At 55.6% G+C, this 57,671-nt stretch carries 50 protein-coding genes (2 of these 50 cut by a window edge); 14 read left to right on the top strand and 36 right to left on the bottom strand.

The features are described 5' to 3' along the window. The 6 genes from MK6180000_RS14765 to MK6180000_RS14790 all read right to left on the bottom strand — a co-directional run. Positions 1 to 402: the start of a putative 2-aminoethylphosphonate ABC transporter permease subunit gene (locus tag MK6180000_RS14765; RefSeq protein WP_138935419.1), read on the bottom strand. It extends 1,626 nt beyond the left edge of the window; 402 of the gene's 2,028 nt are visible here — the first part of the coding sequence; it begins with the start codon at positions 400 to 402; its stop codon lies off the left edge, out of view. A gap of 3 nt (positions 403 to 405) precedes the next feature. Then, positions 406 to 1,530, bottom strand: coding sequence for a putative 2-aminoethylphosphonate ABC transporter ATP-binding protein (locus MK6180000_RS14770; protein WP_138935420.1), 1,125 nt, complete (start codon positions 1,528 to 1,530; stop codon positions 406 to 408). A gap of 78 nt (positions 1,531 to 1,608) precedes the next feature. Next, the gene (locus tag MK6180000_RS14775; protein ID WP_138935421.1) at positions 1,609 to 2,628 is read right to left on the bottom strand and encodes a putative 2-aminoethylphosphonate ABC transporter substrate-binding protein; all 1,020 of its coding nucleotides are present in this window, start codon (positions 2,626 to 2,628) and stop codon (positions 1,609 to 1,611) included. Between the two features lie 207 nt (positions 2,629 to 2,835). Further along, a complete protein-coding gene (locus MK6180000_RS14780; RefSeq protein WP_138935422.1) occupies positions 2,836 to 5,298 on the bottom strand; it encodes a GcvT family protein in 2,463 nt (820 codons plus the stop codon). An 82-nt stretch (positions 5,299 to 5,380) separates the two neighbouring features. Continuing rightward, the gene (locus tag MK6180000_RS14785) at positions 5,381 to 6,151 is read right to left on the bottom strand and encodes a DeoR/GlpR family DNA-binding transcription regulator (protein ID WP_138935423.1); all 771 of its coding nucleotides are present in this window, start codon (positions 6,149 to 6,151) and stop codon (positions 5,381 to 5,383) included. 81 nt (positions 6,152 to 6,232) lie between these two features. After that, positions 6,233 to 7,906 (bottom strand): Na/Pi cotransporter family protein, encoded by a 1,674-nt coding sequence (locus MK6180000_RS14790; protein WP_138935424.1) that lies wholly within the window; start codon positions 7,904 to 7,906, stop codon positions 6,233 to 6,235. Positions 7,907 to 8,351: 445 nt separating this feature from the next. On the opposite strand from MK6180000_RS14790, the gene MK6180000_RS14795 reads away from it, so the two are divergent. Then, positions 8,352 to 8,756, top strand: coding sequence for a hypothetical protein (locus MK6180000_RS14795; RefSeq protein ID WP_138935425.1), 405 nt, complete (start codon positions 8,352 to 8,354; stop codon positions 8,754 to 8,756). Between the two features lie 46 nt (positions 8,757 to 8,802). On the opposite strand, the gene MK6180000_RS14800 is transcribed toward MK6180000_RS14795, so the two are convergent. From MK6180000_RS14800 to MK6180000_RS14850, 11 genes are all read right to left on the bottom strand, one after another. After that, entirely contained in the window at positions 8,803 to 9,954 is a 1,152-nt protein-coding gene (locus MK6180000_RS14800; protein ID WP_138935426.1) for an amidohydrolase, read from the bottom strand. A 243-nt stretch (positions 9,955 to 10,197) separates the two neighbouring features. Next, a complete protein-coding gene (locus MK6180000_RS14805; protein ID WP_138935427.1) occupies positions 10,198 to 11,823 on the bottom strand; it encodes a S8 family peptidase in 1,626 nt (541 codons plus the stop codon). Positions 11,824 to 11,897: 74 nt separating this feature from the next. Continuing rightward, positions 11,898 to 13,640, bottom strand: coding sequence for a di-heme-cytochrome C peroxidase (locus MK6180000_RS14810; RefSeq protein WP_171054725.1), 1,743 nt, complete (start codon positions 13,638 to 13,640; stop codon positions 11,898 to 11,900). Between the two features lie 233 nt (positions 13,641 to 13,873). After that, the gene (locus MK6180000_RS14815; RefSeq protein WP_138935428.1) at positions 13,874 to 14,830 is read right to left on the bottom strand and encodes a glycosyltransferase family 2 protein; all 957 of its coding nucleotides are present in this window, start codon (positions 14,828 to 14,830) and stop codon (positions 13,874 to 13,876) included. Continuing rightward, positions 14,830 to 15,396, bottom strand: a complete 567-nt coding sequence (locus MK6180000_RS14820) for an SAM-dependent methyltransferase (RefSeq protein WP_138935429.1) — start codon at positions 15,394 to 15,396, stop codon at positions 14,830 to 14,832. The genes MK6180000_RS14815 and MK6180000_RS14820 overlap by 1 nt, the downstream gene beginning before the upstream one ends. Beyond that, the gene (locus MK6180000_RS14825) at positions 15,393 to 16,097 is read right to left on the bottom strand and encodes a PIG-L deacetylase family protein (RefSeq protein WP_138935430.1); all 705 of its coding nucleotides are present in this window, start codon (positions 16,095 to 16,097) and stop codon (positions 15,393 to 15,395) included. Before MK6180000_RS14825 ends, MK6180000_RS14820 begins: the two co-directional genes overlap by 4 nt. Further along, the gene (locus MK6180000_RS14830; protein WP_138935431.1) at positions 16,097 to 17,197 is read right to left on the bottom strand and encodes an acyl-CoA dehydrogenase family protein; all 1,101 of its coding nucleotides are present in this window, start codon (positions 17,195 to 17,197) and stop codon (positions 16,097 to 16,099) included. The genes MK6180000_RS14825 and MK6180000_RS14830 overlap by 1 nt, the downstream gene beginning before the upstream one ends. Further along, entirely contained in the window at positions 17,197 to 18,267 is a 1,071-nt protein-coding gene (locus tag MK6180000_RS14835) for a glycosyltransferase family 4 protein (RefSeq protein WP_212751915.1), read from the bottom strand. The genes MK6180000_RS14830 and MK6180000_RS14835 overlap by 1 nt, the downstream gene beginning before the upstream one ends. Further along, positions 18,264 to 19,232: a glycosyltransferase family 2 protein gene (locus MK6180000_RS14840; RefSeq protein ID WP_138935433.1), complete on the bottom strand. Its 969-nt coding sequence runs from the start codon at positions 19,230 to 19,232 to the stop codon at positions 18,264 to 18,266. The genes MK6180000_RS14835 and MK6180000_RS14840 overlap by 4 nt, the downstream gene beginning before the upstream one ends. Next, positions 19,229 to 20,692 (bottom strand): glycosyltransferase, encoded by a 1,464-nt coding sequence (locus tag MK6180000_RS14845; protein WP_138935434.1) that lies wholly within the window; start codon positions 20,690 to 20,692, stop codon positions 19,229 to 19,231. The genes MK6180000_RS14840 and MK6180000_RS14845 overlap by 4 nt, the downstream gene beginning before the upstream one ends. 195 nt (positions 20,693 to 20,887) lie before the next feature. Beyond that, the gene (locus tag MK6180000_RS14850) at positions 20,888 to 21,622 is read right to left on the bottom strand and encodes a Crp/Fnr family transcriptional regulator (RefSeq protein ID WP_138935435.1); all 735 of its coding nucleotides are present in this window, start codon (positions 21,620 to 21,622) and stop codon (positions 20,888 to 20,890) included. A gap of 365 nt (positions 21,623 to 21,987) precedes the next feature. On the opposite strand from MK6180000_RS14850, the gene MK6180000_RS14855 reads away from it, so the two are divergent. Continuing rightward, positions 21,988 to 22,977 carry a response regulator gene (locus tag MK6180000_RS14855; protein ID WP_138935436.1) on the top strand — a complete coding sequence of 330 codons (990 nt, stop codon included), beginning with the start codon at positions 21,988 to 21,990 and terminating at the stop codon, positions 22,975 to 22,977. A gap of 175 nt (positions 22,978 to 23,152) precedes the next feature. Here the strand turns inward: MK6180000_RS14855 and MK6180000_RS14860 are convergent, their stop codons facing one another. From MK6180000_RS14860 to MK6180000_RS14870, 3 genes are all read right to left on the bottom strand, one after another. After that, complete coding sequence (locus MK6180000_RS14860; RefSeq protein ID WP_342777729.1) at positions 23,153 to 23,620, bottom strand: response regulator; 468 nt, start codon at positions 23,618 to 23,620, stop codon at positions 23,153 to 23,155. A 57-nt stretch (positions 23,621 to 23,677) separates the two neighbouring features. Then, the gene (locus MK6180000_RS14865) at positions 23,678 to 26,908 is read right to left on the bottom strand and encodes a CHASE domain-containing protein (protein WP_246040536.1); all 3,231 of its coding nucleotides are present in this window, start codon (positions 26,906 to 26,908) and stop codon (positions 23,678 to 23,680) included. A gap of 327 nt (positions 26,909 to 27,235) precedes the next feature. Next, positions 27,236 to 28,405 (bottom strand): glycosyltransferase, encoded by a 1,170-nt coding sequence (locus tag MK6180000_RS14870; RefSeq protein WP_138935437.1) that lies wholly within the window; start codon positions 28,403 to 28,405, stop codon positions 27,236 to 27,238. Positions 28,406 to 29,000: 595 nt separating this feature from the next. On the opposite strand from MK6180000_RS14870, the gene fcl reads away from it, so the two are divergent. The 3 genes from fcl to MK6180000_RS14885 all read left to right on the top strand — a co-directional run bounded on the left by fcl (position 29,001) and on the right by MK6180000_RS14885 (position 32,573). Beyond that, entirely contained in the window at positions 29,001 to 29,933 is a 933-nt protein-coding gene (gene fcl / locus MK6180000_RS14875) for a GDP-L-fucose synthase (RefSeq protein WP_138935438.1), read from the top strand. Positions 29,934 to 29,943: 10 nt separating this feature from the next. After that, a complete protein-coding gene (locus MK6180000_RS14880) occupies positions 29,944 to 31,416 on the top strand; it encodes a glycosyltransferase (protein WP_171054644.1) in 1,473 nt (490 codons plus the stop codon). 155 nt (positions 31,417 to 31,571) lie between these two features. Then, positions 31,572 to 32,573, top strand: coding sequence for a glycosyltransferase family 4 protein (locus MK6180000_RS14885; RefSeq protein WP_171054645.1), 1,002 nt, complete (start codon positions 31,572 to 31,574; stop codon positions 32,571 to 32,573). A 61-nt stretch (positions 32,574 to 32,634) separates the two neighbouring features. Here MK6180000_RS14885 and MK6180000_RS14890 read toward each other — a convergent pair whose 3' ends face one another. The 11 genes from MK6180000_RS14890 to MK6180000_RS14935 all read right to left on the bottom strand — a co-directional run bounded on the left by MK6180000_RS14890 (position 32,635) and on the right by MK6180000_RS14935 (position 43,888). Beyond that, on the bottom strand, positions 32,635 to 33,585 hold the full coding sequence (locus tag MK6180000_RS14890; RefSeq protein ID WP_138935441.1) for an NAD-dependent epimerase/dehydratase family protein: 951 nt from the start codon (positions 33,583 to 33,585) through the stop codon (positions 32,635 to 32,637). A gap of 4 nt (positions 33,586 to 33,589) precedes the next feature. Next, positions 33,590 to 34,576: a GDP-mannose 4,6-dehydratase gene (gmd, locus tag MK6180000_RS14895; RefSeq protein ID WP_138935442.1), complete on the bottom strand. Its 987-nt coding sequence runs from the start codon at positions 34,574 to 34,576 to the stop codon at positions 33,590 to 33,592. A gap of 513 nt (positions 34,577 to 35,089) precedes the next feature. After that, positions 35,090 to 35,974, bottom strand: a complete 885-nt coding sequence (locus MK6180000_RS14900) for an FkbM family methyltransferase (protein WP_171054646.1) — start codon at positions 35,972 to 35,974, stop codon at positions 35,090 to 35,092. Positions 35,975 to 36,749: 775 nt separating this feature from the next. After that, complete coding sequence (locus MK6180000_RS20905; RefSeq protein WP_281284768.1) at positions 36,750 to 36,881, bottom strand: hypothetical protein; 132 nt, start codon at positions 36,879 to 36,881, stop codon at positions 36,750 to 36,752. 1 nt (position 36,882) lies between these two features. Continuing rightward, complete coding sequence (locus MK6180000_RS14905; protein ID WP_138935444.1) at positions 36,883 to 38,067, bottom strand: formate dehydrogenase subunit gamma; 1,185 nt, start codon at positions 38,065 to 38,067, stop codon at positions 36,883 to 36,885. Between the two features lie 78 nt (positions 38,068 to 38,145). After that, entirely contained in the window at positions 38,146 to 38,739 is a 594-nt protein-coding gene (gene fdh3B / locus MK6180000_RS14910; protein ID WP_138935445.1) for a formate dehydrogenase FDH3 subunit beta, read from the bottom strand. Between the two features lie 13 nt (positions 38,740 to 38,752). Next, positions 38,753 to 41,755 carry a formate dehydrogenase subunit alpha gene (locus MK6180000_RS14915; protein ID WP_138935446.1) on the bottom strand — a complete coding sequence of 1,001 codons (3,003 nt, stop codon included), beginning with the start codon at positions 41,753 to 41,755 and terminating at the stop codon, positions 38,753 to 38,755. Positions 41,756 to 41,843: 88 nt separating this feature from the next. After that, on the bottom strand, positions 41,844 to 42,032 hold the full coding sequence (locus MK6180000_RS14920) for a twin-arginine translocation pathway signal protein (protein ID WP_138935447.1): 189 nt from the start codon (positions 42,030 to 42,032) through the stop codon (positions 41,844 to 41,846). Between the two features lie 61 nt (positions 42,033 to 42,093). Beyond that, positions 42,094 to 42,702 (bottom strand): TorD/DmsD family molecular chaperone, encoded by a 609-nt coding sequence (locus MK6180000_RS14925; RefSeq protein ID WP_138935448.1) that lies wholly within the window; start codon positions 42,700 to 42,702, stop codon positions 42,094 to 42,096. Next, positions 42,699 to 43,298: a DUF3306 domain-containing protein gene (locus MK6180000_RS14930; protein WP_138935449.1), complete on the bottom strand. Its 600-nt coding sequence runs from the start codon at positions 43,296 to 43,298 to the stop codon at positions 42,699 to 42,701. Before MK6180000_RS14930 ends, MK6180000_RS14925 begins: the two co-directional genes overlap by 4 nt. Then, positions 43,295 to 43,888: a DUF3305 domain-containing protein gene (locus MK6180000_RS14935; RefSeq protein WP_246040537.1), complete on the bottom strand. Its 594-nt coding sequence runs from the start codon at positions 43,886 to 43,888 to the stop codon at positions 43,295 to 43,297. Before MK6180000_RS14935 ends, MK6180000_RS14930 begins: the two co-directional genes overlap by 4 nt. Before the next feature lie 199 nt (positions 43,889 to 44,087). On the opposite strand from MK6180000_RS14935, the gene MK6180000_RS14940 reads away from it, so the two are divergent. The 6 genes from MK6180000_RS14940 to MK6180000_RS14965 all read left to right on the top strand — a co-directional run bounded on the left by MK6180000_RS14940 (position 44,088) and on the right by MK6180000_RS14965 (position 49,662). Next, positions 44,088 to 46,043, top strand: a complete 1,956-nt coding sequence (locus MK6180000_RS14940; RefSeq protein ID WP_138935450.1) for a 4Fe-4S binding protein — start codon at positions 44,088 to 44,090, stop codon at positions 46,041 to 46,043. Between the two features lie 36 nt (positions 46,044 to 46,079). Next, positions 46,080 to 46,268, top strand: a complete 189-nt coding sequence (locus MK6180000_RS14945; RefSeq protein WP_138935451.1) for a DUF6494 family protein — start codon at positions 46,080 to 46,082, stop codon at positions 46,266 to 46,268. 7 nt (positions 46,269 to 46,275) lie between these two features. Continuing rightward, positions 46,276 to 47,343, top strand: a complete 1,068-nt coding sequence (locus MK6180000_RS14950; protein ID WP_138935452.1) for an Mrp/NBP35 family ATP-binding protein — start codon at positions 46,276 to 46,278, stop codon at positions 47,341 to 47,343. Next, the gene (locus tag MK6180000_RS14955) at positions 47,340 to 48,044 is read left to right on the top strand and encodes a biotin/lipoate--protein ligase family protein (protein WP_138935453.1); all 705 of its coding nucleotides are present in this window, start codon (positions 47,340 to 47,342) and stop codon (positions 48,042 to 48,044) included. Before MK6180000_RS14950 ends, MK6180000_RS14955 begins: the two co-directional genes overlap by 4 nt. Then, complete coding sequence (locus MK6180000_RS14960; protein ID WP_138935454.1) at positions 48,041 to 48,529, top strand: DUF6505 family protein; 489 nt, start codon at positions 48,041 to 48,043, stop codon at positions 48,527 to 48,529. The genes MK6180000_RS14955 and MK6180000_RS14960 overlap by 4 nt, the downstream gene beginning before the upstream one ends. 206 nt (positions 48,530 to 48,735) lie before the next feature. Beyond that, a complete protein-coding gene (locus MK6180000_RS14965; RefSeq protein WP_246040538.1) occupies positions 48,736 to 49,662 on the top strand; it encodes a DUF2189 domain-containing protein in 927 nt (308 codons plus the stop codon). A 395-nt stretch (positions 49,663 to 50,057) separates the two neighbouring features. Here MK6180000_RS14965 and arsJ read toward each other — a convergent pair whose 3' ends face one another. Genes arsJ through MK6180000_RS14980 form a run of 3 tightly spaced genes read right to left on the bottom strand, consistent with a single transcriptional unit; the run spans position 50,058 to position 53,167 of the window. Further along, positions 50,058 to 51,323 (bottom strand): organoarsenical effux MFS transporter ArsJ, encoded by a 1,266-nt coding sequence (arsJ, locus tag MK6180000_RS14970; protein WP_138935455.1) that lies wholly within the window; start codon positions 51,321 to 51,323, stop codon positions 50,058 to 50,060. Then, positions 51,320 to 52,318 carry an ArsJ-associated glyceraldehyde-3-phosphate dehydrogenase gene (locus MK6180000_RS14975; protein ID WP_138935456.1) on the bottom strand — a complete coding sequence of 333 codons (999 nt, stop codon included), beginning with the start codon at positions 52,316 to 52,318 and terminating at the stop codon, positions 51,320 to 51,322. Before MK6180000_RS14975 ends, arsJ begins: the two co-directional genes overlap by 4 nt. 6 nt (positions 52,319 to 52,324) lie before the next feature. Next, positions 52,325 to 53,167 (bottom strand): arsenate reductase/protein-tyrosine-phosphatase family protein, encoded by an 843-nt coding sequence (locus MK6180000_RS14980; RefSeq protein ID WP_138935457.1) that lies wholly within the window; start codon positions 53,165 to 53,167, stop codon positions 52,325 to 52,327. A gap of 83 nt (positions 53,168 to 53,250) precedes the next feature. On the opposite strand from MK6180000_RS14980, the gene MK6180000_RS14985 reads away from it, so the two are divergent. After that, positions 53,251 to 53,520: a hypothetical protein gene (locus MK6180000_RS14985; protein WP_138935458.1), complete on the top strand. Its 270-nt coding sequence runs from the start codon at positions 53,251 to 53,253 to the stop codon at positions 53,518 to 53,520. Here MK6180000_RS14985 and MK6180000_RS14990 read toward each other — a convergent pair. Then, complete coding sequence (locus MK6180000_RS14990) at positions 53,510 to 53,953, bottom strand: pyridoxamine 5'-phosphate oxidase family protein (RefSeq protein WP_138935459.1); 444 nt, start codon at positions 53,951 to 53,953, stop codon at positions 53,510 to 53,512. The two genes, MK6180000_RS14985 and MK6180000_RS14990, sit on opposite strands and share 11 nt — an antisense overlap. A 321-nt stretch (positions 53,954 to 54,274) precedes the next feature. Here MK6180000_RS14990 and MK6180000_RS14995 point away from each other — a divergent pair, with 321 nt between their 5' ends. After that, positions 54,275 to 55,237 (top strand): response regulator transcription factor, encoded by a 963-nt coding sequence (locus MK6180000_RS14995; protein WP_138935460.1) that lies wholly within the window; start codon positions 54,275 to 54,277, stop codon positions 55,235 to 55,237. 63 nt (positions 55,238 to 55,300) lie between these two features. Here the strand turns inward: MK6180000_RS14995 and MK6180000_RS15000 are convergent, their stop codons facing one another. Beyond that, positions 55,301 to 57,124 (bottom strand): PAS domain-containing sensor histidine kinase, encoded by a 1,824-nt coding sequence (locus tag MK6180000_RS15000; protein ID WP_171054647.1) that lies wholly within the window; start codon positions 57,122 to 57,124, stop codon positions 55,301 to 55,303. 342 nt (positions 57,125 to 57,466) lie between these two features. On the opposite strand from MK6180000_RS15000, the gene MK6180000_RS15005 reads away from it, so the two are divergent. Continuing rightward, positions 57,467 to 57,671: the start of a response regulator gene (locus MK6180000_RS15005; RefSeq protein WP_138935462.1), read on the top strand. Its footprint extends 1,040 nt past the window's final position; 205 of the gene's 1,245 nt are visible here — the first part of the coding sequence; its start codon is at positions 57,467 to 57,469; the stop codon falls past the right edge of the window.

Below are 57,671 nucleotides of genomic sequence, written 5' to 3' on the forward strand. Positions count from 1 at the left end.
GCCATCCTCGGCGATTGAACGGATCTTATACTCGACCGGGCTGCGAAAGCTGAAGTCCGGGAAAAAGCCTGTCACGCCGAGGCGGCCATCGGCATTGGTGTTCAAATCGCGCGGCGTGTACACACCAGCGGCTTCATTCAGCTCAAGACCGTTCAGAATCGTGCCGTCGAACGTGCCAGCCTCATCACTGACCTGAAACTCAAAGGCGGACAGATCAAATCGGTAGGTCGACAGCGATTTTGAGAACATGATTGACAGCGGCATTACCAGCGTCACGATCAAATATAGCGCGATCACGATCATCCCGGCGCGCATCAGAATGTCGTCGCGGCTGAGCTTACCTTTGATTGCCGCGCCAGTAGGCATTTGAGATTGTGCGGGCGAATGGGCTGTATCGGTCATCGATCAGACCCCGGCCGCATCAAAGACCATGACGCGGCTCTTGGGCAACTCGACCATCATCCGCTTGCCTTCGCTTAGGTCCAAACGGCGCACTGCGTTCATCGAGAAATTCGCAATCAACTCGCCCGACCCGAGGCTCGCCGATGCAAGGCGGCATCGCCAATATGAGCCGAGAAATTCCATTTCTGTCACTTCGACGTCTAGCGTGTTGCCTTGCGTCTCAACCTTGCCCGATGCGCCCGATGCCCCGTGCGCGCCCCCATGCGGCACCACATCCTCGGGGCGGATCGCCATGATGGCACGGCGGCCTTTGGGCACTGCGTGCTGCTCGCATTCCAGTTGCATCTGGCCGCAAGTAACGCCCTCCGGACCGTCCACGATTCCGTCAAATTTGTTCATGTCGCCGATAAATCCGGCCACAAAAAGAGTGCTGGGATGGCGATAAATTTCGGTAGGCGTGCCAATTTGCTCGACCCGGCCATTGTTGATGACAACGATCCTGTCGGCCATCGACAGCGCTTCTTCTTGGTCGTGAGTCACCATCACGGTGGTCACGCGCAACTTGCGCTGAAGCTCCTTGATCTCATGGCGCAGGTGAACGCGCACCTTGGCATCGAGCGCCGACAAAGGCTCGTCCAGCAGCAGAAGGCCGGGATTGGTAGCGATGGCGCGGGCCAGCGCGATGCGCTGTTGTTGGCCGCCCGATAGCTGGGCGGGGTATTTCTTGCGCTGTTCTTCCAGGCCGACGAGGTCCAGAAGTTCGGTCACGCGCGCGGCAATCTCTGGCTTCGTGCGGCCCGCATTTTCGAGGCCAAAGGCAATATTCTTTTCAATGGTGAGGTTTGGAAACAGCGCGTAGGATTGGAACACGATTCCAAAATCCCGCTCGAACGGGGGCAGGTTCGACACGTCCTTGCCGCCTTGATGGACCGATCCTTTGGTTTGCAGATCAAGGCCCGCAATGGCGCGTAGTAGCGTGGTCTTGCCGCAGCCAGATGGGCCAAGGAAGCAGACGAATTCGCCCTCTTCAATGTCCAGCGATACGTCGCTGAGCGCAAGGAAATCACCGAAGGCTTTCCACAGGTTTTCAATTTTTAGATAAGCATCGCCTGCGGTCGCCTCGGGCACGGGGGTAGTCCTTTCACGGGTGTATTTATTGTGGAGCAGAGCGAAAGAGGGCGGCCTAAGCCGCCCTCGGTCTCTGTCTTATTCCGCTTCGGACTTGCCGTCGTAGCGCTTCTGCCACTCTTCCAAGATGCGCGCGCGATTGTTTGCGGCAAACTCGAAATCGTTATCGATCATAGCGTCGGCCAGACCATCGGGAAAGAATTCAACGGGCTGTGCGATACCGTCGATGGCAACAACGGCATAGCCGACGTTATACATCCGCATAGCGTCTTCGGTGACGGTGAAATCGACCAGCTTCTGCGCCGCCTCGACCGCGTCCGTGCCCGCGACAATTGCGGTAGCTTCCATGTCCCAGCCGACACCTTCGGACGGCACGATGATCTCAATCGGTGCGCCTTCGGCCTTGGACTTGGCCCCGCGGAATGCAAACGAGATGCCGATCGGAATTTCGCCTGACGCCGCCAGCTTGCACGGCTTGGAGCCGGAGTGGGTGTAGCGCGCGATGTTGTTATGCAGCGCATCCATATATGCCCAGCCTTCGTCCTCGCCAAACATCTGCAACCAGCTGGACACGTCAAGGAAGCCTGTTCCCGATGAGTTCGGGTTTGGCATGATCACGTGGCCCTCATATTGCGGATCGGTCAGATCCTTCCACGAGGTCGGCATCGTCAGGCCCAGCTTTTCGGCCTCTACGGTGTTGACGCAAACGGCCGCGACCCAGGCGTCCATTCCGACCCATGCAGGGGGCGTATCCTTGTCCACGAACTTCGCGTTCAACTTTTCGACGCCAGCGGGCGCATAGGGCTCCAGCATGCCTTCGGATTTCAGCAGCAACAGCGATGTCGCGGCAAGACCCCAGATCACGTCAGCCTGCGGATTGTCACGCTCGGCCAGCAGCTTGGCAGTGATGACACCGGTGGAATCGCGGACCCAGTTGACGGTGATGTCGGGGTTCACCTCGTTGAATTTTTCAGCGTAGCGGGGCAGATCCTCAGCCTCGACGGCGGTATAGACGGTCAGTTCAGTCTGGGCGATTGCGGCGGTCGCCATGGCCGCACCGATCAAAGCTGAAACCGCTGTTGTAAGTTTGAAATTCATTGTCTTCTCCTCTGTATTTGAGCGGGCAAATAGGCCCACTTGTATGTTGCACGGCCTTCTTAGGACCGCTTTGCAACGAGACTGTGACAGGTTCCGCCTACAAGGAAAATCGATTTAACCTATCGAACCATTGGCTGAGCTTATCATTTCGCCACCTCTTCACACGGCTTTCTTTTGCCACTCTACCTCTGCGCGAATGATGCGAATTCATGCATCCGCTTTGGGTCGCGCGCCCGCGGGATCATAGGGACTGCGCAGATGCACTATGGCAGGCAGCTTTTCTCCTGCAAGATCAACTTTGAACTGCGCTGCCTCTAGCACTGCACGGGTCAGGGGCTGGCCCGCATGCAACAGGCACAATGCGGCGCTGGCGCCCAAAGAGTGCCCGTATGCGGCCGAACGCACCTCGCCGATCTCATTGCCGTCCATTAGTACCGCCTCGCCACCCCAGAGCTGCGTAGCGCCGTCCTCCAGCACCAATTGCACAATTTTTGTGCAAAGGTGGCGCGGATCAGCCTTGGCTGCCACCAACGCATCCCGCCCGATAAAGCCGCCCGGCTTGTCCATATCGACAGCAAAGCTGAGGCCCGCCTGCATCGGCGTGATATCTGGCGTCAATTCACGGCTCCACGCACGAAAGCCTTTTTCCAGCCGCAGCCCTTCCAGCGCGTAATATCCGGCATCGCGGATGCCGTGCGCGGCCCCGGCACGCATCAGGTCGTCATAGACGCCGACAGTAAATTCGGTCGGCACGATCAGCTCCCATCCCAGCTCGCCCACATATGTCATGCGATTGGCCAGCACTGTGGCATAGCCCAGATCAATCTGCCGGTGCGTGGAAAAAGGAAAAGCGGCATTGCCCAGATCGGCGTTGCTCAGCGCACCCAGAACGTCGCGCGATTTCGGCCCCATCAACGCCAGCACCGACCATGCAGAAGTCACATCGGTCAGCACCACATGCGCGCCGCCCTCCAGATTGCGGGTGATCCAATCAGCATCGTGCACCGCTTGGGCCGATCCGGTGATCAGCAGAAACTTGTCCCGCTCCAGCCGCAGGACGGTCAGATCGCTCTCGTATCCACCGCGCGAATTGAGCAGACCAGTATATACGGTGTGCCCCGGCGCGACGTCGACATTCGCCGCGCAGATCCTGTTTAGCTGCGCGCAGGCATCAGCGCCCTGCACCATCAATTTTGCAAACGACGTCTGGTCAAATAGGGCGACGCCCTCGCGCACTGCCTTATGCTCAGCGGCGACGGCATCGTGCCAATTCTGGCGGCCAAAGCTGTAATCGATGCGGGCACTGGCCGCGTCCTCAGCAAAGAAATTTGCCCGCTCCCACCCCATTTTTGATCCGAAAACGGCATGCTTGGCTGCCAGCCGATCATAGAGCGGCGAGCGGCGAAAGGGGCGCGCTGTGTCCAGCTCCCGATTGGGCCAGGGCATGGCGTAATGCAGGCCCAGTGTCTCTTTGATCCGGTCGTGCAGCCATGTGGGGTTATTGTTGAAACCCGCAAAGCGGCGGATATCAACGGCCCACAAGTCTGAGGTAGGCGCGCCCTCGACGATCCACTCGGCCAGCGCGCGACCGGCGCCCCCGGCACTTGCGATACCCATAGAATTAAAGCCGGCCCCGACAAAGAAGTTGCGCAGGTTGGGCGCCTCGCCAAGGATGTAATTGTTATCGGGGGTAAAGCTCTCAGGGCCATTGTAGAACTCTCGCACGCCAGCGTCTGCCAATTGCGGCACGCGGATCAGCGCATTGTCCATCAAGATCTCAAACTGGTTCCAGTCATCCGGCAAGAGCTGGAAAAAGAACTTGTCTGGGATGCCGTTCATCCCCCACGGCTTTGCCTCAGGCTCGAACCCGCCCATGACCAGGCCGCCGGTCTCCTCCTTGAAGTAGATAAAGCCGTCAGGATCGCGCATGACAGGCAAATCGGGGCTGACGCCTTCCATCTTTTCGGTGACGATGTAGAGATGCTCGGCCGAGTGCAGCGGCACATCGACGCCGCACATCAGGCCCAGCTTGCGCGCCCATTGGCCGGCGCAATTGATCACAACGTCTGCTTTGATTGTACCCTGGTCCGTAACAACACCGGTGACGGCGCCGTTTTCGGTCAGGATGTCCGTCACCTCGATCCCCTCAATCACCTTCGCGCCGCGATTTCGCGAGCCTTTGGCTAGCGATTGCGTCAAGTCCGTCGGGTTTGCTTTGCCATCGCCAGGCATCCAGAGCGCGCCTTTAACGTCGTCCACCTGCATGACAGGCCATTTTTCCTGCGCCTCGGCGGGGCTGATTACATCCACTTCCACGCCCTGCGCACGCGCGGCAGCGGCGGTGCGTTTCAGCATCGTCATACGATCCTCAGTGCGTGCCACAGTGATTGAGCCGCATTGCTTCCATCCGGTGCCAAGGCCGGTTTCGGCCTCAAGGCCAGCATAAAGCTCGGTTGAATACCGGATCAGCTCGGTCATCGCAGGCTGACTGCGTAACTGGCCGACGAGGCCCGCAGCGTGCCAAGTAGTGCCGCAGCTGAGCTGGCCCTGCTCCAGTAGGACGACGTCAGTATGACCCAGCTTGGTCAGGTGATATGCAACCGAGCAGCCGACGATGCCACCGCCGATAATCACATATTGGACGTCGCCCGGAAGGGTTTGATCAGACATCGGCAGGCTCCAGATGGACAACAGGAAATTCCATTGAGCCTACTCTTGCTTTGCATCACTTGGCAATATCTTTCTTTTTTGGCTATTCGCCAATAACATCCGCCACGTCTACGCCGATGGACGCGGCGCTGAGTGCTGCGGCAATCTCCTCGGGCGGCTCCATATCGGTGATCATACGCGCGCCCTTCGGCAGCGGGCCAAACACTACCTGCCCGACCTCGCCGAATTTGCTGCTGTCAGTCAGGATCAGTGCTTCTTCGGACTGGCGCATCATCCGCAGCCGCATTTCCGCAGCCTCGCGTGAAAAATCTGTAAAGAGGGCCCGCGCACTGACCCCGCCTGCACCAATCAGGGCATATTCAGCGCGGTAGCGTGCAAGATGTTCAAGCGTTTCAATGCCAAACGTCGCCGTCTCGGCAGGGTCTAGCCGCCCGCCCAGAACCGTGATCTCGCGGGCAGCAGGCACGATAATTTCAGCTATTTTCAAATCGTTAGTATATACAATCAGCCCTTGCCGTCGCTGCGCGATGGCATGGGCGACCGCCAGAGTGGTCGACCCATTATCAATAAACAGGCTCGCGCCGTCGGCAATCAACGCCGCAACATGCGCGGCAATACGGGCCTTACCCTCGCGGTTTGTCACGGCGCGCATTTGCGAGGGCGGCTCGGCCGTAAGGATGCGGGTGGCGCCGCCGCGCACCTGGCGCAACCGGTTTTCGTTGGCAAGCTGTTCAATATCCTTGCGCACCGTTTCCCGGCTTACACCAAGCGATGTAGTCAATTCGCGGATCGTGACTGCAGGCTGAGCAGCGACCCGGTGCAGAATGACTTGATGGCGCTGGGATGGCAGCATGGTATCGCCCCCTCTTTAGTTTGCGTCACGTGTCACGCCAAAAGTTGCCAAATGCGTGCAGCGGCAAATGCGTTACACCGATTAGTCGTCGCGACCTTCATCCATGTTCTGGATAAGGCGTGTCTCAAGAAGCTGGCCGTTGCGATAAAGGATAGGATACGCGACGGCCGAGATATGACCGTTCAGATCACGCAGCGCACGCAACGTTTCCAAATGCACGTCGCTAGAGCCGAAACTATCGGCGCGGCCCTCAGACAGACGTTGAAGGTGGCGCTTGCGACTGCGCCGCTCCTCTTGCTTGATCTCAGTCTTTTCCATGACCAGAAGGCGCGCGCTTTCGAGATCATCCGAGATCAAAACGTTGCTAGCCAGCTTGAAATTGGCACGTACAGCCTCGAACATATGCACCAGCTCTGACCAGCCTTCGCTGGACAGTTGCACATTTTCGTCCCGCTTTTCTGCTGCTGTTCGCAGGAATTGACCCGAGACTAGATCACCCGCCGCCTCTAGCCGGATCGCGTACTCCATAAGGCTACGCACAGTCTTGGCCTCCTCCTTGGTGTACTTTTCCTGCGGAATGTCGGCCACGTAGCGGCGGATCTCTAGAAGGGCGGCGTTAACGATATTGTCCTGCAGCTTGATCGCGCGCATTTGCATTTTGTCCGGAGATTGGTACTGGGACTGAATGGGCAGGTACATTCGTTCAACCAGCCCCATCATGCGCAAAAGCTCGCGCTTGAGGCTGGCAATCGCCATCGGGGGCGTGTCCAACACCGCCGGATCCAGCACGCTGATTTCGTCATGCTGCTCCGAAGCGGGGCGGGCGGTGGCAGGCATCATAGCGGTAACTGGCCGCGCCAGCGGACGGCAGAGCGGCAGCGCTACGATCAGCAACGACAGGTTGAACGCAATATGCGCGTAGATGAGCGACTGGCCGGGCGACACAAATAGCAGGTTTGATGGGTCGAACCCGAGATTTATCACCAACAGCGCGGCGAGCGCCCATGTGCCGCGCAACGCCATATTGGCGATCGGGATGCGCCGACCCTCTATGCCCATTCCGCGCGTTAAATAAACGGGAATTCCGGCGCTGCCCAGATTCGCGCCCAGCACCAGCGATAGACCAGCTGCAAACGGGATTGCACCAATATGGACCAATGTGACGCACATCAGGATCGCCGCGACACTGGAATGCATAACGAACGCCAGCGCGGCACCTACGAGGAATGCGGTGATAAAATCACGCGCAAGATAATCGGCGATGGCAGGAAGGAACGCGCTATCTTTGATCGGCTCCATCGTTTGGCGCAGCAGTTGCAGTGAAATCAGGATGAATGCGACGCCCATCAGGATGCGCCCGGCCTGCCGCCAGCGACGGCCTTCTGTCTTTATAAAGAGCCAACCACCGACCGTTAGTAAGAGTGGCACCAGCCAATCAAGACGGAACGACAAAATTTGAATAATAAGTGCAGAGCCTAGATCGCCGCCCAGAACCACAGCCAATCCCGCTGGAAAGGCGAGGTAGCCCGCCGCAGCAAAGCCAGACGTCAACAGCGCGACCGCAGCCGAACTTTGCAAAATGAGCGCCAGCATCACACCGGTCGCGCCTGAGCCAAGCAGACTGGTGCTTTCGGTTAGCCAACGCTGGAATTGCGCACCAAAACTACGCTCAATCCCAGTACGCACCATACGTACCGCAAAGAGCAACAGCATAGTGGCGCCTGCCAGATTGAGAATGAAGCTGAGGATCGCCATGCCCTGATCTTTCCGGCTCGTCCGCGGTTACGCATCTATGCAGCATAGGTTATCGCGCTGAAACTCACGCAAAAAAGCCCGCGAACCATTTACAAAATCGTTATAAACCACAATTCGTTGGGAAAACCCAGCCTAATTCTGGCAAATCTTGGCAAAATTGCGATGGTGCCAAGCCTTTGGGTCAGATTTGAATATGCGCGCGGATTGCAACTTCGGGCGCCAAGGCAGCACAAGGCGCAGTGTCTGAGAAGACCAAGCGCAAAGAGCGTTCATGCGATCAAGTGCAAGATGTAACGCACCCGCGTATCGCCTCCTACCGCTGCGCGCAGGGATCTTTCACTCCGTGATGGGCCAACCTACCCCGCTTTCGGAAATTGACTGTCTAACCATGACGCCGCAAGTTAATGCAAATTGGGAGTGACGAATTGCAACTTGATGGTGAACCATGAGCGCTGCCACGGATATGGTTGACGTGTTGGCGCGGCGCGTCCGAACTTATCTTCGCCGGATTGCCAGTCAGGCGACGCCCATCACCTATCAAGCTCTTGCCAGTTCGTTGGATCTCTCTCCCCCAAATACCATCCGTCAACTCACGGCCGCATTAGAACGCCTGATAGAGCAAGATGCCGCAGCAGGCCGCCCACTGATCGCGGCGCTGGTGGTGAGCAAGAACCGAACTGGCTTGCCCGCTATAGGATTTTTCGAATGCGCTCAGCGCGTAGGGCGTTTCGACGGCGACCCTTCGGGGCTTCAGAGGTCAGAGTTTCACGCCGCAGAGTTCAGCAAAGCGGCTGAGTTTTGGGGCGCGGTCGACGAAACAGTAGACGCAGCCGACAAGCGGCTGACTTAGTACTGGCGCACTGGCCTAAACACCCATTGAAAGGCTCAGACGCTCGTCAGGCGGTTCCCAAGATATCGCGCGCGATGCGATCAAATATCGCCGCGCCGACTGGGATCAGATCATCGGGAAAGTCGTAATCAGGATTGTGCAAGGCGGCGTGGCGCTCCCCCGATCCAAGGAGCAGCATTGCGGCCTTGGCATTCCGGCCAAACACGCCAAAGTCTTCCGATGCGCGCATCGGCAAACCATCGTCGCCCATTGCAATGCCGAGGGCGTCCATAGCGGACACGGCCAAGCGTGCGGCATCTGGATCATTTACAGATGCCGCGAAATCGTCTCGCACAAGGAAGGCCACTTCGAGCCCCACCTCTTTTGCGGCCATAGCGGCCAATTTTCGAGAACCTGTCGCAAGCGCCGCCATCGCAGCATCATTTGCGGTGCGCAAGGTCGCATAAATGACCGCTTCCCCTGGGGAAATGCCAAAAGACGGCTCGCCAACGCGAATATGCGTGATGGTCACCAGCTTGAACTCATCGTCAAGCGGTCCACCTGTTCCCAACTCGCTTAAGGCCGAGATTAAATAGCCGACAGCTCGTGCAGGGGAGGTCCCCGTTTCGGGATTGGCGGCGTGCGCTGTCTTGCCCGTCAGCCTGATCTCAAGGCCCTGAGATGCACAGTTGATAAGCCCGGCACGTATTCCGACCTGCCCAAAGGGACGTCCAGGTTCGTTGTGGATCGCGAACGCCCAGTCCGGTGCGATTTCGCTGAACGCCGGATCAGAGACGACTGCGCGCGCGCCGCTGCCATCTTCTTCGGCAGGCTGAAACATCAAGACCACACGGCCGGACGCAATGGGGCTGCGCGCGATCAATCGCCCAAGCGCCAGAAGCATCGTCATATGGCCATCGTGTCCACAGAGGTGCCCCGATCCAACATATTGTGAAATCCAGGGAAGATCAGCCAGCTCCTGAATTGGAAGCGCATCAAGTTCAGCGCGAAACAGAACAGTCGGTCCATCGCGCTTGCCCTCAAACACCGCGGCGACGCCATGCCCTCCCAAATCGCTCACAATAAGATTGGGGGATAAAGCCTCTAGCGCGGCCATGATGGCGCGAGCTGTTTCGCGTTCCTCACCGGAAACTTCGGGGCGCTTGTGAAGGTCACGCCGGAATTCGGTCAGCTCGATCAAATCGAAGTTCGTGAGCATGGGCTGAAGGATACCTTGATTGGGCCGTTGGCTCAGAACTTAGACACTACGTTAAAAAATCGCGCAAGAGGAGCGCGATGCTCGGCATCTGCACGCCTTTGCTGCTGTGAAACTCGGTTGCATGTAGTCAGACAAACCTTGCTGGGCTGTAGCGTTAGTTTCCGCCTGTCTTGTCAAAGGTGCCGGCTCTGGGGTCAAAAAGTTGACTGGCCCCCTATGTACCCGGCTTACTGATCGAGAAAATTATGGCTTCGGCGGGCAGTTTGTAATGGCCTGCTGCAGTCTCAGCATCGGCGTGCCGGAGCTAGACATATCGGTTGATTGAAGCATGCATTCCAAAGCTTCGTTACCAGTATAGCCGGACCTCACCAATCTGAACAAAAGATGTCCAGAAGCGCAGTATGGCGACGCCATTGAGGTTCCGCTCATGCTGCCATAGGCGTTCCGCGAAAATTGACCGGTTATATCGAATGCTACCGCGCTAAAAATGTCGACGCCCGGACACGAAATATGCCCGCCTGTATTTGAAAAGGGCGCGCGGTTTCCATTGGAATCATGCGCCTCAACAATGACACCGCTATTCGCAATACCTTGTTCTCGGGCCTCCAGTGCGGCCCAATTAAATGGGCTGGCAAATCTAGCGCTTATCGGTGTTTCAAGGCCAGTACTATCGTTGCCTGCCGCCGAAAAAATCACCCGGCCATTCCTATCTGCCAGCTCAAGCAGCGGGACAAGGATTGCGCCCTGTGAGGCAACCAAAGTCCGCCACTGAGCGGCGTCTGGTAAATCCGGGTTGATACCAAAGTTGCCTCGCCAGTTGTAACCCAGACTAATATTGAAAGTTAGAACTTCGTCTTGTTGGGAAACAAAGTTTTCAAGTGTCGCTAGCACCTGACTAAAGAGGACGAAAAACTCCAGTACTTGACCGCCCTCGTCGGCATTGAAAAATATGTCACCTGAACGGGCGCGAACAAAGCAATTTGGCAGGACTCCCTTAACACCGACCGCATTGTCATGCCGACCGCAACCAATTGCGGCCACGTGGTTGCCATGATCATCGACATCTGTCCTGGGTGACAGGCCCATAAAAACCAGGTCCTCGTGCCGTGAAAAGCCTACATCCATAACTCCAAAGAGAACGCCGTCACGAGCATTGTCCAGCGACCAGAGCTGGTCGGCTTCTATGTCTGCGATGCCCCAATCGGCCCTTTCAATTGGGTTGGCTGCATCTGACAAAACGACGTCGCTTGGCGTCAGAAGATTAGTAATAACAATTTCTGTTTCGGGATTGTCTTGATCGCGCAAAAACAAGTCTGGTGTAGCGTTTTTAATACGGGGATCAGATTTAAAATCCTCTACAATATCAACCATCCCTCGCAGCAAAGCGTCATTCGCATTGTCGTCAGACAACTCAGGCATGAAGTACCTACTAAGATCACCTTCGGCCTGAACGGAGCGTATTGACGGAAACTTGCGGATGATCTCAAGCTGTCGTTCGGCAAGAAATGCACTTACTTCAGCTTCTGTTGTGCCAGGTTCAAATTGAATAATCACACTATTGGGCGCTGCTATCGGAACCTCTGTCATGCCGTCTGCATTAAATTGAAGTTTCGTCGGCGCATCGGTAGGAAGTTGATCCGCGGTTACGCTAAACTGTAGAGTTTTTTGATCATCTATATTCTGACCTTTTAGGGGATCCTTCAAAAAGTCCGACTGAAACACTTCCTTTGCGGGCAAAGCTTGAATTGCTTGCTGAGTGACATCAGGAAGGAGACGCAGGTTTTCTTGGCTCAGGGCACTCTGAGCGTGCAGGCCGATATCAATAGAACCACCCAGCAAGATCGCTGCAATAAAAAGTGCTCTGGACATTGCTTATCCTCCTCAGACAGATTCCTTTTAAAAAGTGGTTATAGCGTCCGCGAATGACCAGCATACTTAACCGCTCAAAGAGACTTCAGGTATTCCAAAAGCGCTTCTCGATCACCGTCACTCAGGCTGCTCCCGTACTCGTGACCGCAGCGGCTATTTCCAGAACCGACATCCGTACAATCAGTTGTTTCAAGCACGTAGTCGAATTGGCTTTGCTCTGTAGACAATCCAACGCTTTCAATGTCGTAGCTCGGTCCAATCTTGAAAGCCACCGGCCGATCTGATGCAGGAAGCAACAGCGCCTCCAGTGTCGGCACTGACCCATTGTGCAAGTAAGGGGCCGCGGCCCAAATGCCTTGTAGGACTCGCGCCTCGTAAGCGCACCCTGATCTATTTGCTGACGTGGTCAGTCCAGCGGGCGGTGGCTTGATCTCTCTAAATGCGCCTTTTAGCTGGCTTAGCTCAGGGGGTAATCCGCTGGTGGACAAAGCAGCGTTATCTGCCGACCCGAAACTAGTAATCCGCTGAAAAATTGTTCCGATTACGGCTGTCGACAGTAAATTGAACGCAGTATCCACCGGCTTGAGCGGATCTGTCAGGAAAGGAATTTTCGCGCCTTCCATTATCCCTGTATTTACTGTGCGTTCAAGAATCTTGCATTCACGGTTGTCCGTGCCGACATCTTGAATCGGGGTTTCCCAAGTTCCGCGTATAGTCCACCTGTTTGCGCCGGGACGTTGACCGTGACACTTGATACATCCACCATCAACCGACTCCCGGTTAAAAATTTCCTCGCCAGCTGCTGCAAGTGTGTGGTTAATTTCCCAAGGCCATTCTGGCGGCCCAATCTTCCATATGAGTTCCTCCAGATGTGACAAACCTTCGAAATTCGCGGAGTTGGACCCCAAATAGTCACGATTCAGAATAGTGAGACCGGTGGTTTTTGTGGGGTGCAAGACGCCAAATACCCCATAGACCTCACCAAGATTTCGGGCGAGGCCTAAAGTGTTATTTCCATTATCTGCAAAGCCAGGCCATTGCGTTTTATCCTGGCGCGCAGCGTTCCAAAGAAATGGATACCGGGTTGGAGCATCTGCTGGATAAATATTATCTGGGATTAGGTACGTAGGGGGAAGGCCGATATCCAGTCCAGCCAAGCGGTTGAAAATCATGGATACTGCATCAAGCCGCCCCGGCCCCCAAGCTGGATCTGGTAGGGCGCGGTTTGTCAAAGTACTGAAGCGTAAATGCCATAGCTCAAGTTCTAACTTGAGCTGCGCTTTCTCTTCGTCGTTGACCCCCGCCCCGATCACCTTTTCCGCGAAGATTTCGAAACTTGCGTTTTCGGATAAAACCAATGCCATGGCCGCATCAAGGTCAGCAAGAAAAGATTGAAAATCCACAATGCCGGGACCACCATCTATACGGAAGGGGGTGTTGTTTACCTCTATCTGCCGAGTATGACATGCCGCGCAGGTCATCCCTATCGACGGCTTCCCGTCATGCTGGGCCACAGTGAAGCCAACCGGAATGTCCAATGAGGCGCCATTTGGGTTCGGAAGGTAGCCATAGCGCGTCAAGCTATCTTCCAGAAAACCAGTTCCGTCGGGCGACACTAAAGCACGCATCCAAGCCAGAGGCATAATCCGCGACCCCTGATCTTGAGTATAAAAAGCGCTCCTATTATAGGAATTCCATTCAGAACCTTGCTCAACAAAAACGGTTTGAGCGCTGATCGACATGCTGCTGAACGCGACTATCAGAGTAGCAAAGATGGGGCAAAAAAACGCGATGAAATTTTTTGAAACGCATTGCATAATGGGCATCCCAGATACAACTAATGCGTGAATCGTAGCGTATTTAACGATTCTGATCAAGTTTTCGGCAATTTTGGCTGGCTTTTTTGTTTATTCTCACCCTTCAACGGCTGCGATCAATCAGAAATATCTGGGCGTTCAAACCTCCAAATCAGTTCGATTTGCGGTAATTACGAACACTCTTTCAGCATGTAATGCCATTTTGATACAAGGGCGCTGGCGTCAGACAGGAATCATTGGTCAACCAGATCGGCGCGCGCCCCAGCCGCATGTCCAGTATGGAAAAACGCTTCTAGAGTGGAGATGTTTCTTGGAAGGTCCTGCACGTGGACGCGCCCTTCGGCGGGCACCAGTGGCGGCCAAACACCAAGTGTTCCGGCGCGCGCGCCACTCACCAGCCATTCGGCGGCTGGCAGGCAATCGTCGACCAGATAGTCGGTGCCGTCGATACGCGCTTTGAGGGCGTCGGACATTCCGCCAACCGCACGCCCATCAAGGCGGCAGGAGGCACGAACAATCACGTCGTCTGCATGTGATACGCGATAGCCTGAGGACCGCAATGCGCGAACGATGCGGCGATCCTCGCCGTTTTCGTTGCGCTCAAACCCGCCCACAGCAACATATGCCGCTGGGGTAAAGGCCAAACTTGCACCTGCCGCTTCGCCATGCGTGCCAATTAGGTCAGCCGACTCTTCGGCATACTTGGCATATATCGTTTGAACCAGTGCTCTATAGCGCCCCTCGTTGGTAGCGAGAACGAGGTCCATCTCGCTTAAAATACCCTTCTCGCTCTCGATTAAGTCGATCCGGCCGCATACCGCATCGACGGATTCAAGGTGGCGGGCGTTACATGCAATCCAATCCGCGGCGACGATACAATCGGCATCCGTGGTCATCATGTATCTAAGGTGGCGCATCTGGCGCATGGCGTGATCGCACCCGATCCTTCGTGCAGCGCCTACGCCGTCTGCCGGGTTCAGGGCGCAGTCGAGGACCGTAAGGTCCAGATCATACTGCGCAGCTGTGTCGCGGGCCCTCTCGGCGGTCGCATCAATAGTGTTGTTGATCACCAGAATAATTGTGGTGCGTTCAATTTGTCCGGCAAAAGCGGCCAGACAGGCGCCGATCCGCTCCGCCTCATTCCGGGCTGGAATGACGACTGCAATATTTTTGGATGTGTCATCCCTCATCAGCCGGCCCTCGGCAGGCCACAATCAATGCGATATCCTTCGGTCTGCCAGACCAGATCAAATTCATGAGTGCCGCTTAGGGCATGTGCGAAAATTGCAAAGGCGTCGCTGCCCTGCAAATCGTTGCCCGATTGGCCGAAGTAGGACACGCAGATCAACTCGGCATCAGGCCATTTGTCAGCGACGGTAACGGCAAGTGTACCGAGGCTGTCTTTATCCAGAAAGTAGAGGATTTCGGAGAAAATCAGAAGATCGAAATCATCGTCAGGGAGGGGACAGGGATAGTAGCCCTGAGTAAAACTCGCTGTCGGAACGGCATGCCGTGCGGCCTCTAACGCCTTTTCCACAGCGTCCATGCCAGCGTATCGCGCGCAGATATCGGCGAGATGGTAGGCCAGTTGACCATTGCCGCAGCCCAGCTCAAACGCGGATTGATAATGCGTGCGCGACAATGCCTTGCGGGTCTGCGCGAACTTCTGCCGCTCATACCCGCTGGTTCTAAAGGCCCACGGATCGTCACCACCAGCATATAAGCCGTGAAGGTGCTCCAGCCCGACGCCCGTCATGGCATCCTCCAGAAAATTTCATCGCTATCGATGAATTTGGCAACAAGCGCAGCAGGTAGCGTGAACCCGCTAGGATCGTCGCGGACAACCTGTCCCAGCTGGCTTCGGTGCGCTGCGATGGCTTCGCTCTTTGCTGCACGTAGTTCCGGAGCGCTCAATCGGGCCGGATCGTGCGCCGACACCGTCCGATCAAAATCGGGATCGTCCCAGCGGCACCAAACGGGATAGCTGTAGTAAAACCAATCAGGCCGCATCCGTCGCAAAATGTTGGCGACTTCGGCGGCGACCTTATGATCCTCATGGTGGTCTTCAACGGCGGGCACGAAAATATGCCGCGCTCCGCAGTCGGCAATGATCACCGACAGGTCTGCCGCGATCTTGGTAGGATCAAGCTGATATAGACGGGCATCGGGCAGGCCCATGCAGGTCACGTCGGCGGCGGTGCCCCCCAGCCTGATCACAGCGTCAACCAGTTCGTCCCGTCTGCACCGCGATAGCCTGCTCGGCGGCCATTCCTGTGAGTTAGGGTGCGAGGCGCTACCGTCTGTCATGCAAACGACATGTGCGCCGCCCCTGCCCGCGAATGCGCGCCCCAAAAGAGTACCGCAACCAAGCGACTCGTCGTCTGGGTGCGGCGCGACGACGACCAACTTGTCCTGCGTGGACAGAAAATCGAATAAGTAGGGGCGGCGATCCAGCATCACTCAAAAATCCCCCAGGTGCCGCCGTCTTGGCCCAGAGCATGCTCCGCTGCGCGCTGCAAAAAAGCATCTCTCGCCGCCTGCCGCAGATAGACGGCCAAGTCGCGGGCCATCCTTCCGGTCTGTGATTGCGCATCAAAGTGCCGAAGCCCGATGCTTTGTTCGACTGCGCGGATCGCATCCAGCGCGACGTCTTCGGTTAGCAGCCTCGCGGCAATCGAGGTGGCGACAATCTGTTCCGTCGCAAGCCCAGCGTCTGTGGTCGCCATCGCAGCGCGCTCCACCAATGATGCACCCGCCCAAGCCCGCATCAGTATGGGCATCAGGCGCGCCTGCTGCGGTCCTGCGTGCATACGGCCCATGGCGCGCAACTCCGCAGCGGCGCAGTCGATAAGGCCGATCGCAGCACCAACCTGCAGCCCGGCGATGCGCCAGACACCACCAACGAAATGCGGCTCTCTCAAGTAGTCGCCGGGCTCTCCCAGCCACTCGGCCTGGCTCATCGGAAAGTCCGTGAAATCAAACCTGCCTGACGCCGTCGCCTTCATTCCGTGCATATCCCACACGCTAGCATCTGCACGTGCTGTGTCCGAGACGTCGACCAAAGCCAGACGAACCTTTGGGCCTGAATTAACTGTGATGACAGCGTGGGTCACGGTTCCAAGGCCGGAGGCGAACATCTTGGCACCGCTCAGACAATCGCTTGGAGCCGTCCACGTTACCGGAGTTTTGCCATCTGCGCCCCACACCCCCAGAAACGCGCCTTGATCGATCAACGTACGCACGCGGCGTTTTAGGTGTGGCGCTCCGTAGAGGTTGATCAGGGTGGACGCATTCATGTGTCCCTCCCACAGTCGGCCGACGCAAAGATTGGCCGCGCCAACCTTCATCAGCAAATTGGCGGTTCGGTTCGGCGGCTCACCGCTGCCCTGGAGCAGGAGGTCTGCTGACCTCAGTAAATCAATGGAATTAGCAATGGGACGCGTGCCATCTTCTTCAGCCGCCGCTCCGTCGGATAATTTGGCCAGCAAATCAGCAGAGATCTCGCCTTGGCCTACCTCATGAAATGGCATCTTGGGCGTGACATTTGAGACCGGCATCATCTAATTCCTTGTGCGAGAGAATACGAGGCGGCGCCCGATGGCGTCCGCTTAACCGCGCTTTGCAGAAGCTCGGCCCAGACATTCGCGACTTCAGCCATGTTAAATTCAGGATTGGTGGTTACGGCCGGGCAAGAATGCCGCCACTGGGCGATTTTCTTTAAGATAGCCTCCGGGTCATTGCCGTCAACGCGCTGCGCCTCGTCGGCCACAACCTCGTCATTTGCGCCCAAACCCTCGTGGATCAGAACGGGCGTTCCCACTGCATTCGCTTCGGCCAGCACAAGACCGAATGTCTCGGCAAAGGACGTCTGCGGATTGAAGAGGCAGAGCGCCTGCCTCATGTGCTGGACAAGTACGTGATGCGGCAACGCGCCCAGAAATGACACACCATCTGGAACGGCGCCTGTATCCCACTTCAGATATCCGGGGTCCGCAACGGCGAGAGTGATACTAGGGATAGACAATCTCAACGCTGCGAACTGTTCAAACACTTGCCCAAGCCCCTTGTGGGGAGAACTTGCAAACAGCAGCTTATCTGCGTCGCGGGTTGAGCCATCGGGCCGCAAGCCATCAGCAACAGGATTGTAGATAAACGTAATATCAGGACGGTCAGACGTGCGGGTAAAAGTTGCTAGCGATCTCACATGTGTCCGCGAGACACAAATCACTGTTATGTCCGCGTCTTTCATAACGGCGCCCATCGCGCGGTTATGCCGTCCGGGGTAGACATGAAGCCACAGGAATATCGGCGTGCCGGGATAAAGTTTGCGCAGTTTGGCAGCAACTTTCCAGCGATTAAGCACAACAATTGCATCAGCGGCACGTGCCTGGCGCAAATGATCCAAAGGGCGTAGATCGCCCGCATCAGACCGAATGCTGTCACTGCGGCCAGCCTGATAATGGGTCACTCTGAATCGAAACCGCAAGGCTGTGGCGACACGCAATACCGTCGCCTCAGTCCCGCCCAGTCCGCTCTTTTCCAAGTCAGCCAGATCATAACCGCCTGCACAGCACGGATCGACGAACGCAATCAATGGTAGGTTTGGTGGGTTCGCCAACATCATCATTGGGCGGCCACCGCACTGGCAGCGCATGATGAGATGATAGCATTGACAGCTGCTGCCGTTCTGTCGGTCATAGGCACGTCGCGGGCGACGAGGCTGGCGGGGTTGCTGGCAAAACAAACCTGAAGAGCGTCTATATCGATAGGCACCGGTGCGATCCGGCCTGTCCTTCGCCATTCGTCGACCTTGCCCCATACCAGCTGTCGGTCGGCCTTTCGCTTTGCGCTGTCGTAGTCCGAGGTGCTGGATTGCGTCAGGCTGCCGGGTGTTTCGATCTTGGTTAGCAGCAACTCGGGAATGACCCACACAATCTCGCCATTTAGGATCAGGCGGTTGCGAAATTCCCGGTCTTCTTCGATGCAATCCTCGAACCCGCCAAGCCGCTTTAGCACCTCGGCACGAAAAAGGCCGGAATTGATGTGCGTCCATTCACCGGGTACGCGGCTACCCATCTGAAGATTTGGAAACACGTCGTCGAACAAAGAGATGTCCCGGCGGATTTCAACACGCTGCCCGTCCGGCAGGATAAGCTCGTGATGCGTAAGAGCCGCGCCGACCTTCAGCGTCTGGCCTGCACTCTTGCCAGCTAGCGCCCAATTCAGACAATCGTCAGCGCCGATATTCTGCGCGGTTAGAACCCGAACCTGATGTAGAACCTTATCGCGATGCGGCAGATCGTCAGAATCGTGAAAGGTAATAGCCTCACCGCCAGTCAGCAAAATACCAGCATTTTTCGCCTGCGCCGTACCAAGGTTATGGACCAAGCGGACATAATTGAACCGTGGGTTACCAAAGAATTGGCGAACGGCGACGGGGGTGTCGTCGGTGCTGGCATCGTCAATGACAGTCACCCGGCAGTTCCACCATGACTGATCGAGTGCTGCCTGGACTGCCTTGGCAATAAGGTGAGCGCGATTGTAGGTCGGAATAACGATATCTACCAAAGGTGCGAGGGGGTCGATGCTCATGCTGTGGCACCCCCGGCATCCAGCGAGATAGAGGCGCGGTAGGACCTGAGATTGCGAGCAGTAAAGAGCGCGGCGGGCAGAGGCAGCATCAGCGTGATCAGTGCAGCTATGACAAGAATGTGGTGTGGCTCGGCAGCGATCAAAGCGCAGAGTGACAGGACAAAGAGTGCTACATGACCAATTGGCACTGTGCGATACCGCGATACTGCGTCGCCGGATTTGTTGGTGACGATAAACTGTAGTTTTCCGCCTATCACGCCATCAAGGGTCGCTTTTGCCGATTGCGGTGCCAACGCAATTCGGCACGCTAACGCGGCAAGGATTGTCGAAAGGCTACGCGCCTCGTTGATGCCGCGCTCTGCCACGCGAAGGACGACGTCAAGAAGGCAGAGAACGATAGTGGCAGAGGCGAACGCCACCAACCCGGCAGTTGCGCTGTCCAAAAGTAGCGCGGCCAGCAGCAGGATCGCAGGCACTAAAGCTAGGTTAAACCACGCGGTGAGTTGCGTGATGACGACCAAACGCTGCTGAATATTGAGAGAGCTTGCGTGACCTGTGATGATCGGCAAGTGACGAAGGAGCGTCCGCAAGTTTCCACTGCACCAGCGATATCTTTGCTTCTCAAGATCGCGCAAGGATAGCGGTAGCAGCCCTTGCCCGACGACCTCATTAATAAAGCGGCCGGAGTATCCTGCATGGCAAAGCCTGACGCCTAGCTCTGCATCCTCGGTCGTGGTCGCACCCGACCATCCGCCGACGGCAACCAGCGCACGGCGCGAAATCACACATAGCGTGCCCGTCAACAGCACCGCCTCCGCGTCATCAGCCATGATTGCATTTGATCTGAAATACTCCTCAAGCTCGGCGTCCACCCCGGCAGCCGCTTGATCCGTCAACCGATAGGATTGTGGAAACTGAACATAATCCGCGCCTGTGCGCCCTAGTGCGGAGGCCGCGATGCTCAGGAAATCTGGTTGCACGATGTAATCGGCGTCGACAGTGACAACATGGGTCGCATCCGCCCGCGTATGATCAAGTGCGATGTTCAAGGCGCCCGCCTTGGCGCCCACGACACCTAGTCTGTGTAGGAAGGTCAGGCGGCCGGGATGCTGGCTGCAAAACGCCTCAACTGGCCCCCACAAGGCGATATCCTGTGTGTTATTATCCATCACGATCACCTCAAACGCACCCGTCGTCCAATCCTGGTTGAGCAATGACTGCAATGTGCGGATGACCACTGCGGGTGGCTCGGAATGGGTCGCAACGTGAATGGAAAATACCGGGATGGGCTGCAATGCGCCGACATCGCTCGCTGGTTTGGACCGGCCCGCCATCATCGGGCGGAGGCTCATCAACATGATCTGAAGCGCAAGAATAGCGCCGCATAAAATTACGCCAACAGCAGGCACCAGAACACAGACAAACAGCAGCGAAAAAATCATGAGCAGACGCAGTTCCATCGTTCACCCCCGAGGTGTTAAACGCCGGAAGTGGCGCCTATAAATTAGCCAGTATGGTAGTCATCGGAGAACGTCGCCTTGGTCAGGTTAGTTCCCGGTCATTCGAACAGAGCGCCTGTCCGTCCTACACCTTGGGTGTACCGCAGCATCGAAGCTGCCGCCTGCATCTAGATTGAATCGGCAAAGCATTTGTGGCTATGCCGGAAACCACGATGTATCCATATCAGCATAGCGATCATGGAAATCTGTCAGTGCAATCAGCTTGTCCTCCTGCAACAACTCCAGGTGGTTGTTTTGTCGGCGGATCACGCCGTCCTCTTCCATCTGGATCAGTGTTTTACTGATATAAACGTTGGTCAGGCCGAGATAATCGGCAATTTGGCTTTGGGTCATGGGGAGGCGAATGGTGTTTGTCATTCGCAGATTAGTGACCCTCAGTCTGGAAATGAGGTCAAGCAACATATAGCTCACCCGTTCGCGGGCGCTCATCCGTCCCATGGCTCGAAGAAGGTCGATGAGGACAACCTGCTCTCGCAGCGCGATCGATAGCAGCAGGGCAGACAGCCTTGGCGATTCTCTTAAAATGACGTCGAGCGCCGATTTAGGAAATGGACAGAGGCAAACCTCCTCCATTGTGCAGAGGGTCGTCGTCAGGTGCTTCAATGCGACATCCGGAAATCCGATGATGTCACCGGGGTGGTGAATTTTGACGATCTGTCTGCGGCCATCGGGCAGATCCAAGTAACTGAACGCCCAGCCATGCTTGACCACATAGAGGTCGCCGTTGACGTCACCGCCCTGGTAGATTTCCACCGCAGCGCCAAAGGTTCGTTCAGATTTTTCGAGGTGCGCCAGTCTGGATTTGTCAGCGTCGGTCATGGTCACATAATGTGACAGCTTGGTGACTAGGCAGCTTGATCTATCGGACATTGAAAAACCTCTTCATTTGTTGCGAATACGGAGCGCTCAAATACATTTAGCCTTAGAGCACTAAGCGCCAACATGAACGCAGCATGCTTCGCAATGCTTAGGCCGCAAGCTGTGACGACAGCCCCGCACGGGACACCAAACCGCGATAAATCCGCACAGCAGGCGGCCCAGAACCAATGCCTGAAGACGCATAGAAATCAAAAATTTGGCCTACGTAGACAGCAAATATGCATTTCATCGCCCAAATTGTAAATAATTCACTAATTTCAAAGCAAAGGTCATATTTCCGCCTCTTTTCGCGGTAGGGTTGTGCGCAAGCACGGTGCATAGGTGCGCCGTATCAACTGGCAGAAGCGAGAGAGAACATGAAAATTCTAGCGGTCGATGACGATCCGGTTATTCTCGAACTTCTCACGCATTTTGTCGCTGCTTCTGGCAGCCACAAGATAGTCACCGCATCGTCGGGCAAAGAGGCATTGGAAATCATAGAGCGCGTCGGCCTGCGCCAATTCGACTGCTTTCTTTTCGATATTCAGATGCCCGGCATGGACGGAATCGAGCTGATACGTGTGGTGCGGGAGTTACCACGTTGCGCCGATACGCCTATTCTCATGCTGACGGCGATGTCCGAAAAGCGCTATGTAGACGCTGCATTTGCCGCTGGTGCTATCGACTATGTGACCAAGCCCTTCGAGATGTACGAGCTAAAAGGTCGCTTGGCCTTGGTCGACAAATTGGTCGAGGCACGTAAAAGTCGAACCAGCAAGATTTTAGGTGTCAAACCCGTCATTCGCAAAGGCGACATGCCAGCCCCCCCGAATGACGTGCTGCTTCACGAGCCTATCAAGATTCTCGAAGTGGAAAACGTGATTGAGTATCTGGCTATGGAGAATTACGTGGCTCAGTTGTCGCGCAGTTCGCTGTTTGGATCGGTGACGTTCGCATTCTCAATCCGCCAGATCGAAGAAATCCATGCGAGGATGAGTTCATTTGAATTCTATAGCCTGGTATCCGATGTGGCCGAGGTGATTTCCGATACCCTGCATGGGCATCAATTTCTGATGTCCTACGCCGGTAATGGTACCTTTGTCTGCGTCACCGAGAGCGGTTGGCGGCCTGATATGACGCAGTTGATGGACGCCGTGAACCTGTCGCTTTCGCGTACTGAACTCTATGACAATTCAGGCACGCGCGTTCAGGCGAGGGTCAGCACGGGCGATGCCATTCGCCTTATCTGGCAGAGCAAAGCAACCATTATGGACTCCATCGCCAAGGCCCACTCCAGCGCCGAGGCAGCCAGCGTCGCGTATGAAACCGCGCGCCATGATTACTGGTCTACAGAAAACCGCGCTTGAAGGTTCTGGCATCAGCAATCACACGGCTTTGAAGCCCTGCGCGTCAACTTCTTGACCCGTTTGCAATAACGTCAACCTTAGGTGTCATCTTTGCTATTCCGCCGCCGAATTGGGAACGAGCGGAAAGCTAGCCAATCCCCCCCTAAGTGACTTCGTAGCCGACCTCGTGGTCCTGTCAGGCGCTCAGCTTTATGCGATGCTCGTCGAGAACTGCCATGATCTGATCGCCCAGCAAAAGCGGGTCAAAGGGCTTACTGATCACAGACGCCGCGCCACAAGCGTGGAGCCTTTCAATCTCTGCATGCTGTGCGCGCGCAGTCATAAAAATTGTCAGACCGAATGGTATGGACGGCATTTCGCGTATCTTATCGAGCACTTCGCAGCCAGTCATTCCGGGCATCATCATATCCAGCAACAGCACATCGGGGCGAAACGTCCCAACCTGCTGCAAAGCCTCTTGGCCGGAGGCGCATTGAAGCACCTCGAACTGTCCAGATAGCGAGAGCGCTAATTTTGCAATTTCCCGGATATCCGCATCATCTTCTACGTGTAAAATCTTGATCATGTGCGCCTCGTGATCACTGCCGGAATGGAAGTGAATTAATTGCGTTGAAAATCTAATATATAACAAATGCAAAAACATACAGGCAGAATTGTGACGGGATCGGTTCAAGTTTGCGAGTGGCGACAGTGGCCCATCTCAGGAGGCCCTTGCCAAACAACGCTTGACCGATTTGACGATTGCGGGCAGCTCTGATCTGCTTTTGATCAGATCAATCAGTAGCCTGGGGTCTCTGGTCTGGTCCTCGTCGGCCGACAGACCGATAAGGTGCGCGCCCGGTTGCCGGGCTGCCAGCTTGTCCAAGAAGATGCGCACATCGTCACCCGGCAATGCGCAGTCGAGGATCACCGCATCCAGAAACGTGCTTGCCGAAATCTGTGCCGCGTCCGTCAGTGACGTCGCATGAATGACGTTTGCCACCGGCGCGAGCGCTGACGCGATCACCTCCGCAAAATCCTTGTCTTCTTCAAAGTGAAGCACAGTCATCTTTTCGGCCGGGGAGTCCGTCAAATGTACGTCACTCGCGGCGCTGAATGGCTCATCTTGCTGCTCAAGCTCTTTGGAGATCGGGCAGGTAAACCAGAACACGGTGACACCGTTGGCAACGCTTTCAAAACCGATCTCGCCCTCATGGCGTTTTATAATCTTTCGGGTGATGTTCAGGCCCAGACCAGTGCCGCCGATCGCGCGCGTATCAGTACTGTCTGCTTGGGAAAACGCTTGAAATATCTTTGACTGAAAACTCTCAGGCACTCCGGGGCCAAAATTTTGAATGTATACGATCGCAAAGTCATCAATCCGCTCCGCTTTGATCAAGACTTTTGTGTCTTTGGATGAATATTTGCAGGCGTTAGATATAAGATTGGCGAGCACTTGTTTGATGCGGCTCGCATCAACACGCACATTCAGCGGGTCATCCGGCAGGTGCAACGTCAGCTGATTGCCATGAGTCAGCGCAAAGGGCGACATTTCTTCAATTGCGGCGCTGATGATCGGTGCGAGATCGTGAGTTTCAAAGTTAAACGCGACCTCCCCCGAGGAAATCTTCTCTAGGTCAAGAATATCATTGACGATGCTCGACAGTCGATCAGCGTTAGAGCGTGCAATTTCGACCAAGCGGGCAGTCATTTTCGGAAGAGGCCGGTCCGATGAACCCTTTACCAAATCCAGCGCCCCTTTGATCGACGTCAGCGGTGTGCGCAATTCGTGGCTGACAGTCGCGACAAACTCATTCTTGATCTGGTCGAGCCGCTTTTGATCCGTGATGTCGTTAATCTGAACGATGTAGAAATTCTCGTCAGTATTGCGATCATAGGTCCAGGAAATGTTGAACAGACCCCAGCGGATTTCACCATTGCTACGCAAAATGCGGTGCTGGGCCGAGTATGTCTGCTTGTTAGCCGCCAGCGTTATGGCCGAGACGCCTATATAGATCTCCTTGATGTCCTCACGCGGCATCATGTCTGCCAGTCTCGCATCTTGCGTGATCCGGTCTTCGCTGACGCCGCACAGCTTGCAGAATGCGTCGTTTACAAGCACGAACTGCCCCTTGCTGTCCACCAGGGCCATACCCACAGGTGCGGCCGCAACAACTTGTCGGAACCTCTGCTCGCTCACTTCCAGCGCGTTGCGTGCCTGATAAAGCTCGGTCACGTCCCATTCGGTGCCGATCATCCGGGTTGCTGTGCCGTCCTCTGCACGCTCAACAATGGACGAGTCAGAGCGGATCCACCGCCATTCGTTCTCACCGAATTTCACACGAAACTCGGAGACAGCCCTTTCACTCAAGCCTTCGGTGCAGTCCTTTTCGGTACGCATCATGACAAGCAAATCATCCGGATGAACCCGCGAGTAGAACATGGCTTGCGGGTCTATATCGAAGACATCTTCGTCATATCCCATATTGCGAAGCCAAGTACCTGACACTTCCATTTTGCCGGTGACAAAATTGAAATCAAATACACCGATCTGCCCGGCCTCGAGAGCCATATCATACAAGGTTTTTGCCCGTGTCAGATCTTCTTGGGCCTTGATCTGAGCCGTGACGTCCCGAACGATCGCTGTGGTTCGCCCGTGTCCGTCTGCATTGGTCCATTCGTTTCTTTGCAAATCCAAGAATAATGTAGGGCCGGTCTGTGCGGCGCCGTGAGCATTGTAGTCCTGCTGCTCACCCGAGGTTTTGATTTCCTTGATCAGGTCCGAAAATTTTAAACCGGAAAGGCTTGGATCATCATGACGCAACATAATCTGCGCCGCGCGATTTGAGAATAGAACGACATCATCGGCATCTAGCACAAAAACTGCAATTACATCATTCTCGACGATTGCCTGATTTTCTCGATCTCGCGACTCGACTTGCCGCGTGCGAAGATCCGCAACTTCCCGCATCGCTTCGCTACGTCGATTTATGGCTCGAAACAGGGAAAGCAGCAGCGCGGTCAACAGAATTCCGACAAGCAGAATGACAGCAGGTTGGTTGCTTTCAAAAGCATTATCGAACCGCGGTGTGCTGTGAAAGACTATGGTCCATGGACGTCCAAACTGTTCAACAGTGTATGTGGCCGAATGGGCGCCTTCAGTTTCCCCTGCGAGATGATTTTCAAAAATCATTTTCTCAGGAAGCGCGCTCGACCCATCGAAAAGGTGGAATGTATAACTGTCGCCTGAACTGGGTGTGAGATCGGACAGCAGGTTTTTTGCTATGAAGGGGGCATAGACCCAACCAAGGAACTCACCTTTGCCATTTTGGTCGGCTAAAGATGCGCCTGCTTTTGCAAAATACGGTACAAGCAACAGGAAACCAGCCTGTTCCTTTGCGTGTTGCAGGAGGTGAATAGGAGGTGTCAGCTGAGCTTCGCCTGTATCGCGGGCTAACTCCAGAACCTCCCTTCTCACGGGTTCGAACGTCACATCAAGGCCGAGTGCATTCAAGTTTTCATTGATAGGATAGATGTACTTCACCAGATAATGCGTCTGAGCACCGGTAAGGTTCTTTATCGTGTAGTCTGGCTGCCCATCCTGCCGGGTCCGTCGCAGATAGTCGTCGATCTCGGCGTCTGGAACGGACTGAACAAAGCCAATTCCGCTCACCCCTGGCAAAAGCGTCTTCGCCTCTAGCTGGCTGACGTAGTCTGCAAAGGCTGCATGTGACATTTTATCGGCAACACGAAGGAATGCGGCCGTACCTTGGAGCGCCTGCAGATAGGTCTGCATACGTGTTTGAAGAACCTGAACGCCATCCTCGCTCAAGCGTCGAAACTCACCATCTGCGGCCTGATCTTTGGACGCGACGCTGACGGAGAAGAGTATCGCTGTGACGAGCATGCATAAGCATGTGAAAATCAATTCAGCCCAGCCCGGCAACTTCATGAGATCATCATTCTTCCAGTTTTTGAATATTCAGTTGCCAAAGATATTCTCTACCTTAGGTTGCTTGATTGCCAACGTCTACTCGACTGGATCGAATTGACAGCAGTGTTGTACTAACCCCCGTAGCGGGCGCTGCAAGTGGCTCTTCTGGGTTACTTGGCTCAAGATTGGATGTTAAAAGGGGAAATTGGGTGATGCCTCACGGCGCGATGGGCTCCGGGACATTTACTACGCAGTCCGGCACGACAGCATTTCGCAAGCTCTGCGATACCACTGCAGGTGGTTACTTTTACCGCAGTTATAAGTGGCTTTTGGCCATACAGGGAATCACAAGCCAGAAGCCGCAAGAGTTCTTGTGATCACTTTGCCTATCGCCCCAAAAGAATGCTCCCGTCTTAACAGGTCTACGCCGTTTAACGTCTTCTGCTTCGCCTTCTCAGGTTGGTCGTAAATCTCCTGCAATCTGGATGCGGCTTGTTCAATTGACGGATCGGCCCATCTGGCGTTTTCCCAGCCAACATAATCACCGTCCTTTAATGCAAGATACCGCCATTCAACCGGAAAACCTGTTTCCTCATTTATAAAATCTCTTGTTCCTCCGTAATCCGTACAGATGACGCTGCGCCCTGCAAGCAGCGCTTCGGCGCAACCCAGGCCGAACCCTTCTGATCTGTGAAGGGAGATGAAAGCGTGGTGATCCAGCATGAGCGTAGTCATTTCCGCTTCGGAAATTGTCTTGTCCAGAATTGTTATTCTTGGATCTTTCTGCGCCTGCTCAGCCAGCCAAGCTCGACGCCCATGATCCCGTTGGCCGCGGGTCTTTACGGTCAACCGCACGTCGCTGCGTTCGCGAGGAAATGCAGCCTGAAATGCTAAAACTGCCCCTTCCGGGTTTTTGCGGGCAGCAAAAGAGTCGAAGTCGAAATACGTCAGAAACTTGAGGCTGCCACCATTTACCGCTGGCAATGGGTTAGTTGCGGGGACGTCTACCGGCTGTTTTACCAGATGTACCGGTGCTGATAGCTCAGCTTGCAAGCAATCAAAAATGAACTTTGAGGGGGCCCAGAAGCTGTCGAATTCGTTACAAGACTCTTTGATCTTGGAAGGTAGCTTTTCCAGCTCCCAGAACGGGTAAATGATATTATGTTGCCTCGTGCAAATGTCTTTGCGAAGATTTTTAACTTCGTTGATACCAAGAACACTGAGGCTTGCCTTGACGCTCTTTGGTGTCGAAAGCCGGTCCTTGAATACATCAGTATTCTGACGACCCTTCAGCTCCCGATTTATAAGCCCCGTAGGAAAATTTTGTGTGTCGGCGGCAGCCGAAAGTAGACGTACGGATTCGCCAAGGCCTATTTCCGAAAGGAAGTACCCATGAATATTTAATCCAAAACGAAGCGGCGGATTTGGCCTCAACTGGCATGGTTTCTTCATTTCGGTTGGGCACTGTGCCTTCCAGCACGGAAGCATCCGCAACGCTTTTTTCTTCAACTTCATTTTCTAAGAAATTCTCCCACAAGAGCAACGCATCAGCAGTTCCGCAGCAAATTCTACGTCATTGAAACCGAAGTACAAGCACAAGCCCAGTGGTTGCCCCGCAAGCTTGTGGCGGATCGCAGATGAATCAACATGGGTATCGACGCAGCAGCCCGGGCAATGCCGATGCGCCATTTCAAATGAGACGGCACCTGCGCGACACCAAGAGTGAGGCACTCGGCAGGCGGAATTTTGCGCATGATTGCGAAGGTGGCCAGACCTACGGAGAGTGCGTTTATCGGCACTTCTCATGCAATCGGCACTTCTCATGCAATCGGCACTTCTCATGCATTAGAGGACGGTGTGATTTCTCTCGCAACCCCAGCTTAGCAGGCTTGGCTGCACTACGCACCGCCTAACGAGACTTGACTATTCTATAGCGATGACCTCAGTCAAACCCCCCTCCTGACTGGCCCAGTCCAAGGGAACTCAGAACACGTGTTGTACGTATTCCACCTGCGGTCTCACTAGGGTAATGCTATTCGACAATCGCAGTAGACATTGTTACTTAACAACGAGAACAAACGAAAATATCCAGAATAAGAATGAGATTCAAATGTATGATTTGACTGGAAAGCGCGTCTGGGTGTCTGGCCACGGCGGAATGGTCGGCTCGGCACTCGTGCGTCGCCTTGAGCGCGAATCCTGCGAGGTACTGACCTCCGACCGATCCGTCGATTTGCGCGATCCGCGGGCAGTGCGCGAGTGGATGGTAGCCAACAGGCCCGACGCGGTGATCGTTGCGGCGGCAAGGGTCGGCGGCATTATGGCCAATGATACGCGGCCAGCGGAATTTATTTACGATAACCTGATGATCGGGGCGAATCAGATACACGAGGCACACGCCGCGGGCGTCGAGAAGCTGTTGTTTTTGGGATCGTCTTGTATCTATCCCAAATTCGCCCCTCAGCCAATTCCCGAAGACGCATTGCTCACCGGTCCACTAGAGCCGACCAATCAATGGTATGCGATTGCAAAGATCGCAGGCATTAAGCTGTGCCAGGCCTACCGGGCGCAGCACGGCGCGGATTTTATTTCTGCCATGCCGACCAACCTCTACGGACCCGGTGATAACTACGATCTGACGTCCAGCCATGTCCTGCCCGCGCTTCTTCGCAAGATGCACGAAGCGATGGAGGCGAAACATGCTACCGTCGAGATCTGGGGCTCGGGAACGCCGTTGCGCGAGTTCATGCATGTCGACGACTTGGCTGACGCTTGCGTGTTCCTACTACGCAATTATTCGGATGACGCGCATATCAATGTTGGCTCGGGGATCGAAACGTCCATCCGTGATTTGGCGCAGACGATCGCGAGGGTGGTCGGTTTTGAAGGAAAGTTGCGTTTCGATCAGACAAAGCCTGACGGGACCCCGCGTAAACTGATGGATAGCTCCCGGCTTCGGCGCCTAGGGTGGACGCCGTCGACTAATCTGCACGATGGGATCGCTGAGGTTTACGAGTCATTTCAAAGTCAGCAGACCGAGTGAGGTTGATACCGTGAGTATTGTACGATCCCTTCGCAAGCGCCTTGTGCGGAATCCTGCCAGCGCGTCCCAAATTACGGCCGCTTTCAAGCAACATCTTGGGCGCTTGCCAAGTCGAAGAGAAATCGCAAGTTGGCAGCGGAAATGGCTTTCACCCAAGCAATTGGATCGCCGGGTCGAGAGATCGACTAAAGGTGCTTATGTCTCTCGCATTCTAAAAGGCGGACTTTTTAACGCTGAATTCTCAGCTAAATTCGTAATGCCCGCGCCAGTCAACAAGCTTTCTGATGAGGAGTACGTCAAAACTCTTTACGAGCATATTCTCGGCAGATATCCGAGCCCATCAGATTTGCAAGACACAGCGCTAATGCTTCAATCAGGTGGTTTGCAACGACATGATCTGATGGCACAGTATTTTGCTGAGCGTGTAGGAGAAGAAATGGATTGGGCGAAAACTGAGAGCGTCAATGACGTAAGCCAGTTCTCTATCATGGGTACTGACCGCTCAATGACTGTTAAAAAATGGCGGGCCAAGGCGCGGGTTGGCGGAGCGCCCATCAAACACCATGCGCGTTTCCCGCTGCTACCTCGCTCATCAGAAGTCGATGTCAGCGTCATCTGCAGTGTTTGGCGAGGTGGCGATTTCATCGAGAAATATCTCGAAAATATCACGTCGCAAAGCATATTCAATGATCGCTGCGAGTTGATCGTGGTTGATGCCGCCTCTCCAGAGGGCGAAGGCGAGGCCGTGGCGCGCTACGCGGAACGCTTGGGCCACCGCATCGTATATCACCGGCTGCCTTATCGTGCCGGAATCTACGTGGCTTGGAATGTAGGGGTGGGGCTGGCGCGGGGGCATTATCTGACCAACGCCAATCTTGATGATCTTAGACGCAAGGATTCTCTTGAATTGCAGACGACTACACTCGACGCACTGCCCGATGTCGACGTTGTATATCAAGATTTCTATTATTCCGCTGATCCGGACGCTGATTTTGCCAAGATCGCAGGAGCAGGAGTGATCAGTGACCTTCCGATTGTGACGCGCGATGGGTTTTTTAAATTCAATCAGCCGCATAATGCCCCGATGTGGCGGTCCTCTTTGCACGACCGGATTGGCATGTTCGACGAGCGTTTACGCTCCGCTGGTGACTATGATTTCTGGATTCGCGCCATCACGGAGGGAGCGAGATTTTACAAGATTAACGATCCGCACGTGGCCTACTACTACAATCCTGAAGGCATCTCTACGTCGCGGCAGACAACCGGGCTTTTAGAGGCGCGCGACATATTGCGTAGACACGGACGCGCGCTTGTCCCTGAGGCCGCAGCAGAATCTCCAGACAAGTTCCTCGGGCGGCTTGGGTTCGATTTATGGCCAGAACACAGCGACGGGCTCCCGTTTTCTCGCTATGAAGCCGTGCAGTTGCGTATGCGCCACACGGCTGCGGCGCATGGGCCACGCCAATCCGGAGTGCGGATATGACCACAAGAATCCGGCTTGTCTTGGATGGCGTCTTTTTCCAAAGAGCTCAATCAGGTATCGCGAGGGTCTGGCGATCAATATTGCCAATCATTGCACGTCGTATGGATGTGATTTTGCTTGACCGTGGAAACTGTCCTCAGATTGAGGGGGTAGAGATGATCCCCTTCGCATCATTTGTCAGTGACAGAGTTCCGCCGAGCGCCGCCGAATCGGAGGCGCTGGAGGCTATTTGCAAGCAATACGGTGCAGACGTTTTTGCATCAACATACTATAGCACATGCGCCGGCACACCCTCCGTTCAACTTGTCTATGACATGATCGCCGAGGTTATGGCCTATGATCTAATCCACCGCGACTGGCAAGAGAAGGATATCGCGATGCTCTATGGGCGGGCGCATATCTGCATTTCGCACCAGACACGTGACGATCTTCTTCGGTTCTATCCTGAAATTTCACCGGATCGGGTTACCGTCGCGCATTGCGGCATCGAAACGGATGTATTCAGACCGCGCCCCGCCGCCGAAGTAGACATGTTCCGGCGCGTCCACGATCTTTCTGGTTCCTACCTGATGGTGGTTGGCGCTCGCATGCATGAGGGCGGGTACAAGAACGGGGCGCATCTCGTAGAGGCGCTCTCAGGAATGGCGCCACGCAAGGATCTTACGGTGCTCTTTGTCGGAGGCGAGCAGGAAATTCCAAAGATTCGCATGGGCGGCCGTAAGGTGGAGGCGCGCCGGGTTGTGCTCTCCGATGACGATCTCGCCCGCGCATATTGCGGCGCCGAGGCGCTGGTTTATCCGTCACTCTACGAGGGTTTTGGCATGCCTGTCGCCGAGGCGATGGCGTGTGGATGCCCGGTAATCACGACTAACCTTGGCTCACTGGCAGAGGTGGCTGGAGATGCTGCGCTGCTCGTATCGGGAACAGACATTGACGAGATGCGCACTGCCCTGTGCGCCGTTCGCGAGCCAGAGGTGCGGGCACGCGCTTTAGTCGCCGGTCCCGAGCGGGCCCGCGCCTTTCGCTGGGACGCCATGGCCGATCATGTGGCCGACCGCATTGAACAGTTGGCCGAAGAAACACGCGCAGGACAGCATCGAGCTTTTTTATCAGAATGGGCAGAGCTCCGTCACCTTCAGTCAGAAGTCGACTTCTGAGACAAGCAAATGCGCTCTTGCCATATTCCGCGCCTATCAATCTGACCAAGATTAGCTGCGGTTAAGTTAATCGCGCTTCCTGGTAGAGAAGCGTTTCATAGAGGGTCTGTTCCAAGCTGAACGCAGGCTTCCATCCTAGATCATGCACAAGCGCATCGACGCAGCCAACAATACGAGGAAGATCGCTGGAACGTTGCCGTGCGGGATCAGGTGCGACATCGATTTTGATCTCTGCCATCTGAATGAGGCGATCTAGGATATACTGCATACTAACCGCACGACCGGAAGAAATATTGTAAATCGCCCCGGAATGAAGATCGTCCACCTTCGCAATCAAGGCTGTATAGGCAGCCACCACATCCCGAACATCTAAAAAATCTCGCTCTGCTTCGAGATTACCTACCTGAATAACAGGAGGCTGCTGTCCTCGTTTGATACGCGCTATCTTGGCGGAAAATGCGGGAATTACAAAATCTTCGGTTTGACCCGGTCCAGCATGATTAAATGGTCGCAACCTGAGGCATTTCAATCCCTGTCCAGCCAGAACGCCTATGGCCAAGTCGCCTGCGGCTTTTGTCATGGCATAGGTGTCGATCGGGTCTAGCCTCGCAGCTTCATCCACAGGCGGGCCTTTCAGCGCAGTACGCCCGTATATCAAACCTGAACTTACGTGAAACAGCCAACAATCTGGCGATTCTTTCAGCAACATACGCCCAAGGCGGTCCGGCGCCAGCGCATGTAATTCCCAAGCAAGCTCTGGATCGCGGCTTGCTTCACTCGGTGCGGCAATCCCGACGAGGTTAATGATAAGTGTCGGCCTCTCGCGTCGGACGACCGCGCGGACGGCCTCTATATCTCGAATATCCAACGCTAACGTCGTAGAATCTCGGGGACTGCGGGTGCTATTCAGAATCCGTGCATTTGCTCCGAACTTTGCGGACAGTGCAGTGCGCAGATGGGCCCCGACAAAGCCGCCGCCACCTAGTACAAGAATGCACGGATCTCCGGTCATCCGTTTAATGTTTCTGCTGAAGCTTTATCCGCTCGATATCTGCATCGACCATCTCGGAAACAAGTTGCTCAAGTGAACATTCCGGCTGCCAGCCAAGCTTGGTACGGGCCTTGGTCGCATCGCCAAGAAGGACATCTACTTCAGCCGGGCGTAGATAGCGCGGATCAACGACGACGTGATCCTCCATGCGAAGATCCAGTAGAGAGAATGTCATTTTGCAAAAGTCCCGGACTGAAGTTGTTCGGCCAGTTGCGATGACATAGTCATCCGCCTCTTCCTGTTGCAGCATCAACCACATAGCACGCACAAAATCACGTGCATGGCCCCAGTCCCGCGTCGCATCCAGATTGCCTAGGGTAAGCTTGTCCTCCAAACCCAGCTTGATACGCGCGGCACCATCGGTAATTTTCCGCGTCACAAACTCGATGCCCCGCAGCGGCGACTCATGATTGAACAGAATTCCGGAAGAGGCGTGCAGTCCGAAGCTTTCACGATAGTTCACCGTCATCCAATGCGCGTAGAGCTTAGCCACAGCATAGGGTGAGCGAGGGTAGAACGGTGTTTTTTCTGACTGAACATCCTCTTGGATCAGGCCGTACATCTCAGAGGAAGAAGCCTGATAAATACGTGCCTCGGGAGCCTCCAGGCGGACCGCCTCAAGCATGTTGTGCCCGCCCAGTGCGGTAACCGATCCAGTCAGCAGCGGTTGTTGCCAGGACGATTTCACAAATGACTGCGCCCCGAGGTTATAAACTTCATCAGGCTTCACATCGCGAATGATGCGAATGAGGCTGGACAGATCGGTAAGATTGCCGTCATGGACCTGAATGTCGCCCGCAATCCCGAGCCATCGTAAGCGAGCATCTATGACATCGGCGGAAGCGCTCCGGCGGACGAGGCCGTGTACTTCATATCCCTTTGCCAGCAAAAGCTGCGCCAGATATGCGCCATCCTGGCCCGTTAGACCGGTGATCAGTGCCCGTTTAGACATTTCTTTTCCTTATCTTTGAACGGCGGCACACCTTGATCGTTCGCGCACCGCGTGTCCGTCACCCTGTAGCAAAATTTTGAAAGCATGACAGCCCCCAAGGGGCGTCTAGTTACATATCCTTGCCGATGTAACGTTCGGTTCTCGCTGTTAGATGATCATAGCTTTTCTGTGAGAGCTTAGTAAGACAATTCCCTACGACGGGCGCGAGTACGGTCTATAGCTGCGTAAGAAACGTTTCCGTCCGTCAAATCCGGGCTCTGGCAACGCTCCAGCCCTTCTCGATGATCTACCAACCCTTGATCGCGTAAACACCATCAAATCGACTTCGCAATGTGCTAGGACTGTTGCGTCAATCTGCAAGCGCGAACACCTCGTTCATTTCACCGAAAACACGACCCATACAGCCACGGCCAAATGGTTCACAATTCCTTTGAGGCTAAAACAGCTTCGGAGCTAGACCTTTGATAGCTGACACCGGGTTTGACTTTTACATGCTCTTTGAGATGCGCCGTTTTAACACTTCCACCATCGTTCAGGCATGGAAATATCCTCGTAAGCTTCAACATTCTTTCTATCCAGATGATGGGGAAGACTTAGCTTCGAACCATTTCTCAATTTTTCCACATAGTCGTTACGTACAAAAGTAACCTCGGTAACTCTTGGGAACTCCCATTCGCCACTTGAAAATATGCCGCAACAGTTATTCGGATGCACATGGCAAACTGTAAAGTTCTTGTATATCTTCTCAAATATACTGGAAAACATTTGGAAGAAATGCTCGTCTCCCATCTGCCCCAAGTCGTGGAACTCTATAGCCATTACAGAAAATCTCTTTAAGGTTTCATCCGATTCAAAAGTAAGGACATCATATTCTCCGCCTTCAATATCCATCTGTAGGATCAATTCCCTCTCATCACCCTTCAGGCTGGTATCCACCCAAGAGCTGAGCGTAATGAAGTCATCCTCATCGCGATTTCCAAGAAATTTCTTACTAAAGGAAAAGTTGGGGTCAGAAATTGGCGCGCAATCTACGCTTGCGTCGGCCATGAAACTTTTTATGCCGTACTTCTTGGATAGATGGTCTTCAAAATCTGACGTGTCGCTGACGCCAGGACTAAAGCAATGACTTATGCCATCAAGAATATCAGGAACCAGATAGCCACCATCACCCTCGCCTCCAATGCGAATCAAATCGACCGAAACGAAGTGATTTCTAAACCGTGTCAGAAATCGATTTGCATTGCTGCAATCCACGGGCTTTTCCATAATTGCATCTTGTTTCTCAAGATTTTTGACTTGCGCCTCAAGACTTTCGACTTGCGCCTCAAGAATCTTGACTTGCGCCTCAACCACAACAGATGTCTCCTCTGTATCCTTAAGCAAAGTACGCTTAATCATCCTCCGTAGACCCATTTTTAAATCCCTCACTTTATCTAAATATTCTTTTTGACATTTCCAAACTAAAATGCCCTCTACGTAAATTTCGCGCTAATTCAAACCCAAAGACCATAGCAGCGCAATGTACACCTTCGAACCCCGTCAGTATGGTGAGCATCGTAGCGCCTAACGCAGCGAGCAAATCAAATTAACTTGTTGCAGGTATCGTGGACTTTTCTCCATGTTCTCTACTCGTATTGCACAAGGCTTAGTTTGCCGCTAGTTGACTGCCAGATCGTCGTGGGCGCGTCACAGCTTAAGTGCCACTCCTTTGATTGTACATTCTGCCGCGAACGGTTTCTACTGCTTTGTCCGAGGTGATCATCGATGCAGCACCGGAACAATCTGGACATGGCCGCGCAACTAAGTAAATCAGCCACCGGCAAACATGGTGCGGTTCATTGCCAGCCAATAACGCGCTGTGAGAACAAATACGTGGCAACAAAGAGGTACGACCAACCGTCATAGGCTTATTCTTAACGTGATGTCTGTTGCCCAAACCATATCTGGGAGACCGGCTTCAAACTTTCGGTCCAACGTGTTGTCAGCAACCGCAGTTGGCTTGCCGCCACCTCATCCCTTTTGAACTCACCCGCAAACCGATTTTACGATGTCATCTGCGCATATTCTTGGATCCAAAATTACCAAACAAAGGTTCTAAAATTCTCAGGGCATCTCATACAAAACATTTCAGTTTTTCCATAGAATACCCGGCCCGAGCAGGTTCTGAACTGCTCTAGTTGTCGATCCTGACATTGCCCGGCGACGCCCAGGCTGCCTTGGCTGAGAAATCGCTGGCCGCCAGTATCAAGTTCACTCCGACCGTGATCGCCGCAAGTGCGACCAATGCTAACAAAAACGCCCTCATCTTACGCTTCCTTACTCCGGTGCACTTCTGCTTCCTGCACTTCTTCGACCCAGAGACTATGGTGTTCGCGTGCCCATTGTTCTTCGACTTCCCCGGTGCCCATAGCCTCAAAAGCGCCCTCCATACCCACCGAACCAATGTAGATGTGGGCAAAGATTATGGCGGTTAGGACGAGGCTGACAATGGCGTGCCATAGCTGTGCATATTGCATCTCTTCCTGTGGTGAGAGCGGATAGGGAAGCGGGTCCGATCCGAAAAGGCCGGTCACTCCCCAGTTATTCAGCTTTGCAAAAGTCGCGCCAAACATGTTGAATTCAAAAGGGAACAGTAGGGAAAGCCCCGATGCGGAGATTGACGTGCCCAGTATTATCACCGACCAGAAAATTATCTTCTGACCCGCGTTGAACTTTTCGGCGGGGGGATGGCCACTGCCAATGATGCCGCCGCCCTTGGCGAGCCATACCAGATCGGTGCGGTTGGGAATGTTGTGAGCAACCCAGAAGGCAAAGATGATGACGAGCGCAATCATGAACGCCCAAGAGACGTTATTGTGTAGCCATTTCGTGCCAATCGCGAGGGTCGAGAAGGCGTCATGGCCGAATGCCGGTATCAGTACCTTGCGCCCAAACAGGGAAACCAGGCCGGTCAGACCAAGGATGATAAACGAACTCGCCAACAGCCAATGGCCAAACCGCTCTAGCCCGCTGAAGCGTGTAAGTGTGCGGCCGGTTTTCTCACCTTGAATGCGGATGCGTCCGCGGATCAGGTAAAATAGCGCCAGCAGCAGTAATGTGCCGCCCAAGAGGGCCGCGCCGTAAATCAACAGTGGTCCTTCGCGGAATTTTAGCCACCACATCCCGCCGTCTTGGATAAGTGTCGTCACTGCAGGCCCGCGTGACTGGGTGGTTACGTCCGCCGTATCGTAGCGCATGCCGCGCCATTGGTCAGAGTCAGATTGGCCACCGCGCGTGCCAAGCGGCGCTGTGATCGGGGCGGCGGCCTCAGCATCGCCGGTTTCCGCGCGCCGGAATTCGTCGTCCACCTTTTGCTGGGATTGCCTGCGCATGATATCGTCCAGCGTCTGCGCGCCGCCAGTCTCAGCGCGCGGGTTGGCCACGCTCTCTTGCGCTAAGGCCGGAGTCAGCAAGCCGCAAACAATGACGAAAACTGCGAAGAAGCGGAGCATCCGGGCAATCCTTTATAGTGTCGAAAAAGGCGAACGGCGCATTGAGCGCCGCTCGGCTAAGTTGCGCGGGAGCAGATGTCAGCCGCCCTTTTGGCCGTAGGCCGTACCCCAACCCCAAGCGCCTGCGCCAAAGCCACGGGCGACGATACGCTCACGGTAGATGCTGGAGACGTCATCACCATCACCCGCCAGCAAGGCCTTGGTCGAACACATTTCAGCACAGATCGGCAGCTTGCCCTCGGCGATCCGGTTGCGACCGTATTTGGCAAATTCGGCAGCCGAATTGTTTTCCTCGGGGCCGCCAGCGCAGAAGGTGCATTTGTCCATCTTGCCGCGCGACCCGAAATTGCCCGCTTGCGGATATTGCGGCGCGCCGAATGGGCACGCGTAAAAGCAATAGCCGCAGCCGATGCACAGGTCCTTTGAGTGCAGGACGATCCCATCTTCGGTCTGGTAGAAGCAATCGACCGGACAGACCGCCATGCATGGCGCGTCCGAGCAGTGCATGCACGCCACCGAAATCGAGCGCTCGCCCGGTTTGCCGTCGTCGATCGTGACCACCTTGCGCCGATTGATGCCCCAAGGTATCTCGTGTTCGTTTTTGCAGGCGGTGACGCACGCATTGCATTCGATGCAGCGTTCAGCGTCGCAGAGAAACTTTGCTCTAGCCATGATTGATCTCCTCTTATGCTGTCCAGATTTTGCAGAGGGTCGCTTTGGTCTCTTGCATCTGGGTCACGCTGTCATAGCCATAGGTCTGAGCGACGTTACACGACTCCCCCAGCACATACGGATCGGCACCCTCGGGATATTTGTCTCGCAGATCCTTGCCTTCGAAATGGCCACCAAAGTGGAAAGGCATGAAGGCCACGCCCTCGCCCACACGCTCGGTCACCATGGCCATTACCTTGACCTTGCCGCCCTCAGGCCCTTCGACCCATACCTGTTTGCCATCACGGATGCCCAGATTGTTGGCATCGCGCGTATTTATCTCGACGAACATGTCCTGCTGCAATTCAGCCAGCCACGGGTTGGAGCGGGTTTCCTCGCCTCCGCCCTCGTATTCGACCAGACGGCCAGAGGTCAGAATGATCGGGTAGTCTTCGGAAAAGTCGTTTTTCTGGATCGAGCTGTACATCGTGGGCACGCGCCAGAACTTCTTGTCTTCGTAGGTCGGGTAGTCGGCCACAAGGTCGCGGCGGTTCGAATATAGCGGCTCGCGGTGCAACGGCACAGGATCGGGGAATGTCCAGACCACGGCGCGTGCCTTGGCGTTGCCGAAGGGTGCGCAGCCATGCGCGATGGCAACCCGCTGGATACCGCCCGACAGGTCTGTCTTCCAATTCACGCCGCCTGATTTTTCCTCGTAATCTGACGGGATTTCGCCCTGCTGGGATGTCTCGCCCACCTCTTCGTCCTTATTCGAGCCGCCATCGTCTGCAGGCTCTGCGGCCAGGGGGGCACCGTCAGGATATCCTGCAACGCGGTTGATGCTGGCTTTTTCCTCGTCGGTCAGGTCTTTCTCCCAACCCAAATCACGCAACATTTGCACCGTGAATTCCGGGTAGCCGTCCTCGATCTCGGACCCCTTGGAATAGACGCCTTCCGCCAGAAGATTGTCGCCGTCACGCTCCACCCCGAAACGGGCGCGGAATGTCAGGCCACCTTCGGCGACTGGGACCGACATATCATAAAGGATTGGCGTGCCGGGATGGTTCATCTCGGCGGTCCCCCAGCATGGCCATGGCATCCCGTAGACATCGCCATCGGCCGGCCCACCATTGGCGCGCAGCGTCGTGCGGTCAAAGGTATGCTGGTTTGCCATGTGCATTTTCATCCGCTCAGGACTCTGACCCGTGTAGCCAATTGTCCACATGCCACGGTTGAATTCGCGTGTGATGTCCTCCACATTTGGCTCGCCGCCATCGTCGATCGCAATGTTGCGGAACATCCTGTCGTGAAAGCCGAATTTCTCGGCGAACTTCGCCATAATCGTGTGATCGGGCAGCGATTCAAACAAGGGGTCAAAGACTTTCTCGCGCCATTGTAGCGAGCGGTTGGAAGCGGTTACCGAGCCTCTTGTCTCGAACTGTGTGGAAGCCGGCAGCAGATACACGCCATCGGTGCGGTCTTGCATCACGGCAGAAACGGTCGGATAGGGGTCAACCACGACCAGCATGTCCAGCCGTTCCATCGCGGTCTTCATTTCCTTCATCCGGGTTTGCGAGTTCGGCGCATGACCCCAAAGAACCATCGCGCGGGTGTTATCGGGCTGGTCAAGGTTGGCCTTGTCCTCCAGTACGCCGTCGATCCACCGACTGACTGGAATACCAGTCAGGTTCATCATCTTGGTGTCACCAATCGACGCATCGGAGAACTGCGCCTTAAGCCAATCAAGGTCTTCGTCCCAAACACGAGCCCAATGCGCCCAAGAGCCTTCCGACAGGCCATAGTAACCCGGCAACGTATCAGCCAGCACCCCGAGATCAGTCGCGCCTTGCACATTGTCATGGCCACGGAAAATGTTCGTGCCGCCGCCCGGACGGCCCATGTTTCCTAGGGCAAGTTGCAAGATACAATAGGCGCGGGTGTTGTTATTGCCGTTGCTGTGCTGGGTGCCACCCATGCACCAGATAACGGTGCCGGGGCGGTTATTGACCAAAGTGCGCGCAACGCGCTCCAGCTGCTCGCCGGGGGTCCCGGTGACGCGCTCGACTTCTTCGGGGGTCCAGTTCTTTACCTCGTCGCGGATCTCGTCCATACCCCAGACGCGGGTACGGATGAATTCCTTGTCCTCCCAGTCGTTCTCAAAGATATGCCACAGGATGCCCCACACCAGCGCCACGTCGCTGCCGGGGCGAAAGCGCACATATTCATCCGCATGCGCAGCCGTTCGGGTAAAGCGCGGATCGCACACGATCAGCGGTGCGTTATTTTGTTCTTTTGCCTTTAGAATGTGCAGCAAGGAGACGGGGTGCGCCTCGGCAGGGTTGCTACCGATCAGGAACATCGCCTTGGAATTGTGGATGTCGTTATAGCTGTTGGTCATGGCGCCGTAGCCCCATGTATTCGCCACGCCCGCCACAGTAGTCGAGTGACAGATGCGCGCTTGGTGGTCGACGTTATTCGTGCCCCAATAAGCTGCGAATTTGCGGAACAGATAGGCCTGTTCATTGCTATGCTTGGCAGAGCCCAGCCAATAGACCGAATCCGGCCCGCTTTCGTCGCGGATCTTCATCATGCCATCGCCGATCTCGCCTATCGCCTGCTCCCAGCTGAGGCGGACCCATTCGCCGTTTTCTTTCTTCATCGGGTATTTCAGTCGCCGCTCGCCATGGGCATGCTCGCGCACTGAGGCCCCCTTGGCGCAATGCGACCCAAGATTGAACGGGCTGTCAAAGCCGGGCTCCTGCCCGGTCCATACGCCATTGTCGACCTCGGCAATCACCGTGCAACCGACCGAGCAGTGGGTGCAAACGGATTTCTTGATCTCGACCGCCCGTGTCGCTGCTGATTGCGCAGTGGCGGGCGCTATGGTGCTGCCGGTTGCGGCGACAGCGGCCAGCCCGCCAATGGCAAGGCCCGAGCCACGCAGGAATGTACGGCGGTCAACGCCATTCGCAGCGGCGCTAGCTGCTGGCGTCCTTGCAAACCGTCGTGCGCTGCCATTTGTCTTTTTCCTGAGCATGGTATTCCTCCCTACATCTGCGATCCCCGCAGTCTTGGTACCTTGTCAAATGCCCCTTCCCTGTTGCTATCAGGCGGGCGGCGCTCCCTTAAAAGCGGGTGCTTTCCAAGTAAGCGCGTGTATGTTCCGTGTCCTGCATCACTTGCGATGCCAGATCGACTTCGGCCGGTGCGGCCTGCGCTGCGCCGCCAGCGGCAACCGCCACAACCCCCGGCACAGCGGTGCCTGCGATCTTCAGGAAATTTCGGCGGGTCGTACCCTTTGTCGTGTCAGCCATTTTATGTGTCCTCTCCCTACTACCTTCGTGGCGGCCCCTGCCGCCGATCAATCGGCGGGCACTAGCCTGCCATCATGCGAAATGCCTCTTGCTCAATATCCAAAAACTCGGCTCCCACTGCCCCAACCGAAGCGTAGAGCACCGACGCCTTAGCCCCTTTCAGATCCGCAAAGAAATGCGTGGCCCATGGGCGGATATGCTTGCTGTAGAATTCTTTCTGGCGCGCCAATGGGGCCACATTGCCAAAACGTCCGACGATCATGCCGCCCATCATTTCCATCAGCGAGGCGATGTTGTCCTCCGGCTCGAACGTGTTTTCTGCCCGCGTCATTCCCAGTGCCGCCATGTCGGCGCGCAAATTTGCCAGCGGCTTCTCATTTAGAAACCCGGTCATGTAGTAGCTCGCGTAGGGCAGCAATTCGCCGCGCCCAAGGCCGATGAACAAGGCATTATATTCCGTGACGGCGGATTTGGGCTTGGTCACTTTTGCAACGCGGGCCAGCCCCTCAATCGCCTGCCCCAGAGGTGACGCATCGCCGCTCAGCCCCGCGGTCTGCGCCAACAACATTTCATCGGGCGCACGCGCCAGCATGACGCCGAGATAATTGTAGAGATCAGCCCGCAGGCGATCCTCTTCGTCAATCTGCGGATGGGCTCTTGCCAATGTCATGAGGTGTTCCCGTCAAAGTGAAAAACCATCCGGCGAGGCCTGCCGTCGTCCATGTCTTGCGGCGCTAGTTCCTTATCCAGTGCGACGTCCGGTGCAGGCATCTTGATCGTTGCGACCGGGTCTTCGCCAATCTCATCTTGTGCCGATTTGTCTTCTTTGTCGAGTAGCGCCTGATCGTCGGTGTTGAATTCTTCGGCTTGCGCAACCTTCAGCACATGCGCCAGCAATCCCTTGCCGACCTGATAATTCGTCTGAATCGGAGCATTTCCATAGCTACCGGCCAAATAGTCATCGTCGTAATCGTTCAGCCCATCCACACAAGCCAGGACAGGATTGCTACGCCACAACTTGCGCAGCGCGCGTTTGCGGAGGTGCTCTGGCACCGCCTTGGCCATGAATGCGGCGAAATCGTCCCCTTTGGTCAAGGTGTCTGGATCAGGCAACTCCAACTCAGCCAAGATTTCCTCGTCGCTTTTCTCAGCGAGGGCTTCCTGCTCGTGCAGTTCAAGAGCGGCCTGCTGGGCGGCGGCATTTGCCTCTGTCTCGGCCTCGACGGCGGCACGGCGGCGGTCCCAGAATGTAGGGATTCGGGTCATTTCAGCGCACCCGCGCTACGGCGAGGCGAACGATATACATCGCTGTCCTGCGCAATGCGCGCGTCGCCGATACCGTCCTCGCCCTCCTCGCCCCGCCAATCGCGGCGCTTGCGCTTCACGAACGCCGCTTCCTCGTGGTGGCGAGTGACGAAATCGGCGACCCAAGCCTGCATGCCATCCGGCATCGCCACCTTTTCGACCAGCGCTTCGGCAGAATCGCAGTAGTCCTGCGCCTCATAGGGCGACGCCGTCACAAGCGTCACTTTCCATGGTATACCCCGCACCGAGGCGTCCGGGGTGAGCACGATATAGACGGACGGCTGCCGGGTCTGAAGCTCATAGGCATATGCCTCAGTATCGGACACATACAGTTCAAGCGGCACGGTTGCTGCGTGAAACTCAGTCACGCCGCCCTCGCTTCGCAGAACGGTCCAGTCAGCTGGCCCCGCACCGGGCAGCATACCTACTGCCCGCCACGCCCATTTCGCCCAGCGCGTCACGCCTGGCGACTTCCGGACCACGACCCCAAGGGGGATGGATTGGGAGTTGGGAAAGACGAAGGTCAAGCTGGCACCCGCTGGCTGAAACACTAAGATGAGTTTCTTTCAGTGTACTGATTTATAGAAGAAATCATAGCAAAGTCTTAGGGTGCGTCCGTTTGCCCCGTTATGTCATTTACAGATCTGCCCACTACCGCACTGCTAGCTCTGGCGGATTGCGTCGAAACTTTGGGGATCGCCTTTCATCTGCTAACTTTCCGTCCTACGCTATAGCGTACGAGGAGGCGAAATGAAAAAATCTCTGCTGATTTGTGATTGTCTCGGCACCCAGACCATTGATGCGGCTGCGCTAAAGGCGGCGACGGGGCTGGAATGTTCGCGGCTGCACACCGCCCTCTGCCAATCCCAGATCGCCCTCGCCGCCAAAGCGATGGAAGGCGGGGAGGTTTTAATCGCCTGCCAGCAAGAGGCTGGCCGCTTTGCCGATCTGGCCGAAGACATTGCCGCGCCCATGCCGGAGTTTGTCGATGTACGCGACCGCGCAGGCTGGACAGCTGACACCGCGGGCACCACACCAAAAATGGCCGCATTGCTGGCAGACGCCGCGCTACCACAGCCGCCGCTCAAGACAATTGACGTTGCGTCAGACGGGATCTGCCTGATCATCGGTGCGCCAGAGGTCGCGTTTGCCGCCGCCGAAAAGCTGGCCGATATATTGGCGGTGACGGTGATGGCGCCAACTGGCGCAGATATACCAGTAACTGGCCGCTATAATTGCTGCACCGGGCGGCTGCACAGTGTCTCTGGGACGCTTGGGGCGTTCCGCATTTCGATCGACGCATTCCAGCAGGTATTGCCGGGCGGACGCGGCGCGGCGCAACTGACAGAGCCACGCGATGGCGCGCAGTCCGAATGTGATCTGATCCTTGATTTGACCGGAGACACGCCCCTCTTTCCCGCTCCGGAAAAGCGCGACGGATACCTGCGCGCCGATCCCGGCAGCTTGCCTGCAGTGGCAGATGCCATTCTGGCCGCCAGCCAATTGGTCGGCACGTTTGAAAAACCGCTTTATATTCGGTTAGAGACTTCTCTTTGCGCCCATTCCCGCGCTGCACAGCCCGCCTGCTCTAACTGCCTGAATGTCTGCCCGACCGGCGCAATCCTGCCCGCGGGCGAGCATGTCAGCATCGACCCACTTATCTGCGCCGGATGTGGCGCATGCTCTGCGGTTTGTCCTTCGGGCGCGATCAGCTATGACGCGCCGCCAGTGGACCATATTTTCCGCCGCATTGGCACGCTTGCCTCGACCTATCGCAAGGCGGGCGGCCAGTCGGGCGCATTATTGGTCCACGATGTGCACGGGGGCGAGATGATCCGCCTTGCTGCGCGGTACGGCAACGGCCTGCCCGCTCACGTGATCCCGCTAGAGATCGACGCGCTTGCCATGTTTGGCCATGCTGAAATGCTGGCCGCGCTGGCCAGTGGGTTTGCCCGTGTCGATATCCTGCTCGCCCCCAACAGCGACCGGGACGTCCTGCAGGGTCAGGCAGAACTGGCCGCGGCGATGGGCGCGGGCGATGCCGTGGCCCTGCTGGATATTGCTGACCCTGACGCGCTATCGGACCATCTGTTTGACCGCGCTCCAGCGGCCGGCGCAGCGATCACGCCAATTCTGCCGCAAGGATCGCGCCGCCAAATCGCACGCCTCGCCGCAAAGGCCCTGTCGCCCGATGCGCAAATCATCCCGCTCCCCGCCAACGCGCCATACGGGGCGGTGATCGTCGACACCGACGCCTGCACGCTCTGCCTTGCCTGCGTGTCCCTGTGCCCGTCTGGCGCGCTAATGGATAATCCCGACATGCCGCAACTGCGCTTTCAGGAGGATGCGTGCCTGCAATGCGGCCTTTGCGCCAATGTCTGCCCCGAGGACGCGATCACCTTAAAGCCGCAGATTGACCTGACCGACGCGGCCCTGAGCCAAGTGGTCCTGAACGAAGAAGAACCGTTTGCCTGCGTCGAATGCGGTAGCCTGTTTGGCGTCAAATCCACGGTCGAGCGGATCATGGAAAAGCTGGCCGGCAATCACGCGATGTTCGCCAATCCTACCGCCTCGCGGATGATTCAGATGTGCGACAACTGCCGCGTTCAGGCGCATTTTCATTCCCAAAACAACCCGTTTGCGGGCAAGGAACGCCCGCGCGTACGGACGACCGAGGACTACTTGTCCAAGCGCAAGGATCACTAACGACGTCTGCCCACAAACCCCGAAAAGGAGACAATAATGAGCGATGATTTCAACATGTCGATGCGCAAATTCCTCAAGCAGGTCGGCGTAACCTCGCAACAGGCTATTGAGGAAGCGTTTCGCAAGGCAGGCGGCACCGAGGGCAAGCAGTTTGAGGCGCGGATGGTCCTGACCGTCGATGGTGTGGATTTGGAACATGTGGTGACTGGCACGATCAAGGGTTGAGGCAGCGATGACACTCGCCCGAGAGGATGTGCTGGCCGCGCTGAAAGCATTGACCGATCCGGTTAGCGGCGCGTCGCTGGTTGATGCCGGTTTGGTCAAGGCACTGACTGTCCAGGACGGCGCCGTGCGTTTTGTGCTGGAGGTCAGCGGCAACCATGCGGTGGCCTATGGCAAGGTGAAGGACGAGGTCGAGGCCAAACTCAAGGCCCTCCCCGGCGTCGAAAAGCTGTCCGTCGTGATGACAGCCCACAGCGCCCCTGCAGCCCCACCCGATCTAAAGGTGAGCCGCCCGGCAGAACCGTCTGGACCGCAGAAAATCCCCGGCGTGGACCGGATAATTGCGGTGGCGTCAGGCAAAGGCGGCGTAGGTAAGTCCACGGTCGCCGCAAACCTGGCCTGCGCGCTGGCGGCCGAGGGGCGCCGCGTTGGCCTGCTTGATGCCGATGTCTACGGCCCGTCGCAGCCTCGCATGCTGGGTGTGTCCGGCAGGCCGTCTTCGCCCGATGGCAAGACAATCCTACCAATGCGCAACTTCGGTGTGACGATGATGTCCATGGGCCTGATGACAAATGATGATCAGGCTGTCGTCTGGCGCGGACCCATGCTGATGGGTGCCTTGCAACAGATGCTAACACAGGTGCAGTGGGGCGCGTTGGACGTGCTAATCGTCGATCTGCCGCCCGGCACTGGCGACGTCCAAATGACGCTGGCACAAAAGGCGCAGCTGAACGGCGCGATCATCGTTTCGACACCGCAGGATGTAGCCTTGCTTGATGCCCGCAAAGGTATCGACATGTTCAATCAGTTGGGCACGCCGATCCTTGGAATGATCGAAAATATGTCCACGCATATCTGTTCGCAGTGTGGGCATGAGGAACACACCTTCGGCCATGGCGGCGTCGCGGATGAGGCGGCCAAGCTGGGCGTGCCACTGCTGGCGGAAATACCGCTGCATCTGGATATCCGGCTAGCGGCAGACGGCGGTGCGCCAATCGTAGTGTCCAAGCCCGACTCTGCGCAAGCGGCGGGATTTCGCGCTGTGGCGCAGCAGCTGATTGCACTTGGCCACGCATGACCCCGCCGGTGTTCCCTCCGCTGTTCTTTGGGCTTAATGCGGATGGCGCAGATCCGTTCGTTCTGGCCTGCGCCAAGGCAGCAGGGGTGTGCGACGCAGGTTTGGTTGTCTATGATCTGGGCGCTGACCGACTGCGCGCTGCCATGGTGTTTGCGCCCGATGTGCCACTGCGGGATGCCGCCTGCATGCTCCCCCTCTGCGGGGTTGGCTTCCAAAACGCGCTCGGCGCGCTTGCGCCGCCGGAGGTGGCTGTGCATCTGGGCTGGAGCGGGGAAATCTATATCAACGGCGGACGATGCGGCGCCATGCAACTAGCTGCCGCCGCCACAGACGCCGACACTATTCCCGGCTGGCTGGTTGTCGGCCTCTCGCTGGACCTTTGGCCACCCTCGCACGACACTGGCCTGACGCCCAATGAGACAGCCCTTTATGCTGAGGGATGCCGAGAAGTAGAGCCGATCACACTGATTGAGGCTTGGGTCCGCCACACTCTGGTCGAAATCAACGCCTGGATTGATGACGGGGCGGCACGGCTGCACCGCAACTGGCTGGCTGTGGCGCGGGGACTGAATAGCGACATGACGATTGGCGGATATGACGGGACTTTCATCGGAATTGATGAGACCCTTGGCCTGCTGATGAAAACCAACGATGGTGTGCGCCTGATCCCCCTCACCGCACTTCTGACGGAGCTTGCATGAAACTTGCGCGCGCAATTCATTTCGACGAAAGCGACACCCGGGTTTTCCACAACCCTGCCAGAACCGGCGAATGGTGCATCTCGGGCGGATTTGAGTTTTCCAACTGGTCCGAGGCCGATCTGACCGGCAAGGCCCGGCAGGCGTTTGCCAACGGCTGGATGGGTTGCGAAACCTTTGGCCGCGTCAGCTTTGTCGCCGTAACCCAGATCGAGCCCACTGAACGGGACACATTAGCAGACATCCTGGCGCAGCATTTCGTCGATATTTACGGAGCGCCCTCACTGACCCTGGCGCGCAACGTCGCACTAGAAGAACTGTCGCAGATGGCGGATCTGTGCAACGATCATGATCCCAACACCCTGATGACCGTCGCGCGCGATCTGACCGAAGCTGGCGTTAGAGAAACCTATCGCATGATCGAAGCGCAGGCCGCTGAGCTTGACCAGTTCGCGATCCACGGGTCACTGGATGATCCGCAGCATTAGCTCTTTTGCTTCGGGCGGGCATTGGCCAAAAGCGCCCCCAAAAACGAAGCCCGCCCAAACCGCACATTGCGACGTAAGTTAACTATCGTTCCGCAGCGAAGTGCCAGCGTCGGCGACTTAGCACTGAGGGAAAAGTATAGTCCCCAAACACCTCACCGCATTTTGATGAGCGGATCGGCGGCCGCGTGATAGGATACTGCTAAACGGTGCTTGATCGTCGCGTGGTTTGGCAGGTCGGCACTTACTCATCTGTGCTCGGAGGTTTTCCAATGGTAAAACCGGTCAAGACAATCGGAAATCCTGGGTCTTGGCTGATGCAAGCATTTGGCGATGCTTCACATTATGCCAAGGACGCGGCCCATGAAATCCATGGTGATGTGATCTCGCATCCCAAAGTGAAACGGATTGGCATCGAGGATATCAGGATCGCGCTCCGAAAAGGTGCGAACGATTTTTTGGCGCTTCGCACTGATGTGCTATTTATCGCTATCCTCTATCCGATCATAGGGCTGTCCCTTTCGGCAATTTTCTTCCATCGCGAGCTTTTGCATCTCTTTTTCCCGCTTATTTCAGGTTTTGCGCTGCTCGGGCCCATCGCGGCTGTCGGCCTTTACGAAATGAGCCGGCGCCGGGAAAACGGCGAGACGGCAGATTTTCGCGCGGCGCTCGGTGTCATGGGGTCGCCCGCTATCGGCGCGGTTCTGATAATCGGCTTGGGTCTGGTCTTGATGTTTATCGTCTGGATGCTCACGGCTTATCTTATTTTCACACTGACGCTGGGGCCCGAACCTCCAATCTCGCTAACGTCATTCTTGTGGGATGTTTTCACGACGGGCGCTGGTTGGGCGATGCTGGTCATTGGTTGCGCGGTGGGATCTGTGTTCGCTGCCGTGACCCTTGCCATGACTGTGGTTTCTATACCGCTGCTACTACACCGGCATGTGGGCGTGCGTGTCGCAATAGAGACTTCATTGGAGCTAACGAGAAAGAACCCGGTAACGGTGGCGATTTGGGGGTTGATCATCGCCGCATGCCTGATTGTCGCTATGATCCCGCTTTTTCTCGGATTGATATTAGCGTTTCCGATCCTTGGGCATGCGACGTGGCACCTCTACCGCAGAGCGGTAGAATGACGGACCGAATCCTGATCGAGCCAATCATCTCAATTTTCGCGTTCCCGCGCTAAGTTTTCCACTGTGCAGGTTAGGGCACCGCAAGTCACCAATTAGGATACGCCAGCGGTGAAATTTGAAGCCTGTGTTGGGTCTATCAGATGAAACCACAGCCGCAGTTTGCGATCCCGCTCTAGGTCGCATTCTTGCTTCATTGCACATTCTTGCTTCATTGCAGAAGGCAGCTTGGTGCCAGTCCAACCGTTATTCTGCTATGCGGCGAATGGTGGCGATTTTTGGGATGGTCAGAGAATTTCAATAACTGTTGGGGTTCGGAAGGGGCCTTGGGCTTGTGTGAAGGGAACGTGTTTACCGTACCTTCGAGAAAGGGAGCGTCTCCGTTACTGCAAGCTGCCTTATGGCATCACGTCAGATGCTTCCCTTGCTCTAAGCTGCGATGTTGCTAGCGAGCTCAACCCGATCATCACTACAGCGGTCCCGAGGCAAAATGGGAGCCCGCCAAGTTGGTATGTGAAACCGGACAAGACCGTGCCAATCAATCGGCCAGCTGCGTTCGCCATATAGTAGAAGCCAACATCCATCGTGACCCGCTTTGCGTCCGTTAAGCTGAGGATCAGAAACGAATGCAGGGCAGAATTCACGGCAAAGATGCCACCAAAGACCAAGAGGCCCAGCACAATTGTTGATGTAAGCAAATTGGAGGGTGCTGGGGCCAGCCAGACCAAACCGGCAAGAAAAGCGGGCACAACGATCAATAGGCCAACCCATCTATTTGCCAATCGTAGGATCTCGGCATCTGTCCTCGATCCTGCTTTCAGAATGCGCGGCGCCAAACTCTGGACGACGCCATAAAGGATCGTCCAGACTGCCATGAACGTGCCGATCATGAAGAACGCCGCGCGATTACCCTCATTGCTGCCATCCGACAGCACGGCGTAGAAATAGATCGGGATGCCGACCACGAACCAAACATCCCGAGCCCCGAACAAGAACAGTCGTGCGACACTCAGCCAGTTGATATTGCGGTTCTTGGAAAACACTTCTGAGAACTTTGCGTCCTTGCGCCCGACCGGCAGGCCTGATGGCATGCCGATCACAACGCAGGTAAGGATGACAAACAGGATCGCCGCCATCGTCAGCACGGATGGGACAAAGCCAAAAACAGCCAGCAGTGCCGCACCCAATAAAAAGCCGCTGCCTTTCACGGCATTCTTTGATCCGGTCAGCAGGGCCACCCAGCGGAACAGCCCCCCGCCATCTGTTGGAGCTAGGATTTTGACTGCACTTTTGGAACTCATCTTGGCTAAGTCTTTTGCTACACCAGACAGTCCCTGCACCAGCATAACAAACACTACAGAGGCTGTAATGCTCCACGCTGGTTCAAGCTGTGTAAGCGCCAGAAGCGCCACGATCTGTAACGACAGCCCGGCATAGAGCGTAGAGGTGAGGCCGAACCGTGCCGCGATCCATCCTGCGGACAGGTTGGTCACCACACCTGCGATCTCATAGAGGACAAACAGATAGGCCAGTTGCACCGGCGAAAAGCCAAGCGTGTGGAAGTGCAGCAAAACCAGCATCCTGAGAGCGCCATCAGTCAACATGAACGCCCAATAGGCCGCTGTCACGGTAATGTAGGCGGCAAATCCTACTGGGCGTGTCACAGCTTGTCGCCGACCATCAAGGCTACATCGATAAGACGATATGCATAGCCATATTCGTTGTCATACCAAGCATAGACTTTGAGTTGGGTCCCGTTCACGACCATCGTTGATGGCGCGTCGATGATGCTGCTGCGCTGATCATTTGTATAGTCCGAAGAGACAAGAGGCCGCTCCTCATACCCAAGGATGCCTTTCAGGGGACCATCGGCGGCGGCTTTGAACAGTCCGTTCACCTCTTCCACAGTTGTTTCACGCGCCATTTCAAACACACAATCGGTGATGGATGCGTTCAAAAGCGGGACGCGCACTGCATGGCCATTTAGCTTGCCCGTCAATTCGGGATAGATCAGCGTGATGGCCGTGGCAGAGCCAGTGGTGGTTGGGATCAGATTGGTTAGCGCCGACCGCGCACGGCGCAGATCTTTGGCGGGACGATCTACAATCGTCTGGGTGTTGGTCACATCGTGGATAGTCGTGATCGAGCCGTGCTTGATGCCGATCCCTTCCAGCAGAACCTTCACCACCGGCGCAAGGCAATTTGTAGTGCAGCTTGCGGCCGTCACAACTTGGTGGACGTCCGCGTCGTAAATATCATCATTGACGCCATAGACGATATTGGCAGTTGGCCCGTCCTTGACTGGCGCTGAGACGATCACCTTTTTTACGCCCGCCGCAAAATACGGGGCCAGCTTGGCCTCTGTTTTAAATGCCCCGGTGCAATCGATCACAACATCCACGCCGTCCAGCGGCAGGTCTTCCAGATTGGGGGTGGTGGTGACCGGAATACGTGTGCCGTCAATGTTAATCGACCCTTCGCCTACCTCAAACGCGGCAGGCCAACGGCCATGGATGGAATCGAACTCCAGAAGGTGCGCGTGCATCGCAGGATCACCCACTGCATCATTGATAAAAGCAATCTTTGCACCGCGCTCCAAGAGAGGGCGAAGAGCAAGTTTGCCGATGCGGCCAAGGCCGTTGAGTGCATAAGTGGTCATGAATGATCATTCCTGTTTGGCTGTTTTCTTGCCGATTTCATCAACACATTTTTGCAGCGATCCACGGTTCAAACCCTCGAACGACAAAGCGGTAAATGCGAGAATCCGGTTATGCAGCGCCCCGTAGGTCTGGTGGAATGCGAGACGTTTTTCCGCATCTGTCCCTTTGGCCTTCACCGGGTCCGGCATACCCCAGTGGCCTGAGACGGGTTGACCCGGCCAAGTGGGGCATTCTTCATTCGCAGCACGGTCACAAACGGTAAATACAAAATCCATTTGCGGCGAGTCGGCACCCTGAAATTCCTCGATGTTTTTAGACCGCAAAAGCGACACGTCATGTCCCTTCGACTTGAGCATCTCGACAGCAAAAGGGTTAAGCCCTGAGAGATGCGCCGTACCCGCAGAATAGGCGGTGAATTTGTCACCCACCATGTCGCGCAGAATGGTCTCGGCAAAGATTGATCGCGCCGAGTTACCAGTGCAAACAAAAAGGACGTTGAACTTCTTGTCAGTCTTTGGAGAGATACTCGTGAGAAGATCAGAGAATTGGGGCGGACATAGGTCTGCCCGTCCACGGCAGCAATCGAAAAACAGTCCCGCAACAACCTCGCGGGCGGTGTCCAGATTTACGGCATAAAGCAGGCGCGTCCCGTCTCGACGTTGTGCGATCAAATCTGCTTGGGTCAGTGCTGACAGATAAACCGACGCTGTGCTTGCTTTAAGCTCCAAGGCTTCGGCTATCTCTCCTGCAGGCAGTTCATCTGGGCAGCGCCGCATAAGCAAACGGAACACGGCCATCCGCTGAGGGTGACTGAGAGTTGCGAGGCGGTCTGTAAGCAATGATTCCATATTTCATGGATAATGGAAATAATGCAAATTGGTCAAGTTGAATTTTACGCATAGCGTCCGATGCCAAGAAACGACTTCTCCCCATGTCAGTAATCCGTCAGCAGCGTAGCCCATCACTGAAAGCAACCGTTGGCACAGATGAAGACCACTATGCCGACATCGTTTCCAAATTCGGGCGCGCGTTGCCCGATATTATGGTGCCGTTGGCGCACTGCGCTCTACAACAAGATGTTGGCCATCGGAACGCGGGCGCTTATCACCGGTTCCGGCTCCAGCTCGTCGAAGGTCTAGGTGCTCACTCGATGCGGATGGAAGCGACCTTTGAGACCGACGACCGTAGCTTTACGGCCTGACCTCGCCCTCCTCCATCCCGTCCCAATAATGGATGCGGTCGGCATCGACGCGGATCATGATCATGCCCGGCGTGTCTATCCCATCCTTGAACCAATACTCAAGCTCCGGCACCCAGTGCTCTTCAAACGTTGCGCGGTCGTCGATCAGGCTTGCACGGCCTTGGACGTGGATCATCGCACCCGGCTTGCCGACAAGTCCCAGCACCCCTCCCGAACCCTGAAAGGACAGTCCGACACGGTGGTCGTCCCTAAGGTCGCGGATCTTACGGCTGTCCTCGTAGCTGTAGAACCAGCTCTGCCCGCGATACTCCACATCGCCATTTGAACTCATGGGTCGGGCGGCAATGCGGCCGTCGTCGCTATGGGTTTCCATCATGCAAAAGTCGATCTTCGCCATCAACTCAGCGACGTCCTTCACGGTCTTTTCGGCCATATCTCTTCTCCTCGCGGCGCGGGCTGCGCCCTGTGCGAGCTGAACGCGCGACCGCGCCTCAAGGTTGCTGGATGGTTCGATGTTTTGTTCGACGGGCGCCGACACCGATGACGATGCGTACTGCGCCCACCGGATCGCAAGTCGTCCGGCAATGCCTGCTTGGATATTCCATATCATCCAACCTGTGATGGACCGCCGGAAACCCATCTCAAATTTTCAAGGAACCATTGCGTGTACGGGTAAGTTTCAATAGCTAGTGTGTTTCTAAGGTGGTCTTGTTAGACGTCTCACAACTCCGAGGTGTATGTGAAGATTTTATACGTGGACGACGAACCGGTCAGTCTCGAACTTCTTACAATGATGGCTGCCAAGGCAGGTTTTTTGGATGTGTCGACAGCGCTCTCAGGTGAGATTGCATTGAACATGCTGAACAATGGTGATGTCACCTACGATTGTCTGCTGCTTGATATCAATATGCCCGACATGGATGGGATCGAGCTTTGTAAGCTGGTTCGCGCCATGCCCTCTTATCACAAGACACCGATCATTATGCTGACAGCGGTGGCCGAGAGGGACTATATCGACCACGCCTTCACGGCGGGCGCCACTGATTATGCTAACAAACCTTTCAACATCGTAGAGTTAAGTGCACGCCTCCGCATGGCGGAAGAGGTGGTCATCGCGCGGCGCGAGGTGGCAGCAGTCATATCGACAGTGGATGCACATCGCCCGACAATCGCAAGGCAGCACACCTTTGATCTGCCTGACGCGATCCACATTGATGGCATCAAGAATTTTATCGAATATTCCGCCTTGGGAAATTATCTGACGCAGCTTTCACATGCAGGACTGGTCGGCTCGCAAGTGCTGGCATTCAAGATCGACCGGATTGGGGCGATCTATGCTCGAGCCTCGACAGATGAATTTTTCTACGCTCTCACCGAGGTCGCGGATGCCATTGGCGATGCGCTAAGAGCGAGTGGCTACATGATGGCCTATGCTGGAAACGGGGCATTCGTCGTTGTCTCAAACAAGGCCGATCTTGAACCGTCCGGCGGCTTGGAAAGCAAAATCCAGAACGCGATTGACGAGAAGAATACCGAATACGACAACGGCGACCCGCTGGACATTGAAATCTCCATCGGGAATCCACTGCGGCCTAACATGAGTAAGACACAGCGCATTCGCAAGACCTTCGACCGCGCCATTGCCCGCGCCGAGAACCGTGTCTTGAAAAAACGAAATGAGCCGAGACGGCCTAACATTCGCCTGATTGGCGGGTAGAGCAGCTAAGTCCGGACTCATCGCTCGATCTTTTGTTTCCGAAAATCAAAGGGCAGTTGCTGGTCAGTGCGGATCCTCGATCGGGACCGTAAACCAAAAAATTGTCTTGCCGCCCTCATGGCTATCGAAACCGATGGTGCCACCGGTCTGCTCCACGATCTGTTTCGTGATATTAAGCCCAACGCCGGTCCCTCCCCTTGCACGTGTGGCCGCAGACGAGGCCTGCGAGAAGGGCTTGAATATATCATCGCGGAACGAGTCTGGTATGCCATCGCCGTCATTGGCAACCGATATCCGGACTGTTCTCGATTGCTCTTCGACCGTCACGTCGATCATGCTGCCCCTGTCAGCGAACTTGGCCGCGTTGGAGAGAAGGTTCGTAATAACTTGCTGAAACCGCTTAGGGTCAACAAATCCCGTCAAAGATCGATCCGGGCAAATGATATTAAATCGAACCCCAAATCTATCTGCCGAGGCAAGATTGGCCATCGTAGCTTCTTCGACCAATCCAATGATGCACTGGCGCGACGGCGAGAAGCGCATTTGCCGGGCAGAGAATTTCTCAAAATCCAGAATGTCATCGACGAGCGCGTGCAGGCGCTTACCATTCTCCTGTGCGATGAATAGCAGTCTTTGCGCACCGTCCGATAAGGGCTCACTATCCATCGTCGACAGGAGTGTTAGCGAACCCAGCACGGACGTCAGCGGCGTTCGCAGCTCATGGCTGACAGTCGCCACGAACTCGCTTCTCAGTTCGTTTAATCGACGTTGTTCGGTCACATCGACGATCTGTGATATGAAATGGTCAGGCATCCCGTCCGCGTCTTTGACTATTCCAACGCTGAGCAGTCCCCACATAACGGCGCCGTTGGACCTGATATAACGCTTCTCGGTCTGGTAGGATCGAGCATTGCCTTCCTTGAGATGATCGAGCTTGATCAGACCGCTGTCCAGATCATCGGGGTGGGTCAGCGACTGAAAGTTTGTTTTCAGCAGTTCCTCTTCCGAATATCCGAGAAGATCGCAAAGAGCCCGATTTGCACCAAGCCATTGGCCGTCGAGACCGACAATCGCCTTGCCGACGGTCGCATTATCGAAGGCCGATCTGAACTGTTCGACGCTTCTGCGCAGATCGTTTTCAGCTGTCTTTCGTTCTGTGATGTCCGTCATCGCACCAATGACACGGATCACCTTGCCATCTTGGTCCCGTCTGGCGACAGCAACATCTGTCTGCATCCAGCGCCACCGCGATCCATTTTTTGATCGAAGGCGATATTCGCAACTGGCACGCTCACTAATATCTTCCAGGCAGATACGGATAGGCTCCAACGCCGCTGCGAGATCATCTGGATGCACACGTTCGCGCCACTCCACTTGGACGTCGACCTCGTCGGTCGGATCCAACTCAAGCAATTCCCGCCAGATGTCTGAAACGATCACCGTCTCTGTCAGGGGGGTGTACTCAAAGACCCCAATCCGCGCGCCTTTGATCGCATTGTTGGCACGCGTCAGTTCGTTTCTGGCTAGGCAAGCTGCGTCCCTCTCGTCGGTAATGTCTCGCAGGACCAGCGCATGTTGAAGTCCTTGTATCGCGTCGTTCGAGGCTGTCATGTGCACCGCAAGCGGGATCGGACTGCCGCACTTCCTTGTTCCGAGCATGTCCTTGATGTTCGCGTTGCTCGCAGGCGCTTTGATATGGGCGTTGAGTTCCGCCACGGAGGCAACTGGCAAAACCAAGGAGGAAGCCCGACCTATCAGATCGTCGCCACCATACCCAAACAGGCGATGCGTCGCATCATTGCAGTACTGAATTGTGCCGTCTGGCCCAATAATCATCAGCGGGACCTGCATATGTCTAAACGCATGTATGATCGACGCGTCGTCCATCTTGATAGATCCTTGTTTCCGCAAAGCATTCCGTCGCCGGTTTGAAAACACTCTAGCGACCTCGCGCCCAGACCCAAGCGCATTGTCAAAACGATGACCTTGAATGGCTTTTGCAAACAATCTGTGGTGCCGAAACCCCATTGCTGCTCAAAAAGTCTACTGCGCCCCCGCGTAAGCCACAATTTCGCCATGAGGTTGAAGCACACATTTCTCTAGGTTGTTGTTTCCGCAATCCTGAAAAGGGGAAATTAGCAACAAAGACGAGGCGTTGATGAGATTCGCAATTGCATCACTCCCCTCTAGGTTGTTTGTTGAGTTGGCCGCATCGTTGGAGATACACGCATGGTAGTTGGATACATTCTGGTCGGCAGCGTTGCGGGTTTGATTGCATCCTTTGTTGCCCTTCTTTTCGGGGCCTCGTTCTGGCTTGCGTTCGGTCTCTACGTTTTGATTGGCTCTGCCACTCTGGTTCTGCTTCCACTAACGATAATGCTGGTCGGACACCTCGCCAATCGCGGCAAGGACCGAGCCGCGACTGGTCCTAGAG

This window comes from Roseovarius arcticus (assembly GCF_006125015.1).
Taxonomy (GTDB): domain Bacteria; phylum Pseudomonadota; class Alphaproteobacteria; order Rhodobacterales; family Rhodobacteraceae; genus Roseovarius; species Roseovarius arcticus.

What these genes read in the sequence shown, in the direction of transcription:
- MK6180000_RS14930 (WP_138935449.1), bottom strand. Translation starts at nt 43,298, where the DNA reads ATGACCCGAATCCCTACATTCTGGGACCGCCGCCGTGCCGCCGTCGAG.
- MK6180000_RS14855 (WP_138935436.1), top strand. Translation starts at nt 21,988, where the DNA reads ATGAAAATTCTAGCGGTCGATGACGATCCGGTTATTCTCGAACTTCTC.
- gmd (WP_138935442.1), bottom strand. Translation starts at nt 34,576, where the DNA reads ATGTCTAAACGGGCACTGATCACCGGTCTAACGGGCCAGGATGGCGCA.
- MK6180000_RS14990 (WP_138935459.1), bottom strand. Translation starts at nt 53,953, where the DNA reads ATGGCCGAAAAGACCGTGAAGGACGTCGCTGAGTTGATGGCGAAGATC.
- MK6180000_RS14950 (WP_138935452.1), top strand. Translation starts at nt 46,276, where the DNA reads ATGACACTCGCCCGAGAGGATGTGCTGGCCGCGCTGAAAGCATTGACC.
- MK6180000_RS14900 (WP_171054646.1), bottom strand. Translation starts at nt 35,974, where the DNA reads ATGATTAAGCGTACTTTGCTTAAGGATACAGAGGAGACATCTGTTGTG.
- MK6180000_RS14955 (WP_138935453.1), top strand. Translation starts at nt 47,340, where the DNA reads ATGACCCCGCCGGTGTTCCCTCCGCTGTTCTTTGGGCTTAATGCGGAT.
- MK6180000_RS20905 (WP_281284768.1), bottom strand. Translation starts at nt 36,881, where the DNA reads ATGAGGGCGTTTTTGTTAGCATTGGTCGCACTTGCGGCGATCACGGTC.
- MK6180000_RS14985 (WP_138935458.1), top strand. Translation starts at nt 53,251, where the DNA reads ATGTCAGTAATCCGTCAGCAGCGTAGCCCATCACTGAAAGCAACCGTT.
- MK6180000_RS14870 (WP_138935437.1), bottom strand. Translation starts at nt 28,405, where the DNA reads ATGAAGTTGAAGAAAAAAGCGTTGCGGATGCTTCCGTGCTGGAAGGCA.
- MK6180000_RS15000 (WP_171054647.1), bottom strand. Translation starts at nt 57,124, where the DNA reads ATGGACGACGCGTCGATCATACATGCGTTTAGACATATGCAGGTCCCG.
- MK6180000_RS14940 (WP_138935450.1), top strand. Translation starts at nt 44,088, where the DNA reads ATGAAAAAATCTCTGCTGATTTGTGATTGTCTCGGCACCCAGACCATT.
- MK6180000_RS14960 (WP_138935454.1), top strand. Translation starts at nt 48,041, where the DNA reads ATGAAACTTGCGCGCGCAATTCATTTCGACGAAAGCGACACCCGGGTT.
- MK6180000_RS14790 (WP_138935424.1), bottom strand. Translation starts at nt 7,906, where the DNA reads ATGGCGATCCTCAGCTTCATTCTCAATCTGGCAGGCGCCACTATGCTG.
- MK6180000_RS14820 (WP_138935429.1), bottom strand. Translation starts at nt 15,396, where the DNA reads ATGACGGGCGTCGGGCTGGAGCACCTTCACGGCTTATATGCTGGTGGT.
- fcl (WP_138935438.1), top strand. Translation starts at nt 29,001, where the DNA reads ATGTATGATTTGACTGGAAAGCGCGTCTGGGTGTCTGGCCACGGCGGA.
- MK6180000_RS14845 (WP_138935434.1), bottom strand. Translation starts at nt 20,692, where the DNA reads ATGGAACTGCGTCTGCTCATGATTTTTTCGCTGCTGTTTGTCTGTGTT.
- MK6180000_RS14805 (WP_138935427.1), bottom strand. Translation starts at nt 11,823, where the DNA reads ATGTCCAGAGCACTTTTTATTGCAGCGATCTTGCTGGGTGGTTCTATT.
- MK6180000_RS14775 (WP_138935421.1), bottom strand. Translation starts at nt 2,628, where the DNA reads ATGAATTTCAAACTTACAACAGCGGTTTCAGCTTTGATCGGTGCGGCC.
- fdh3B (WP_138935445.1), bottom strand. Translation starts at nt 38,739, where the DNA reads ATGGCTAGAGCAAAGTTTCTCTGCGACGCTGAACGCTGCATCGAATGC.
- MK6180000_RS14815 (WP_138935428.1), bottom strand. Translation starts at nt 14,830, where the DNA reads ATGAGGGATGACACATCCAAAAATATTGCAGTCGTCATTCCAGCCCGG.
- MK6180000_RS14865 (WP_246040536.1), bottom strand. Translation starts at nt 26,908, where the DNA reads ATGAAGTTGCCGGGCTGGGCTGAATTGATTTTCACATGCTTATGCATG.
- MK6180000_RS14915 (WP_138935446.1), bottom strand. Translation starts at nt 41,755, where the DNA reads ATGCTCAGGAAAAAGACAAATGGCAGCGCACGACGGTTTGCAAGGACG.
- MK6180000_RS14945 (WP_138935451.1), top strand. Translation starts at nt 46,080, where the DNA reads ATGAGCGATGATTTCAACATGTCGATGCGCAAATTCCTCAAGCAGGTC.
- MK6180000_RS14905 (WP_138935444.1), bottom strand. Translation starts at nt 38,067, where the DNA reads ATGCTCCGCTTCTTCGCAGTTTTCGTCATTGTTTGCGGCTTGCTGACT.
- MK6180000_RS14800 (WP_138935426.1), bottom strand. Translation starts at nt 9,954, where the DNA reads ATGCTCACGAACTTCGATTTGATCGAGCTGACCGAATTCCGGCGTGAC.
- MK6180000_RS14925 (WP_138935448.1), bottom strand. Translation starts at nt 42,702, where the DNA reads ATGACATTGGCAAGAGCCCATCCGCAGATTGACGAAGAGGATCGCCTG.
- MK6180000_RS14980 (WP_138935457.1), bottom strand. Translation starts at nt 53,167, where the DNA reads ATGGAATCATTGCTTACAGACCGCCTCGCAACTCTCAGTCACCCTCAG.
- MK6180000_RS14810 (WP_171054725.1), bottom strand. Translation starts at nt 13,640, where the DNA reads ATGCAATGCGTTTCAAAAAATTTCATCGCGTTTTTTTGCCCCATCTTT.
- MK6180000_RS14975 (WP_138935456.1), bottom strand. Translation starts at nt 52,318, where the DNA reads ATGACCACTTATGCACTCAACGGCCTTGGCCGCATCGGCAAACTTGCT.
- MK6180000_RS14835 (WP_212751915.1), bottom strand. Translation starts at nt 18,267, where the DNA reads ATGATGATGTTGGCGAACCCACCAAACCTACCATTGATTGCGTTCGTC.
- MK6180000_RS14860 (WP_342777729.1), bottom strand. Translation starts at nt 23,620, where the DNA reads ATGTTTTTGCATTTGTTATATATTAGATTTTCAACGCAATTAATTCAC.
- MK6180000_RS14920 (WP_138935447.1), bottom strand. Translation starts at nt 42,032, where the DNA reads ATGGCTGACACGACAAAGGGTACGACCCGCCGAAATTTCCTGAAGATC.
- MK6180000_RS14825 (WP_138935430.1), bottom strand. Translation starts at nt 16,097, where the DNA reads ATGCTGGATCGCCGCCCCTACTTATTCGATTTTCTGTCCACGCAGGAC.
- MK6180000_RS14780 (WP_138935422.1), bottom strand. Translation starts at nt 5,298, where the DNA reads ATGTCTGATCAAACCCTTCCGGGCGACGTCCAATATGTGATTATCGGC.
- MK6180000_RS14785 (WP_138935423.1), bottom strand. Translation starts at nt 6,151, where the DNA reads ATGCTGCCATCCCAGCGCCATCAAGTCATTCTGCACCGGGTCGCTGCT.
- MK6180000_RS14795 (WP_138935425.1), top strand. Translation starts at nt 8,352, where the DNA reads ATGAGCGCTGCCACGGATATGGTTGACGTGTTGGCGCGGCGCGTCCGA.
- MK6180000_RS14885 (WP_171054645.1), top strand. Translation starts at nt 31,572, where the DNA reads ATGATCCCCTTCGCATCATTTGTCAGTGACAGAGTTCCGCCGAGCGCC.
- MK6180000_RS14840 (WP_138935433.1), bottom strand. Translation starts at nt 19,232, where the DNA reads ATGAGCATCGACCCCCTCGCACCTTTGGTAGATATCGTTATTCCGACC.
- MK6180000_RS14850 (WP_138935435.1), bottom strand. Translation starts at nt 21,622, where the DNA reads ATGTCCGATAGATCAAGCTGCCTAGTCACCAAGCTGTCACATTATGTG.
- MK6180000_RS14830 (WP_138935431.1), bottom strand. Translation starts at nt 17,197, where the DNA reads ATGCCGGTCTCAAATGTCACGCCCAAGATGCCATTTCATGAGGTAGGC.
- MK6180000_RS14890 (WP_138935441.1), bottom strand. Translation starts at nt 33,585, where the DNA reads ATGACCGGAGATCCGTGCATTCTTGTACTAGGTGGCGGCGGCTTTGTC.